Raw genomic sequence first — 57,671 nt, forward strand, 5'->3', positions numbered from 1 at the left:
TTGATCTCTTAGTGTATGTAATATCGGCAAATAACCACCCCAAGAACCACCATATGCAGTCTGACCTCCTTGAACATAAGCTGTTTCTGGTGCAGATGTTAGTAAGAATGAAGGGCCAAAGTGTGCTTTTATCGCTTGCATGCCTTCAATGAAATTGAGTACTCTTGGAGTAGTTGGGTTTCTAAAGTCATTGTCACCTGCATCTAATGTAAGTGATGAACCTTCTAAGTCAATATCCACTCCATCGAAACCGTAAGTTTCACAAAGACCAATCATAGATGTCACAAACTTCTGTTGTTCTTCTTCATTATCTAAATGAACAACTCCATTTGCTCCTCCAAGAGATAGTAATACCTTCTTGCCTAAGCTTTGTAGGTATTGTACGTCTTGTTTAAACTCCGCTCTTGAAACATCACTTGGTTCATTTTGGAAGTTATTGATATCAATTGGGTCAAAGATCATAGTGTTGTCAATATCTCTAATCTTTGGTTCTGCAAATGCAATACAAATCACATTGTAACGATCATCGACATCTTTTAATCGGATATAAGGTACACTCGCTAAATCCCAGTTGTGCCAGTATCCAACTAATACTTTATCTGTAAACGCTAAGTTCTCTTGGATTGTAATAGAAGAACTAACACTTGTTGTAAGATTTTCATTATCTGTTACAGTAATCGAAATGGTGTAATTTCCGAAACCAGAAGGTGTCCATGATGCAGTTGAAGTAGTAAAAGTTTGACCATCTACTTCAATTAAGTAACCGGTAATTGATCCATCAATATCAGAAGCATTTACTTCAATATTCACAGGACTTAATGACGTCTGTTTTATGATACTACCATCAGCAGGACTGAATGATGTAATTACAGGGTTTTGTGGTCCTGTTGGTTCTTCAACAGTTAAAGTAAAGCTATTGCTTGATGATTTTTTTCCATCATTTGCATTTACTGTAACATTATAACTTCCATATGTAGCTGGAGTCCATTCTGCAGTGAAATTAGCGTTGTTTTGTACAGTTGCTAATGTCTTACCATCAATTTCGAATGTAGCAGAGATAGGATCATTTTCGTTGTCAATAATACTAGCCGTTAGCTGAACAGGAATTAGACCTATGCTAGATTGGTTACTAACAGATATAACTGGCGCTTCATTAGTATCAACACATGGACCTAAAGGTTTCCAGAAATGATCCGCTTCACCAGGTGTTACATTATAAAGGTTATCATATAATGCTTCATATAAATCTCCATTATAAACCACTACATCTCCGATACTGTATACTGTTGGATAAGGAGCATATTCATTTGCACTACAGCCACTATCTACTTTTTCTTCTACTGTAACAACTATAGATGAAGTAGCTGTTAAACCATCATTGTCAGTAACAGAGGCGTTAATAGTGTAAGAACCAAAAGCAGAAGGTGTCCACTCAGCATTGGATGTAGTAAATATTTGTCCATCTACTTCAATACTTTGTGAAGCAATTGTGCCATCTACATCAGAAGCACTGATAGAGATTGAAATTGGAGAAAGTATAGTTTGTTGAATTACTTCTTGATCTGAAGGAGAATTAATACTAACTGTAGGAGCTACAGGTTGATTAGATGTGATAATTACATCAACTGAGGTCGAAGAAGTACTTCCTTTGTCATCTGTAGCAGTAGCAGTAATTGTGAATGTACCAGCACTAGAAGGAGTCCAATCTGCAGTTCCATTATTAAATGAATTTCCATCAACACTAATTGATACTGAAGCAATAGTACCATCATTATCTGAGGAAGTGGTATTGATCTGTATCGAAGAAGTTTCCTCTAATATAAATGATGCGTTGTTCGAAGGAGATGTAATTGAAATACTTGGAGCCTGATTAGCATCACAAACGCCAATCTCTTCCCAAGGTCCCCATTGTGAACCTGGTGTATCTCCTTTAGTCCACCATTTGTTACGGTATAGGACACCATTATAAACAACCTGTGTACCATTAGTTGCATACGTGGCAGTATTATCCCAAGTAGGTATACCATCACATGTTGAAATTGTAGTAGCGTTTTCGTAAGGTGTTGCCCATCCGAATGAAAAGGACATAAAAAGGCACACCGTCACTAAGAGTAAATGTCTTAATCTCATAACTAGTTTTAAGTGTTGTTTTGTAAAAAATATATGTCACGTTTGTCTGACTGAAGGTTTTACAATCAACGTACTTAAAAACTATAAATGCGAACTTTTAAGGGGTGCAATTAGTGGTACAAGACCATAAAGCAAGGGGTACAAAGTCTAAGACGAGAATAGATGGCTAGGGTACAGGGAATTGAAAATAGTAGTTTTTTGTATTCTAAAAGGTAATAGATAGGGGTACAAAGGTATATTATTATTCCATTTCAAGCTTTCTTCTCTGAATAAACATCCTCAAAGCATTTACTTTATTGTAAATCGCTTTTTTCTTCACCTCAAGCTTCTCAATACTTGTCTCTATCTCCTTACTGGAGGCGATGTTAGAATTGATTTGCTCAACTAGTGAATCAACATTATTTTTTGAATGTTGTTCTTTCATAGTTCTACAGTAATTTATTTTGACATGATGATCAATTACAAATAACGGTGGTTTATTTCAATTTGGGTATTAATAAAGGGTAATGCTTGTTAATCATAATGTAATAAAATTAAATTTGATGACGGTCATCATCAAAAAATACATTAAAATATTATTTAAGTGAAAAAGTTGATTTATTAACATTTAAATCGGTTGCGCTATGTTTGGTAATCTATGTAATCATTAGAAAATAGAATCGAATATTTTCGACTAGAAAATTTTTTCAATAAAAAAGGCTGCTCTATATTTGAATAGAACAGCCCAATATTTAAACTCTTATTTAGAGTTACTTTTTCTTTGCCCAAGAATCTTTCAATCCTACAGTTTTATTAAAGATCATGTTATCTGTTGTAGATTCTTGATCTAAAATAAAGTAACCTAAGCGTTGGAATTGGAAGTTATCTCCTGCATTATTTTCTTTTAATGAAGGCTCTACTTTACATCCTTCAATTACTTGTAAAGAATCTGGGTTTAAGAAAGTTTTGAAATCAATACTTTCTTTAGTTTCAGGGTCCTTACGAGCATCAGGAGCTTCATCAGAGAATAAACGATCATAGAGGTTTACTTTCGCATCAATGGCATGCTCAGCTGATACCCAGTGCAAAGTACCTTTTACTTTACGTTTCGATTCTTCTGTGCCACTTCCAGATCTTGATAGAGGGTCATATGTACAGTGAATTTCTGTAATATTCCCATCCGCATCTTTTACGCAGCTTTCTCCTTTAATGATATAAGCATTCTTTAAACGTACTTCTTTACCTAAAGTAAGTCTGAAGAATTTACGATTAGCAGATTCTTTAAAGTCTTCTCTCTCGATGTAAAGTTCTTTAGAGAATGGTAACTGACGAGAACCTGAATTTTCATCTTCAGGATTATTCTCAGCCTCTAGCCATTCTGTTTTCCCTTCTTCGTAATTATCAATTACAAGTTTAATCGGGTCTAAAACAGCCATTACTCTTGGAGCAGTCTTGTTAAGGTCTTCACGAACAGCAAATTCAAGCAATGACACATCAATGACATTATCACGCTTAGTAATACCTACTGTTTCAGCAAAGTTTCTGATAGAAGCAGGTGTATAACCTCTTCTTCTTAAACCAGAAATTGTTGGCATCCTTGGATCGTCCCATCCATTAACTACACCTTCTTCAACTAATTGTAATAGTTTACGCTTAGACATTACAGTGTAGTTCAAGTTTAATCTTGAAAATTCTGTTTGTTCTGGACGAATACGATCAGAAGTGGCAATTTGATCTAAGAACCAATTATAAAGAGGTCTGTGAACTTCAAACTCTGTAGTACATAAAGAGTTTGTAATACCTTCAATATAATCAGATTGACCATGAGCCCAATCGTACATAGGATAGATACACCATTTATCTCCTGTTCTGTGGTGAGCTTTTTTGATGATTCTATATAAGAATGGGTCACGTAGGTGCATGTTGGAATTGGCCATGTCGATTTTTGCTCTAAGTACTCTTGAGCCTTCCTCAAATTTGCCTTCCTTCATACCTTCGAACAACTCCAAGTTTTCTTCTACAGAACGATCTCTAAATGGAGAGTTTGTACCAGGAGTAGTAGGAGTACCTTTTTGCGAGGCAATTACATCAGCAGTTTGATCATCAACATAAGCTTTACCATCCTTGATAAGTTGGATTGCCCAATCGTATAATTGATCAAAGTAATCGGATGTGAACTTAGGCTCACCTGCCCATTCATAGCCTAACCATTCAATATCTTTCTTAATTGCATCAACATATTCTTGGTCTTCTTTTGTTGGGTTGGTATCATCAAAACGTAAGTTTGTACCAGCACCTTCAAAATCTTTTGAAAGACCAAAGTTTAAACAAATAGACTTGGCATGACCAATATGAAGATAGCCATTTGGTTCAGGTGGAAAACGGAATAATAATTTCCCTCCATTTTTACCTGATTTTAACTCATCAGTGATTTTCTCACGGATAAAGTCTAATCTTTTCTCTGATTTATTTTCTTCCATCACTACAATGAAATTAAAGATCACAATTAAGATAACTTGATACTACCTTAATTAGTGATATGTAATTAATTATTTTCTTTTAATTTGTTGATTGCTTCAACAGCAATTTTAATGCGGTTGGCCACTTCTTTTGGACCAAGAATCTCTTGCATAATCATTAGATCAGGACCTCCGCCTTTTCCAGATAATGCAACACGAAGAGCAGGCATTACTTTACCAAGCGGCATTTCGTGTTTCTCTAAGATTCCCATAAATGCATCTTTTGCTTCATCAGCAGTAAATGCATCTTTGCTTTCTAAGCTTTCTGCATAATCAAGAAGTACGCTTACACCCTCAGGTTTCCACTTTTTCTTGACAGTTTTAGCATCATATTCTGTTGGTATTTCGTAGAAGAAACGACCATCTCTCCAAATCTCATGAGGGAATGTAACACGCTCTTTTAATTGATTCGCAACTAAAGCTGCTTTCTCAGGAGTAGACTCAACACCGTCAGCTTTCATATCAGCTAATAAGTAAGACGCTAATTCTTCATCTGATTTTTCTTTAAGGTACTGTTGGTTATACCATTTTGCCTTATCGATATCAAAACGAGTACCTGCTTTTGTTACTCTTTCCATTGTGAACTCATCAATAAGTTCTTGCATGCTGAAGAATTCTCTTTCATCACCAGGGTTCCAGCCTAAGAAAGCTAAGAAGTTGATGAAAGCATCATTTAAGTAACCATCTTGTTTAAAGCCTCTTGAAATTTCGCCAGAGGCAGGGTCTTTCCATTCTAATGGGAATACTGCAAAGCCCATTTTATCACCATCACGTTTACTTAGTTTACCATTACCATCAGGTTTTAATAATAAAGGTAAGTGAGCAAAGCGAGGCATAGTATCTTCCCAACCTAAATATCTATAAAGCAAAACATGTAAAGGTGCAGAAGGTAACCACTCTTCACCTCTAATAACATGTGTAATACCCATTAAATGATCATCAACAACATTTGCCAAGTGATATGTTGGCATGCCGTCAGATTTCATTAAGATTTTATCATCGATTGTATGAGAATGTACCATTACCCAACCACGAACCATATCGTTTAAGCGGATTTCTTCTTTACGAGGAACCTTTAAACGAATAACATAAGGATCGCCATTTTCGATACGTTGTTTTACCTCATCAGCACTTAGTGTTAATGAGTTGGTCATTTGCATACGCGTCATAGAGTTATACTGTGGTGTATTTACTCTTGCTTGCTTTAAGCGTTCGCGCATTGCTTCTAACTCTTCTGGAGTATCAAATGCATAATAAGCAAGGTCGTTTTGTACTAATTTCTCAGCGTATTCCTTGTAAGTTTCTTTACGCTCAGACTGTCGATAAGGTCCACATTCTCCAGGTTTCCAAGGAGCCTCATCGGCAATAATACCTGCCCACTCTAAGCTTTCCTTAATATAATTTTCAGCACCTTCCACAAAACGAGTCTGGTCTGTATCTTCGATACGTACTAAGAAATCGCCACCATTGTGTTTAGCGAATAAATAATTAAATAAGGCTGTACGGACACCTCCAATATGAAGAGGTCCGGTTGGGCTCGGAGCAAAACGTACTCTTACTTTATTTTCCATTTTATATGTGTAAAAATTTTTATTTTTCTTAGTCTGCAAACTTAATCAAATCATTCAATAAAAGTTTATGATAATACTGCGAACTTTTAAGAATATGGACGGATTTAAGATCATTATAGAATCTTTTTATTTCCTGTAGGATGAAATCATTGGAAATTGTATATTTAATTTCCCTTTTATCCGTTATCCTAATCAACTATTTATTCACAGTCAGCTATCGACAGTGATAAGGAATCAAACGTAATTTTAATAACCACAAACAATTATTCTCTGATTTATTTATATGGGACATATTTTCGACCGACTTGTTTCAGAAGTGAAAGCTTTGCAGCAATCTTCTGCCCAATTTCATATTGAAGACTCATTTACTAGTATAGCCAACTTCTTGATGAACGATGTTGTTTTAAGAGCAGGAATAAACAATTATAGATTAGTAGAAATAGAGTTTTATTATTTCAGTGATCAACATCAAGATCCTTATGTACACAAACACGAAGCGCAAAAAACTTTAGGTAGGTGGTACATACATGGAGCTGGTCTTGATATTACTTTTGGTACTATGGACTTCTATGGAGGAATCTTAATTCGAGGAGTACAAAGAAGAGGAGATAAGCAATTTATTAGTGGTCCACTGAATGTTGCCTCAGAAGTGATTCATCATTTAGGAGGAGTAGAAGATCAAGAGATTCATTTCGGTTTAAAAGAATATGATTTACCTCAAGAGCAAATCGCATCGTCAAGGCGAGTGGGGTTAAATCCAAGAAAAAATGATGGAGAGCTGTATGTCAATCGCCCTTATAGATATATTAGTTGTATAAGTTCTAAACATCCATTTAAGCAGAAAAAACAAGTAGCCTTAGATCTAAATGGAAATATGCCAAAAGAAGAAGTGAATAAGATCTTTGGGTATAAAATCGTTTAGTAGGTAGGTAAGTATCATTATAAAAGAAAAAAGATGACCCTTTTGAGAGTCATCTTTTTTATGAGGTGAATATCGATTAATTAGCATCATATGCCCACTTAAGATAGATAGCTCCCCAAGTGAAACCACCACCAAAAGCAGCCAATACTAAATTGTCTCCTTTCTTAAATTTTTTCTCGAAATCCCAAAGGCATAAAGGAATAGTAGCACCCGTTGTGTTTCCATATTTCTCAATATTGATACAAACTTTGTCACTTTCCACACCCATTCTTTTGGCTGTAGCATCGATGATACGTAAGTTGGCTTGATGCGGTACCAAGTAGGCCACATCTTCGGCGGTTAAGCTATTACGCTCCATAATACTTGCAGCTGCAGAAGACATGTTAGTCACAGCATGCTTAAAAACGGACTTGCCATCTTGATGGAAATAATGTCCTTCTTCAGTCACCACTTCTTTAGTGAATGGGTATGCTGACCCTCTTTTCACATGTAGTAGCTCTTTTCCGGACCCATCAGAATGCATTACTGTGTCAATAACTCCAAATTCCTCGCTAGGTTCAATCAATACTGCAGCGGCACCATCACCAAAAAGAATACAAGAATTTCTATCCTTATAATCAATCACTGACGACATTTTATCAGCACCAACAACTACGATTTTTTTATAGTTGCCTGATTTGATAAAGTTAGATGCCATTTCTAGAGCATAAATAAAACCCGAACAAGCTGCTGAAATATCAAAGCTCATCGCTTTGCTTCCGATTGCATCACATACCAAATTCGCTGTAGAGATAAATCCCATATCAGGTGTCGAAGTGGCACAAATGACTAAATCGATTTCAGAACCACTAATTCCAGCTTTCTCTAAAAGAGAGTTAACGGCGTTAGTTGCTAATGTTGAAGTTCCTTTAGTCTGGTCTTTTAAGATACGTCTTTCTTTGATACCGGTGCGGGTCGTAATCCATTCGTCACTTGTTTCCACTAATTTTTCCAAATCGTGGTTTGTCAGTTTGTCTTCAGGTACCCATCCGGCAACAGCTGTTATTGCAGCGTATATAGGACTCATATCTTGGTAACTTTTATGATAATTGTGTGTAAATACTTGGTGTAATTGAGTAATACGTAAAGCAATACCCTATTAATTCGGTACAAAACAAATAAAATTATCTGATTAACAAAAATCTAGATTTATTTAGGGAGATAAATTTAGAAATTATAATTAATAGGGGGCTTTTTTGCCATTAATAAAAAAGGTACAAAGTAGAATATTCTAAATTGTACCTTTTGAAGAATTATTAAAAACAATGTAAACTACGCCTTTGGAAGGTCAAAGTTGATAGGATCTTCCACTTTTGTTTTTAATAATGCGATGTCTAATACTTCTTTTGCATCTTTAACAAAATGAAGCTTAAGACCTTCTGTATATTTTGAAGGGATGTCTTTAACATCTCTTTCGTTTCTTTCAGAGAAAATAATCTCCTTAATACCAGCTCGTTTTGCTGCTAATAATTTTTCTTTGATACCACCAACAGGAAGAACTTTACCTCTTAAAGTGATCTCCCCAGTCATTGCAATCTTTGCTTTCACTTTTCTTTGTGTGAAAATTGAAACCATTGAAGTTAGCATTGTAATACCTGCAGAAGGGCCATCTTTTGGTACAGCACCGGCAGGAACGTGGATGTGTAAATCGTAATTTTCGAAGATTCTGTAGTCGATACCAAACTTATCAGCATGTGCTTTTAACCATGAGAAAGCAGTAGTAGCCGACTCCTTCATAACATCGCCAAGTTGACCAGAAAGTGTTAATCTTCCTTTTCCACGGTTAAGTGAACTTTCAATAAATAGAATTTCACCACCTACTTGTGTCCATGCTAAACCGGTAACAACACCAGCGTATTCATTATCAGAATAAGTTTCTCTTTCAAATACAGGAGCACCTAAAAACTCAATAATTTGATCAGGACCAATACTCTTTTGGTACTCTTCTTCTAAAGCTACAGACTTTGCAACTTTACGAACGACAGAACCGATAGTTCTTTCAAGTCCACGTACACCAGATTCTCTAGTGTAATTCTCAATTAAGAACTTAAGCCCTTTAGCAGAAAACGTGAAATCTTTCGCTTTTAAACCATGCTCAGTTCTTTGCTTAGGAATTAAATGCTTTTTAGCAATTTCTTCTTTTTCTTCAAAAGTATAACCAGTAATCTCAATGATTTCCATACGGTCTCGTAAAGCGGGTTGTATGGTATCTAATGAGTTGGCTGTTGCGATAAACAATACTTTAGAAAGGTCATATTCCACTTCTAAATAGTTATCTACAAACGTACTGTTTTGCTCTGGGTCTAGTACTTCCAAGAATGCAGAAGAAGGGTCCCCTCTAAAGTCGCTACCAATCTTATCAATTTCATCCAAAATAAATACAGGGTTTGATACTCCTGCTTTTTTAATACTTTGAAGAATTTTACCAGGCATAGCACCTACATAAGTTTTTCTGTGACCTCTGATCTCAGTTTCATCATGTAAACCACCTAATGAAATACGGTTGTATTCTCTACCCAATGATTTGGCAATTGACTTACCTAATGAAGTTTTACCAACACCCGGAGGGCCATATAAACATAAGATAGGACCTTTAATATCTTTCTTAAGTTTTAATACAGCTAAATATTCTAAAATACGCTCTTTTACTTTCTCAAGACCTTGGTGGTCTTTATCAAGAATTTTTTGAGCATTCTTTAAATCAAAGTGGTCTTCAGTAACTGCATCCCATGGTAAATCCAATAAGAATTCACAGTAATTCATCAATACTGCGAAATCAGCAGCGGCAGGGTTTGAACGCTGAAGTTTTGCTAATTCTTTGAAGAAATGTTCTTTGATATTTTCAGGCCATTGCTTTTTCTCAGCTTTTGCCTTCATTTCAGCGATTTCTTCATCAGGACCATCTACTCCAAGTTCAGTTTGAAGTACCTTCATTTGCTGACGCAAATAGTAGTCTCTTTGCTGTTGGTCAATGTCAAAATTGGTTTTACCCGCAATTTCGTTTTTGATCTCTAAAAGACTAATTTCTTTTTGCATCAACTTAAGTAGTTTTTCCACTTTAAGTTTACCATTTGATACTTTAAGTATCTTCATCTTTTCATTTACATCTGAATTGATGTTGGTAGCAATAAAGTTGGCTAAAAACTCAAGTCCTTGAATATTTTCTAAAGCATGTGATGCTTCTTGAGGGATATCTCTATTTAAGCTTAAGATTTGATAAGCAACATCTTTCAATGAAGACTCTAAAGCAATCTCTTCGTTCTTTTTGATCTTAGAGAAATCTTCTTCAATAACTTCAACAGTTGCTTTCATATAAGGCTCTTCAGCAGTTACCTCTTTTAAAGAGATTTTCTTTCTACTCTGAGCAATAATGGTTGAATTACCATCTGGCAATTCTAATATTTTTACAATCTGTACAAGAGTACCAAATTTGTGCATATCCTTAGCAGAAGGATCTTCTACTGAAGCATCTTTCTGAGCAATACAAGCAATGAATTTCTTATTTTCGTAAGCTTCAGTGACTAATTTGGAAGACTTTTCTCTACCGATTGTAATTGGTATTAAGACATTAGGAAACAATACCATATTGCGTAAAGGCAATACGGGTACATCAATTTCACTAATGTCATCTAAATTATATTTATCCTCTTCTCCAGAAATAACAGAGATGATGGCGTCATTATTTATATTAGATAATAGCCCTTGGGCTAATGTGTCTTTTGTTCTCATATTGAGTTTGTCTGATCTATTTTGAAATAACAAAAAGCTATTTCAGTCCATATTTAGTTACAATAATGTACCCAAATTCAGAAAACTGACATATTTTCATGAATTACTGACAAACATGACAGAATTGTGGTTTAATCTTTGTAAATACTTCTTGGATGAATTTTCGGTACGTTTTTATATTTTTTTTCAAGTATTAACGTTGTTTTTTATAGAAGAGATCATCTTTTTTCAATCTTATTCATTCTTTTTATGAATTTGATCGGAAATTTTATACTTGTTTCTTTTGAGACTGTAAAATAAACTATGAATATCATCTTCAAAAAAGAAGGCCTATATATACTATTACTCTTAACTATCATTCTTTCTGCTCCTGTTTTCGGACAAAAAAAGAAATCAAGAAAGGAAAAGAAGAAAACAGAACAAGAACAATCACAGCCTGAAAGCGGTTTAAGTCTAACGGATTTTAAACCGACTAAGATTAATAGTGTCGTAAAATTACCTGGACTTAAGTTCCCCAATATTAATAGGGTGAAATATTTCAGGGATGGTGGAATGTTGGCTCAAATCTCAAGACTTGAAAGAAATAAGCAGTGGGATGAATACAGAACAGTGCTGTATAAATATGTGACTTCTTTTGGTATTGAAAACTTCCTCCAAAAAGAGGATATGGATCTAATGTGGAGACTTGCCAATGTGTCAGAATACCTAGGAGATAGAGCTTTAGCGAAAGAAACTTACCGATTAGTACTTAGACATTATAGAGGAGACGTAACAAAAGCAATTCAGCATTATGAGGAATTAGCCCTTTTTGATAAACCCCTTTATGCCAATATAGAAGACTATTATAGATTAGTAGAAAAAAGAGCACTAATCGATACACTCACTCCTCCTGAAGATGTTCTTATCGATATGGGCCCGGAAGTGAATTCACAATTTTCGGATTATGGAATGACACTTGGAGGTGAAAATGAAAGTGAACTTCTTTTCACTAGTAACCGAAGTGGAAGAGATACATCTGCTTTTAATCAGCAGTTTAATCCAAAACATGCTAACGAAGATATTTATATCTCACATAAGACTGATTTTGATATGTGGGGTATAGCTGAACCTTTCGAAGAAATCAATACAAATTATAATGAAGGTTCTCCTTATCTATCTAAAGATGGGAATACACTTTATTTTATTCGTTGTATGACTCCTGATGGATATGGCGATTGTGATATCTATTATTCTAAAAAACAGGAAGATGGAACTTGGGGAGAAGCTGTAAATATTGGCAACAAAATTAATTCTTATGCTTGGGATTCTCACCCTTCATTATCGATAACTGAAGATACATTATACTTTGCTTCTGACCGTAAAGGCGGATTTGGTAATAGTGATATTTACTTTAGTGTGAAAGATAGTAATGGACACTGGGGGAAAGCTAGAAATATTGGTCCTTTTATAAATTCTAGGGGTAGTGAGATTAGTCCTCACCCACATGCAAAATACCCGGTGCTTTATTTCTCCTCATCAATAGGAGTAGTAAGTTTTGGTGGTTTTGATATATATAAATCATTTATTATTGATGGTGAGTTCTCAGAACCAAAAAATGTAGGTCCTTTAGTAAACGGGCCTGGTGATGAATATTATTTTGCTATCGACGCAGCCGCCAAGCAATTGTATTATGCAAAATCTCCGGTAAAAGGAAGCCCAAACTTAGACCTTCAGTCATTCCCATTACCAATGGAAGCGAAACCTAACAATACAGTAAGGTTTTCTGGTAGGGTGGTAGAACCAACAACAGGTGAAGTTTTTAAAGGGGTGGTTACTATTATCGATTTATCAGATAGAGTCGAAGTAGCACCAAAGAAAATTAGAGATGATGGGTCATTTGACTTTGAATTAGTCAATGAGAAAAAATATTTATTAGTAATTGAAGGAGATAATTTCTTCCAAATTGAGGAAATTTTCTTCGTTGAAGGTGATAAACACGTACAAATTCCTGCTATTTCAGTGAATAGCTCATTATCTTTTGCTTCAATTGATTTTGATCCAGGAAGTGCAACACTAAAACCAGAGATGGAGAACAATCTACACTTAGTGATAGAGTTTTTAGTGAAGCATATTAATTACCGATTAGTGGTAACAGGCCACACCGATTCAGATGGTAAATCTGAAGATAATTTAAAGCTATCTAAAGCAAGGGCCGAATCTATCAAAGAGTTTATCATTAATTATGGTGAGTTGGATGATAATAGAGTAATTGCTGATGGCAAGGGAGATAACGATCCTATTGTTGTTCATCCTGAAACTGAAGAAGAAAAACGACTCAATAGAAGAGTAGAATTCAAGATCTTCTTAGACGAATACCGCATTTCAGTACCGGTAAATGACTAATATAAAGTTTGATATGGTTCCTTAATTTTTTGGAAACTTGCTTCTAACAAAGCATATTTGAGGAAGGATGAAAATCTGAACATATAGACATATAATAATCATATACTAATCGACTGTTAAAATTTATGGAAAATGTAATGGCTATTTCTTCGCAAGAAGCAATGGAACTAGAGAAAAAGTATGGGGCAAACAACTATGCTCCAATTCCAGTAGTTCTATCGAAAGGCGAAGGGGTTTTTGTATGGGATATTGAAGGAAAAAGGTATTACGATTTTCTTTCTGCTTACTCTGCAGTAAACCAAGGACACGTACACCCACGTATTTTAAAAGTCATGATCGAACAAGCATCGAAATTGACACTAACTTCAAGAGCTTTTTATTCTGACCAGTTAGGTCTTGCTGAGAAAATGCTTTGCGAAACTTTCGGTTTTGAAAGAGCTATCTTGATGAATACAGGTGCAGAAGGTAACGAAACAGCTATTAAATTAGCTCGTAAGTGGGGATATGAGAAAAAGGGTATCCCAGCAAATGAGGCGATTATTGTAGGTGTAGAGAAAAACTTCCATGGAAGAACAACTACAATCATTTCAGCATCTACTGACCCTGTTGCTACAACTAACTTTGGTCCGTTTATGCCAGGATTCGAAATCGTACCTTACAATGACTTAAAAGCATTGGAAGAAGTATTGAAAAATCCTAACGTAGCAGGTTTATGGTTAGAGCCAATTCAGGGAGAAGCGGGTGTTTATGTTCCTGAAGATGGATATTTAAAAGCAGCTCAGGAGTTGTGTAAAAAACACAATGTTTTATTCATGGTGGATGAAGTTCAAACAGGTGTGGGTAGAACAGGTAAACTGTTAGCTTCAGACTATGATGAAATTACTCCAGATATGGTGATCCTTGGAAAAGCAATTTCTGGTGGTTTCTATCCAGTTTCTGCTGTACTTACATCATCAGAAGTGATGGATGTATTCAATCCAGGTGAACATGGTTCTACTTACGGTGGTAACCCTCTAGGTTGTGCAGTTATGATGGAAGCATTAACTGTGCTGAAAGAGGAGAAAATGATGGAGAACGCGTTTAGATTAGGTGAGATCTTTAGACAAAAAATGTCTGACTTATGTGAGAAGACAGATCTTTTAACAGGAGTTAGAGGTAAAGGTCTATTAAACGCTCTTCTAGTAAACGATACTGAGGAGTCTTCTACGGCTACTCAAATCTGTTATAAATTGAAAGATCATGGTTTATTAGCCAAACCAACTCATGGTAATATTATTCGTTTTGCCCCTCCTTTAGTTATTACTGAAGAGCAATTAAACGAATGTGTAGATATCATTACTGAAGTGGTTTTAAACTTTAGTAATTAGTAGAATTAAGTTCATTTTTACTTAGTTCTGAATAGAAAAAGGAGTAGTCCATTTGTTTGGGCTACTCCTTTTTATTTGTCTGATTTTTTCTTTTAGATGTTTAGTTGATTTCAATACTAAGGTTGTTGTTTCGTTGCAGCAATAACAATTTCTCTAACATTAACACCTTGTGGCTGATTGAAAGCATACCAAATTGCATTTGCAATATCTTCGGGTTTTAAAACACCTCCCATTTCTTCTTTCCAAGACTCATAGCCATCTTTAATATCTTGGTTGGTTGTGTGTGATAACAATTCAGTTTCTACAGCACCAGGGGCAATAGTAACCATTCTTACGTTGTCTAATGCCGCTTCTTCTCTTGCATTTTCTGTGATTGCATGAACACCGAATTTAGTACCACAATAAGCAGCATGGTTACCAAACGTTTTTCTACCAGCAATAGAACTTACGTTAATAATAGTTCCACTTTTTCTGGCTCTCATTTGAGGTAACACAATTTGCATCCCGTTCAATACACCCATAATGTTTACATCAAACATTGTTTTCCACTCTTGAGGGTTTTGAATAGCAATATCACCTAACAGCATAACCCCTGCATTATTTATAATGGCCTCCGCTTCTCCAAATTTACCTTCTGCTTCTCTTACTGCAGTAAGAAAGGCTTTATGATCTGTTACGTCTACTTTTTTACATAGCGTATTTGGAAGGTCTAGCGCCTCAATTTTTTCAACTCTTCGTCCGATAAGTAATAAAGGAAATCCGTTTTCAGAAAATAACTTAGCAGTTGCAGCTCCAATGCCTGAACTAGCACCAGTAATAATAACAAGTCCTTTTTTTGATGATTCCATAATGAGATCTATTAGATTTATTTATGATTATAATTTATGCTTTTTATGTGGTTGCAAAGGTATTTTCCTTGATTCTTACATCAAAATACTATTTTTGTATAGTTATTATAAGAAATAATTATGGATGAAAGATTACTTAGGTTTTTTGTAGCAGTTTATGAAGAGAAAAACCTTTCTAGAGCAGCAGAAAAGTGTTTTGTTTCTCAGCCCAATATCTCTAATGGAATTAAAACGTTAGAAGAATTATTAAATAAAGAATTATTTATCAGACACAAGAAAGGTGTAACCGTAAAGGAAGAAGGCCATTTGTTGTATCCAATTGCTAAACGTATTCTAGGGGAGTTAAATGCTTTACCCGAGATGTTCCAGAAAAGTGAATTTACCCAAAAAGTAGTGATTGGGGTAGCTGACAGTTTACCCCAGGAATTAAAGAAGCATTTTTTCAGAACAATAACCGAAGAAGTACCTAATATTGAATGGGATATTCGTCCTATGGATAGATCATGTGAAATAAACTTATTAGTGAGAGAATGGAAGTTTGAAGAACATCTCTTTTTGCCTCTTTGGAAAGAAGATTATGTACTTTGTATTCCTAATAATCATCCACTTTGTGAGAAGGAATTGATCGAAATAACAGATTTAGAAGGTGTGCCTTTTATCCATTGTCCTCCCTGTGAAGCACATCAACAAAGTCTCTCAATACTTAATGATCTAGGCGGGAAGTGGAAAACAGTAGCAAATTGTGCTACAAAAAATGATGTACTTACTTTATTGATAGCTGGTTTGGGAATTACCTTTTTGCCGGAGTCTTTTGTGAGAGAATGGGATGGATTTCAAATCAAATCGTATAATGGTCCTATGTCTTATCGAGAGGTTGGCTTATCTTATCCAAAAGATAGTCTTAGTAACCCGGCAATAGCCTCAATAGTAAGTATTTTCTCTAATCAGGATGGACTCTAATCACTAGATTGTTTTCTTTTTTGAAATAGCGAAACTAATGAAACAAAAGCCCATACCCCTTCTAATACAATAAATGGGATGTAATTCATGAGTACGGAAGCAGTACATGCTAAAGATGCACCAAAGAAATTAAGGAGCTTAAAAGTAAGACTATCCTTGTCTAAAGTTCCTGTAATATTAAGAACATAGGCCAGTAAGATTTGAAAAACACCTATTGATCCTATCCAGTCTGTTAAATTCATATTAAATAGTTTTTGGTCTGTTAAAGTTGATTAGTAAGTTAATCAAAATGTATAAAAAAACGTTCTCTAATTACTTCTTATAAATTAGAGAACGTTTCGATTGTAGGTATACCTGATATTACAATACTTCGTTGCCTTCTTCGTCTACAGGATAAGGGATGTAAACAAAGTTGACAAATTCATCATCAATAACGAATAAGCAACAAAACTCTTCAGGATTTTTATATGACTTTTTGAATTCTTCGTATTTTTCTACTAGGATCAATTCTTTTTGTAAAAATTCTTCAGCATAAGAAACACCATAGTTCCATTCTAAGAACTCTTTTTGTTGAGGACCAACAATATGTTGCCCAACTTGTAATGCTTCTTTAGAAACAGGGAATATCGGGTATTTAGAGAAGTTTCGTTTTCTCACTTGATAAGAAGCTTCTTTTAATACTGAATACACTTTAATAAAATCTTTAGTGATAGTACCTAAGTATTTTCCTTGACTATTTAATTCCGGAGTATTTTGCATAATAATCTTAATATTTAATACAAAGGTCTAAATCTCATAACAGATTACAAAGTCTTATTAATGAATCTTACCAAATTGAAAATATAAAAGGCCGTCTTTTTCGGACGGCCTAATATAATCGTTTGTTGAAAGCTAGTTAGTCTAGTTTAATTATAGTGTTTTTTTCGGAAGAATAGTAGTAGGTGAAACTGTAATCACTCTACTCTTATTACCATATTTATCGAAAGCTGCGAACTGCATAGGTTTGTCTAACTTGACTGCATGTGTATATTCTGGTGAATTCTCATCTAAAGATTCTTCAGAAGAAGCATAGCGAATGGTTAATCCAGGGTAAGCAATATTAGCTTCCACTTCGCCCTTGTTTACTTGAAGCCCTACAGGAGGAATTCTATAATTTCTGCCCCAAGATGCTAATCTATTCATGTCTCGTTGACCAATAGTATTGGCGAAAACATTCCACTTTGCATCTAGGTTTTTCTCAATTACTTTTCCAGTTTCATTTCCTTTTACAACTGAAGGAACCCAAGCTCTATGTGCCAATGCAATTAGTTTAGGATAGATCATGTATTCTAATCTATCGCTAGATTTTAGTGTTTCAGACCACATTGCACCTTGAATACCTTTTATATGTGAAAGCCCTTTCTTTGTAAGCTTCTCTTTATCTTTTAATTCTTCAACAGTTACTTTTCCACCTGTTCTTAATTTATGATCAATTGAGAAGAAGTGAGTAGGCAAATAATTGAAGACATTTCTTGTATCGTTATAATCACCCCAGTAGAACCCTGGCTCGTCCACTTCCTTAGTGTATGCCATGTCTAAGTATAAACTTGATACTGATGTTAGAATCACATCGTAACCTTCATTGGCTCTTTTGTAACCGAAATCTTCCGTTCCTGTTCCCCAAGAGTTGTCCCAAGCATTAAGTGTTAAGTTGTTTGGAGACATCCCTTCAGCATGGTGAAGAATATCATCCCAAAGTTGAAGTTTTACATTATTCTTCTTCGCTAAGTTGGCTACTCTAACAGCATAATATCCTTTTAGAGCCTCAATATCTTTTAGCTTGTTTTCTTTCATAAATTCAGCACAAAGTGGTGATTTTTCCCAAACACCATGCGCTACTTCATCACCACCAAAGTGAATAGTTTGTAAAGGAACACCAGCCTTTTTATATAACTTTTGGAACTCTAGTACTAAAGCATCCATAAAGTTGTAAGAAGATTCCTGACAAGGACAAATAGTGTTATCATCAAATCCTTGAACTGAAGAATATTCTGATTTGTCATTAGGATCATTCAATAAGAATTCATTAGCCTCAGCATTTGATTTGCCTTCTTTCTTAAGTTTTTCAGCTCTGTAAGCCATTGCGTTGATAGCAATTCTAGCATGACCAGGCATATCTACTTCAGGAATAACTTCAATATTTCTAGCCTGAGCGTATTGAAGTATTTCGATATAATCTTGAGTTGTATAATAACCGTTTGAAACACCTTCTGTTCCTTTTGGACCAGATCCATAAGATGGAATAGTAGCATATGGTGAGTCTGGATGCTTTCTTGATGATCCAATCTCTATTAACTCAGGAAATCTCTCTAATTCAATTCTCCAACCTTCATCGTCTGTGATATGGAAGTGTAATGTATTCATCTTATAGAATCCCATTATATCCAATAAATGAAGGATAGTTTCTTTTGTTTGGAAATTTCTTGCAACATCAATCATGAAACCTCTATACCCAAAACGTGGAGCATCTTGAATTCTAGTCTCAGTAACGATTGATGATTCACCTTTTACAGGGAAAAGTGCTCTTAACGATTGGATACCGTAAACAATACCTTTTGAAGAGCCAAGAATTTGAACACCATTCTTAGAAATATTTAAAGTATATGCTTCATCACTGTTAGAGAAGCTTGCTTTTTTATTACTAAGAACTATTGAAGTAGCTGTACCAGTTGCTTTTTCAACAACTTTTAAATCTTTGTTGAAAGCTTCTTTATAGTATGCTTTTAATAATTGAGCTTGCTTTTGTGTAGATGCATCAGCAACAATTTCAGTGAATTGTGCTAAATCTACTTTGCCTTTCCCATCACTAACTTTTAATGGAGTAGGGATGATTTTACTTTTTGTATTTAGAGCAACCTTAGTTAATTGTTTGTTTTTATCATATCTGATGAATTCATTTTCAATTTCGTAAGTATCATCATCAGACATTTTTGCCATTTCTGGAGTCATTAGACCGTAAGAAACAGATGGCTCATAAAATTCTTTTTTTCCTTCTTTATCAAAAATAAAGTAGAAACCATTCGCTTGGTCTGAGTATTTGATTACTGGACTATTGGTATATAGATCTAATACAAGGCTATCTCCTTTAGTAAGGCCTTGGAATTTATCTGAAGGTGTGATCTCAAAGAAATCACCGTTAATTCTTTTAATGATTACCTCGTCGCCAATGGCATTGATGTTAACTTGCGTACATGGCTTGTTATTGAAATAAAGTGCCCAGCCTTTTTTGTTAAGGTCTATCCCCCCTATGTTTTTGATTGTCAATGTTGCCAAAGACTCATGTTGCTCATTTGCTTCGTTAGCTTTTTGTTGCCAGTGAATGGCAATGTCCTTTTTGGTACTGTCTTTTGAACCCATGCAAGATGCAAGTCCAATAAGAAGTAGAGGTAGATATGTAAATAATTTGTTCATAATATATATGTAGATCGAATCTTAGTCGAGTTTAATTATATCGATATACATGCAATCTACTTTTTGATAAGTGTATAATGAAAACTTTTAGCTGAGAGACATATTTTTCCGGCTAAACGACATCAATATTCTGTTTAGTGTCGAAAATGCACTATATACTTAAAAGGTCTATTGGTTTTGAAAAGTTCAACCCGTTTTAGTTTATTAAGATGGTCTTAGTTTTCTCAGTAAAATTTAATTCATGTACCAAAATTAAAGGTTTATGGAATGCGTTTTATTGAGGTTTATCATCTAAAAGGTAGTTTAACAAATATATAGTATACCTTACTGGGAAGATGATAAATATAAATAACAGGGTGAAAATGGCGTAAAAGGTTGAGTTCTTTACGGAATGATTATCCTGTAAATCATCATGTAGATCTATCAAACCTGAATGCCGCATAAAGCTATATTGTTGTATTATTTCTTCATCATTAATCAATTCTTCATTTGTAGAAAATTTTGCATTGGTTACATTTTTTGGTTTTTCGGTGGAGAAATAGCCTTTTTCAAAAGGTATCAAACCTATGAGCAAGAACATTATAGTAAGTGTGATATACTGTAGCTCTCGAAATATAAAGTTATTCATTGTATAAGCTTTTGTTAGTTATTACATCACGTTATTGTATTGTTATTATTTAAAACGGAGTCACAACAATTAGGTTGGAAGGATCGACAATGAATTAATATATTTTGGCCTTTTATAAAGCAATTTTAAAAAGACACATTGTTAAAGATTAATTTTAACAAAAAAAGCCCTTCCAATCTGGAAGGGCTTCATTTATTGATGCTAAACTATTAATTAGTTCAGTTTCATGTCTTCAATAATCTTCGCTACTTTTTCTTCTAAGGCAGCATCTGCAGAATCAAACTCATCCGCTGATGCAATAGAAGTGTTTACACTAAAGTAGAACTTGATTTTAGGTTCTGTACCAGAAGGTCTAGCAGAAATCTTGGTTCCGTCCTCTAAGATAAACTGTAATACATTCGATTTCGGAAGGTTGATAACTGACTTCTCACCTGACGTAAGGTCTGTAGTTTCAGAAGATTGGTAATCTCTCATCTCAAGAACTGTAGATCCGTTAATTGTTGCAGGAGGGTTAGCTCTAAGATCTTTCATCATTTGAGCGATCTCTTCCGCACCGGACATACCTTTCTTAGTGATTGAGATTAATTTCTCTTTGAAGTACCCATGCTCTACATAGATGTCGATAAGTTGATCAAACATAGACTTACCTTCATTTTTGTAGTAAGCAGCCATCTCACAAATCATTGAAGAAGCAGCGATGGCATCTTTGTCTCTAACAGAATCACCAATTAGGTATCCGTAAGACTCTTCACCACCTACGATAAAGTTTTCTTTACCTTCTTTCTCCTTGATTACTTCTGCGATGTATTTGAATCCAGTCAATACATTGTAGCAAGGCATTCCGTTTGCTTTTGCAAAACGATCGATAAGATCTGTAGTTACAATTGTTTTACAAACGAAATCATTTGGCTGTGCTTTACCTGCTTTCTTACGAGCAGAGATAACATAGTTAAATAATAACGCAGCTGTTTGGTTACCATTTAGTAATGTCCACTCACCTTTATGGTTTTTGATAGCAATACCTACACGGTCAGCATCAGGGTCAGTACCTAAAAGAATATCAGCATCAATTTCTTTAGCTTTTGCTAAAGCCATGCTCAATGCTTCAGATTCTTCAGGGTTTGGATAAACAACAGTAGGGAAGTTACCATCTACTACTGCTTGCTCCTCAATAATATGTACATTTTCAAATCCTAATCTCTCTAAGATTCTAGGAACCATTGTGATACCTGTACCGTGGATAGAAGTGAAAACGATTTTAAGATCTTTTTGAGCTTTAATTGCTTCTGGTGAAACAGCTAAACCTTCAAGCATTTTTAAGTAAGGTTCATCAACTTCTGCGTTGATTTTTACAACCTTACCTTCTCCACCTTCCCATTTAACATCATCAACGCTAGCGATCTTACGTACCTCAGCAACGATATTTCCATCGTGTGGAGGAACTACCTGACCACCATCAGCCCAATAAGCTTTAAAGCCATTATATTCTTTCGGGTTATGTGAAGCAGTTAGTACAATACCAGTGTGGCAACCTAATTCTCTGATTGCGAAGGATAATTCAGGTGTAGCTCTTAATTCGTCAAATAAATAAACTGTGAATCCATTTGCTGCTAGTACGTTTGCTGCTACTTCTGCGAAAAACGAACTGTTATTTCTACAATCGTAGGCAATAGCGGCTTTTGGAGATTCGTTCACTTGGGACTTTACATAGTTTGCAAGACCTTGAGTTGCCATACCAACTGTGTATTTGTTCATACGGTTAGTACCAACACCCATGATGCCTCTTAAACCACCAGTACCGAATTCAAGTGATTTGTAAAAACTTTCGTTTAGTTCTTGTGGGTCTTCAGCCTGTAATCTCTTAATTTCTGCTTTTGTTTCCTCGTCATATGAGCCTTCCAGCCACTCAGAAACTTTTTGGTTAATTACTTGATCCATTTTGCTGTTTTAAATAGTATTTGTTGTCAATTAATCGTCTGCAAATTAACGTATAAAATTGAGTAGATAACGCTGATATAAATCAATTTTTATTAAAACGGTCTTATTTTTTCTTTATTAAAATAAAAAACATTTAATAATTGGATGAATTGTATATAATAGAAGTATACCACCCGAATCAATCGGTTGCATTATTCATCACAAAAGCTATCTATGATATCTTATTATGACATATTAGAAATACCTGAAAACGCTACCAAAAAAGAAATTAAAGCTGCTTATAAACGGATGGCTAAAAAGTATCATCCAGATAAAAACCAAGAAAATGATAAAGCCTCGGAAGTTTTCAAATTGGTTGTAAATGCCTATGAAAATTTGATGAATGACTATCAAAGAGAATTATATGATAATTGGTTGAAATATCAGCAAGAAATACAAACAAGTTCAACAGAAGAAGAATTTGAAGAGGAAGATACTGAGCCAATTATAAGTACTGTACAACAGCAAAAAGAAGAGGATAAAGAGATTTTAAAATGGGCTTCAGTTGGAGCTGCCGTCTTTTTTGTGATTGTATTGTCATCAATATTCGCCAATCAGTATATAAAACATAAAAACATTCAAGAACAATTAGAAAGTGAACAAAAAGCAATTTCTACAGTATTAAACTATACTGAAAAAGGGCAGTATGGTAAAGCATTGATCGCTGCTAGAAACATTGAAAATACATTACAAATCTTATCTGATAGGGGAGATATCCTTTACGATAGTTTAATGCAAGAGGTTGATGATGCATCACTCTACTTTTTTCAAAACAAAGAATACTATCAAGTCATTCGACTATTGGAAGAAGTAGAAAAGGAAATAGGGAAAGGGATGCCTCAAGAACTTTATTGGCGTTTAGCGGTCTCTCAATTTAATACTCAGAAATACGAAAAATCTATTTATACGTTTAATAAGTTAATAGAGAAAAATAAGTTTGATTTTAAGGCACATATGGGTTTGGCAGAAGTGTATTCCACAGGTTTAAATGAACCAGAAAATGCCATTAATGTATTATCTGGTGCGGCTTTATTGACAAATGATTATTACAAGGATACTTACGGAGGAGCTTATGCTGTTGTTTTGGAAGCGAAAGATGTTCCTGAAGATCACTTTAGTATATATATCTTAAGAGCAAGACTATTAAGAACATTAGGTAGACATGAAGAGGTAGTAAGAGATTGTAGGTGGGCAAGTAGACTGAGACCTGAGGATTATAGGGCCTACTATATGTTGGGGGAAAGCTTGTTGGCCTTGGGTAGAAATGGAGAAGCATGTAGTGCATTTGAAGATGCTTCCAATTTAGGGCATATGGCTTCCAGTATCCGAAAGGACGAAATTTGTATGAAATAAAAAAACCTTTGCATGTTGAAACATACAAAGGTTTATCATGAGTTTTACTCACTTATGTATTCCTTATTTCTAGTTAGGGAATAACTTGGTGCGGATGTCCTCAATTCTCATTAGTAATTCAGAATCCGGCTTAGGATATTCATTTTCTAGCTGAACAGGCTCTGCACTTCTGCTCGGTCCATAGATACGCTTACTGTTTAAGTTAACGCCTGGGTTAGGAGCATGGTTATGCTGACCGAAACACGAAGTTAAAGTCGCTAAAAGAGCAAGAACGCTACTATAAATAAAAAACTTTTTCATAAAACTTGATAGTGTTTGTTTGACTTAATGCGCATAGTCAAAGGCAAAATTAAGTATTCAAAGTAGAATCACAAGGTTTAACCCGATAAAAATCATACTCTTTAATTGAGATAGCTTATTTAATAGTCAAAGTACTTTGTTAAATAAAAAAATGTTGTGAATAGCATGAAATTTCACAGTCTGATATTCACTAATTCTTTATTCTGATGCATGAAATTTTTAACTGAAAAAAGATAAATGCACGTTATTTGCTTAAATTTATATGATTTATTGAAGATGTTGAAAGGTAGAAATTTAGATTTCTGATAAATATGATCTAAATTCTGTGTTTCAAATATATTTGACACTATCTTTAAGATAATGTAGAGATCCTTTGACAAAAGTTTTGACATGAACAAAAAGCCAAATCTAGCTGCAATAGAAATATACTCTGAAAAAGTTGCTGATGCTATATGCGACGATTTCTTTTCTGAAAATGATTATATAACTGGAATTCAAATCACAAAGCTTACAGAGATTGAAAGTGTAAATCTGTTTGTTTTAAAGAGAATATTTGAAAACTGGCAAAAAGAAGCGATCAGAATTCAAAGTCCTTATTTTGATTATTCTTCCGAGGCAGTTCGTTCATCGTTATCACATTTAATGAATGCACTGTCAAAGAACATTCATATCTCAAAAATTCATTTTCTTCCATTACTTCAGAAAGCAGTTAGAGATGTTTTAATTCTTACTTTCTCTCCTGATATATTTTTTGAAGAGTTTTTTGGTGTTCAAGGGATGAAAATTCCTTTGAAAAATTACTTGATTCCGATGTTTGGGTATATCAAGATTCATCCAAAACTTACAAAGGAAGTACAAGATGCAATAGAAGAAGAGGCAGGGATCAATATCAAAAGAACTGAAGCAATTAATATTGCTAATAATATTATTCGTAAACATCCAGAACTACAAGATAGCCCTAAAGAAATTGTGGCATCATTTAATGAAATTGTTCCTGTAGGTCTGTTTGAGTTACACCCTTCATACTTAGATGAAGCTCCTTCTGAGGATTTAATCGCAGAAACTAAATCTGAGATTGAAGAGACTCCTAAAGTGGATATAGAAACTTTCTCTACAACTGTGGTGAATATTGATGACACCATTAACGAAACTATTGAAGAGAAAGAAGAAGTAGAGGAGGAGTCTCCTGTTCAGGAGGAAACTCTTGAAAACAAAACAGAGGTAGATACAAATGAGGTGACTTTCGAAACACCAACTTTTGAAGAGCCTACGTTTGAATCTGAAGTGGTGACGGAAGAGGAAGCGGTGGTTGAATCAGAGCCAGAATCTGAATCGATGGATGACTTAATTGCAGGTTCTTTAGAAAGCTTCTCTGAAGATGAAGTGAAAGAGGATAATCTTGATGATTTTATCGGCGGTATAGAAGAAATTAGTTTTGACTCAGAACCTGAGATTGAAGAAAAAGTAGAAGAGCCTGCACCTGTAGTTGATGAAACTCCAGAAACAGAAGTTAGAGAAGAAGTGACAGCAGTTGTTTCTGAACCTGAAGTAGTGCAAGAAGATGTTACTTCAAAAATATTAGAAGCACATGTTGCAGATGAAGAGCCTCAGAACTTATTACAGAAGCTTCAAGGGGATGCAGCTGCATCTGAAAATAATATCAAGGACTCCATTAATATCAACCAAAAGTTCTTATTCCAAAAAGAATTATTTGGTGGAAACCCAGATGTTATGAACTTGGCAGTTGAAAGATTAGATGCTTGTGAAGATTATACATCCGCGATTAGTTTGATAAAATCTGACTATGCAGTTAAATACGAGTGGGACTTTACTTCTGAAGCTGTTGTTAGTTTTATCTCTTTAGTGGATAACAAGTTCTAGAAATAAAGTATATGTCTAAAAAAAATCCCTAGTCATTTAATGGCTAGGGATTTTTTTGATACCTCATTTTTCGTTTCAACATGTTCTGTTTGATCTTACTGAAATCAGCTTCAGGAATAGCTTTTATCAGCTTCCTAGTAATATCAGCTTGAGGATCTTTATAAATATCAGAAGATAATCCCCATTCTTTAATTTCTCCTTTTTCCATAACGATAATTCGGTCTGCGATAAATTTCACTACAGCCAAGTCGTGGGAGATAAATATATAGGTAAGATTAAACTTCTCTTTTAGATCTTGTAATAAATTGAGTACAATGGCTTGTACAGAAACATCCAAAGCAGAAACAGATTCATCACAGATTATGAATTTTGGATTTGTTGCTAAGGCTCTTGCGATACAAATACGTTGTCTTTGCCCACCAGAGAATTCATGAGGGTATCTATTCATATAACTCGCAGAAAGACCAACAGTTTCTAGTAATCGAATAGCTTCTTTCTTTCTAGTTGTATCATCAGAATAGATATTATGTACCTTCATTGGTTCCATCAGAGCTTGCCCGATGGTAAGCCTTGGATTTAGAGAAGTATAAGGATTCTGAAAAATAATCTGAATATCGCTTCTTAAGTTGTTTAGCTCTTTTTTCGAGATATCCAATAAGTTTCTTCCTTCAAAAATCACTTCTCCAGAAGTGGGAGAGATCAATTGAAGGATACTCCTTCCAAGTGTTGTTTTTCCACAACCAGAAGGGCCTACTAAACCTAAAGTTTCTCCCTCGTGAACAACAAAAGACACATCATCTACAGCAGTGTAAGTTTTAGTGACTTTACCCCAAGCATTTCTTTGAGTAACAAACTCTGTTGTTAGGTTTTTTACTTTTAAGATTGGAGTCTTATCCATAATGGATTTCTGTCTATCCACAACTACTTTCTCATCTTGGGCATTCATCATTAATGCTTGTCCTACAGATAAGAATCGAGCTTTAGAATGACTGCGGTTATGCTTGTCTTCTAAGAAATCGTTTAAAGTTGGAAGTCTTTTTAACTCAATATCCATCCTTGGTCTACAAGCTAGTAAACCTTTTGTATAAGAATGTTGAGGATTAGTAAAAACTTCTAGTACTGTACCATGTTCTACTACTTTTCCTTTTCGCATAACAACAATACGATCAGCCATTTGAGCGACGATAGAAAGGTCATGTGAAATGAAAATAGTAGATGTATTACGAGTCTCTTTAAATTTCTCAAAGAGATCTAATATTCCTTTTTGAGAGGTGACATCAAGTGCAGTTGTAGGTTCATCTGCAATCAGAAGGCTTGGGTTACAAGCAAGAGCAATAGCAATTAATACCCTCTGTTTCTGTCCTCCTGATAATTGGTGAGGATAGGAATGGAAAACTTTATCAGGATTTTTTAATTGACATGTAGCGAACGTTTCTAATGCGATTTTTTTAGCTTCTTTTCTATTCACATTTTCATGGATTAGTAAAGTTTCAACTAATTGATAACCACATGTTAAAGCGGGGTTAAGAGAACTCATTGGGTCTTGAAAAATCATTCCAATTTCATGTCCTCTAATGTCTCTAATATTCTTTTTAGTTATTTCCAGTAGATTAATACTCCCATAGTTAGGAGAGTGAAAAATAATTTCACCTTTATCAATCTTACTGTTTTTACCTAATAACTGAAGCATAGACATCGCAGTTACGGATTTACCGGAACCTGATTCACCTACAATACCTAACGTTTCTCCTTTTCGCAATACAAAACTAATGTCTTTTACAGCTGGTGCGGAGCCTCTTTCCTCATGATTAAAGGATATGGATAGGTTTTTTACCTCAAGTAGTATATCAGAGTTGTTTTCGCTCATGCTTTAATTAAAAAATCTATTGGCGATAAAGTTATAAATAAAAATAAATACAATGCCCACTTTTTGATTTTATTCTCTTTTATAACCCTAAAACTCTATGCCAATTACTGTAATATCATCCCTTTGGGGGATAGTTTTTTGATGGACATCTAATGCAGCTTCAATTAAATCGCCCAAGTCTTCAATAGGTTGGTCAATATGTTGACGGACAAACTTCTCGAAATAGCGACGACCAAACTTATCGTTTTTCTCGTTGTTCTGATCTAGGATACCATCAGTAAGCATTAACATGGCGTCTCCTTCTTCTAAAACAATTTTGTTGCATTCAAATTCTCGGCCGACTCTTTGTTTACCTCCAATGGATTTTTTACTACCTCTATGTCTTTCTAGAACTCCATATTTTCTTCTGATGATATAGATGTCACTTTTCGCACCTGCAAATAAAATTTCAGGATTACCCTCTTTATTGGTATATAATTTACATAAGGCGATATCCATCCCGTCATTAATAGAGTTTTCTTGTTGGCGTAAGTAGGCAATAATTCTTTGATTCAACATCTCTAAAATAATGGCAGGGTCTTGTGATAGACGTTTGTCGAGAACTTCTTGAAGAATCGTTTTACCTATCATTGACATTAATGCTCCTGGTACACCATGTCCTGTACAGTCTACGCAAGCAAAAAATTGATGTGTTTCTTGATGTATATCTTTCACTTCGCCGAACCAATAAAAGTCTCCACTAACAATATCTTTTGGCCTGTATAAGGTGAAGAATTTTTTGAATTTACTCTCTAATAAATCCATTGGCGGAAGAATGGCATATTGAATTGTCTGAGCGGCTCTTAAACTATTAGTGATTTTCACATTCTGATCATTCACTTGAGTCATGGCATTATCCAGCTCTTCTTTAACCAATTCTACTTTTTGTTTTTGTAAGTAAGTTCTTCGAATAATCATCATTAACCCCACAATCAATAAGAACAAACCGAAGATCGATACTCCATACATCAATGCTTCTTTTTGATATTTTTCATGAGCCAACTGATTATTCTCTTTGAACTGAGACATCCGTTGTTCTTTCTGCTCTAATTTATTTCTTAACACATTGATCATGGATAGCATTGAACTATCCTGAGCAGTGAACACAGAATCCTTTACTTGTGTTAATTTGTCTTCCAAACGAGTTAATTCTGATCTTAGAGAATCAATTTCATATTGAGCAATTAGTTCTTTGTTTTCTGTTTTTTCGTAAACACTCAAGAAGTCATTTCTGATCGACAACTCTTCTCTTCTTTGTTCGATAGATTTAATGCTACTAGGATCAGCGGCTGCGGAAACTTCAATATTTTCTTCTGGTTCCTCTTCCACTTTAACCGTCATGGTAAGCGTCCTCTGTAGAGGATCAAAGCTTCTTCTTAATACTTCATAGGAATGAATAAGGACAAGACTTTTTGAAGCTTCAAATTCATTGAATGTCATTCCCACCTTCATAGAAGTGTAACCTCTATCATTTGTAGAAGTGAATTTACCATCAACTAAAATTAAAGCATTGGGAATAAGGTTGCCGTTTTGATCTTGTACTCTAAAGCCAACATTGGAAATAGTCTGTTGGTTAGAAACTTTCATTTCAATGTATTGAGAAAGCTCTCTTCTTTCTTGAGCAAAACTTTTTAAAGTTCTACCAGGTACAGTCACTTCAAAGTTTCTTTTCAATCGAACTCCAATTGGAAAAGTGATAGTGAATGAACCATCAGACTTTGTATTGGTACTAAATAGTTTGTTGTGTACTAAAATATGGATTGACTTGTTGGGAATTGGTTGTCCGTCTTCGTTGTAAACAATCCCTTCCAAAACATCCTGAAGCTTTTCTCTAATAGTGATATGAAGAATACCGTCTTCTAAGTACCAAGACTCTAACTCCATGTCTTCTTTGGCAATAGAAACATGTCTAGGGTATTTGAAAATACCTAGTTCGCGTTTAATGTTATAAGAAAACTTACCATTTTTATCAGAGATATAAGTTTTATTATTGACTGTCACATTTACACCTTCAACTGGGAAACCGTTTCTTGTCACATTTCCGATAATCTTATTTTCGTTAATGGGTTTGTTGACTGTCATATCTACGCCTTGTTTTAAACCTAACTGAGGGTTGAAGTCAAAACTGTTATGAACAGTAACGGAAATTGTTGTTGGAGCCTGTGCATCTACAATACCATCTTCAATATCTTTTTCTTTTAGAACGTAGAAATGGTTCTCCTCATTTTTATTATTTCGTACACCTATTTTAATCGCATAGGTACCTTCATGAAAAATATTAGAATTCTTCTCTACGGTAATAATGAAGTTATTGTCAAGATCTGCTAATAATGAATATTTTCCTTTTTCGTCGGTAATGGTTTCATAAATGTTGGACTCTGATTGTAGCCTAACATTAGCGTTAATAAAAGGGGTGCCATCATTTTGTAAAACAAGGCCATTGATTCTTACTTTATTAAAGAAAAATACTTGGTATATATCTAATTGACCAATACTATTGGTTCTTGCGGAAGAAAAGTAACCCAATTTTCCATACATACTGAAATATATATCGTCAGAAGTAGAATTAATGGGATGCCCTAAATTTTGTGGAGTGGTCCATTCTCTTTTGATAGAATCATAAACAGATCTGAAAATGTCATAACCACCCATTGAATTGTGCCCTTGAGATGAAAAGAATAATTCTCCGTCATCACTTAGGAATGGAGAATCCTCATCGTATGGAGTGTTGAGTTCCTTTAATGGTATTGGTTCTTTCCATTGTTTCTTTTTCGGGTTCCATGTAGTTTGGTAAAGATCTAAGTCTTCATGATGTCCATGACCTCTAGATGCATATATCAAAGTTTGATGATCTTTACTGATGTATGCATGGGTTTCTTGAGCAACCGTATTTACTCCTTTAAGTGGTATTTCAGGTCCCCACTCACCATTGCTTAATGTTCTGGTATATAAATTCCCATCACGGTATAATATCGCCTTGGTATCTTCATCGTACAATTGTACAGTAGCATCATGTCCATCAGAAGATAACTCTTGAACGCTAATAGGTGTCGCCCAATCATCATTCTCGTCCATATAGGCTTTGTAGATCTTCTCCAAATAATCAACATCTGTTTTCTTATCAGGTAGTTCAGCTACGCGAGTAAATAAAAACGATTGATGATCTTTAGTTAGTGTTATGCTATGTTCATTGGCAGGAGTGTTTACAATACCTCCCAAATGTCTTACAATAACATTGGTACCACTTTTTAAAATCTTCTTAGCATGTTTAATTCGATTCTTTAGGTAATTGATGTCCTCAATTCCATTAGGATATAAAGACGCTTGATAAAGGGCATCTTCTGCTAAGGTTAATTTTGTGAGATACAAATACCCTTCAGCTAAATAATAATAATAATCTGAGGTTTGAGCGGACGCAGATTTCTTAATACTTTTTAGTAAGTCCACACCTTTTCCAGACTGATTTGTTTTGATATAACAAACCGCCAAGCTGTAAATATAAGACTCGTTGGTTGGATCCATTTTTACTAATGGTTCCATGTAACTTAATGCTTCTGAATAATGATGCTCTTCGTAGGCCTTTTTTGCTAACCTTTCAAAGTTTTTATTTTCTTGAGCAATCACAACAAAAGTAAAGAGTAACAGCAGGGTAGTATATATTAGTTTTTGTAAGAACATTAAATAGTTTTGGTAGCAAGCTATAATTGAAATATGAGTTAACGGACGTAGCACTAAAAATTTAAAAATTGTTTAGCTTACCATCTACAATTATAAACAATTTACATATAAGTAAAAATATATGATATTGAAATAGTTCAATAATGTAAGAAATATAAGGGTTATTGTAGTAATCTTTCCAAATAATTAGATTTTTAGCCCAAAATTAGCTCATTTGCATAATTACCCATAAACTTCACATTTTTCGAAATTCTCATAAACTGATTAGTAATCAAGACATAATCTGACAAGATTTTAATGAGGTGAGATTCCTTGATATTATTACTCAATTCTTCTTCTCTTTCTTTTTTGATTTGCTCAGTTTCTTCTATCAACATTGTTAAGTGATCTGATAAATTGGGTATGATTTCGATAGGCTTCTGCTGCTCTATTCCTTCGATAATACTATTTAGTTGTTGTTGTATGTCTATTATAAAGTTCTGTAAATCAGGTATTGGGTGTTTTTTTGAAAGTCGTTCAGCATTAGAGGCAAGGGTGGCAGTGTGAGCAAATAGCATTCTACTTGCTGCAATAAATTCATATAAACTACTACTAGGAACTTGGTTGTTCTTTGGATCATTCAGCATAATCTGGAAGCTGACGGCAAGATTAGCATTGGCAAGTTGTGCTTTCTTTCTAGCTAATTTGTAGTTGTGTTCATCTAATTCTGAGTACCCAGTATAGACTGTTGCGACCTCTGAAAAATAGGAACAAGCAGAACGAGTGGCTTCAATAATTTTGTTATTTATCTTCTTGATTTCAAATTCTGGATAAATGAAAATACTAGTCAGAAACGCAATTATTCCACCTAATGCGGTATCTATAACCCTGTAAAGTGCAATTTTTTCTGTAAATGGAACAGAAAGTGAGATCATTAATAGGATAAAAGGAGTCAGTAACATCATCCCTAATCTATAGTCTTTGCTTAGGGTTGAAAATGTACCCACACCAAAAATCAATAAGAAAATAATATATATATGCGAAGCATTAAATGCTTTTAAAAGGATGGCAGAAATGATGATTCCAAACGTTGTTCCTATAATTCGTTGTAGCATACGCTGCTTTGTGATGGCAAACGAAGGCTTTAAAATTACAGATATAGAAAGCCATACCCAGTAACCTCTGTCTAGGTCTAAAAAGTTGGCAACAACATACCCAAGGAGCATGGCAATAGAAATACGAATTGCATGTCTAAAGTGACTAGAATTAATCGTCAAATGGTCTTTTAAAGTACCTTGATCTGTAGAAGTAATAAAATTGGGTAATATTAAACCATTTGCAAAACCCTTATTGTTGTCGTTTTTAAGGTCTGTATAAGTGGCTGTTTCACTAATTGTGCGATCAATTCTGTTGAAATTCCGAATAATATTTTTGACCTCAGCGAAGACATCAATAGGTATTACTCTGTCTTGATCATCTCTAAGTGATTCAAAAATATCCTGTACTTCTTTAAAATCATCTAAATGTCTAGGTATTTCCCCAGTAGGCTTACGTTTGGTGATATGCTTCCCGAGGTATGCCAAATTATTTCCCATATCATTAAAAATAGAAGACATCTTTGGAAGTAGGGGAGTATCCTTAAATTGTTTGGAAAGTTCTTGATAAGAATAATGTGTAGCAGATGCCTTTTCAAAAATATCTGTGGAGGCTCTTAATAGTAGTATTAAAGATCGTCCTAATGGAGTGGCCCCCTGTAAAGCTGATCGTTGTGTGAGTAACAACGTTCTTACTTCTTCTTGTTTATGGTCAATTTGAGTTTGCAATTGAAACAACTTGTTCTGTGCATCATTAGAAATATCACCATTAAACAGAGAGGCTTTTATTTTGAAGTACTGAGACATCAATACATAACATTCTCCTAATAGTTTTTCGATGCTTGCATAGGGGCGGATTTGCCAAAGTACCAATGAATTTAAACTATACCATAATCCTCCTGCTAAAAGATAAAGAGCTAGCGAAGGAAGGTCACTTATTGGCTCTCCAAAACCAACACCTAAACTTATGGCAATAAGTACACTATTACCAATCATTGTCGCTCGGTTACCAAAAATGCTAATAATTGCAGAGGCAAAAGAAATGATTGTTAGGTATAATGCCGCGATGATTGGCCATTGTATGCATATTGCCATTCCGATAGCGGCAATAGTATTGAGGAAGGATCCTCCAATAAGTCCTTTTGCTTTCTCAGACCATGTACCGGGTGAATCAGATAAACCAACACATAAAGCACCAATAGCAACAATGGTTCCTGTACCAATTCTTTGAAATAGTAGACCAATGACAAGTGGGAGAACGATACTCCAAGTCATTCTTAGTCCATTAGAAAAATTTATGCTGCGTAAGTAAGTACTAATATGGTTCATATATGGAATTGATAAAGCAGAACAAAAGTACAAAAGTATTCTGCCTTTAAGATTTACTAAAATGAAAAATTGTTAATAATCTTGATGAATTTTACAGCTATTTAATATAGTGAATCTTAATCATTTAGCTTACAGTATTTTATAGTTATAGATCCTTAAAATCAATCAATGAATATTTTTGCGATAAAGTTGCAAAAGCAAAATAATTGATCGTAATTGCGACCATATTGCAAGAACATCAAATTTACAAACAATGAAATTCGTTAATTTATTAGCAATCTTATCTATCCTAGCATTTGCATCATGTAACAATGATGACAACGAGTCAAACCCTTTACCGACAATTGAAGATTACACAATTGAGCATGCAGAGGAACATTCACATGAAAGAGCATCTAGCGAGGATGAAGGTGAAACTGTAGTAGCTCCAGGTGAGGAGTTAGCTGTGACTGCAAAATTATCTGGTAATAAACTAAGTTATGTACAAATTGACATTCACTGGGGTGAAGGTCATGACCACGATAGAGTAAAAAGTACTGATGACGGTGAGTGGAGCCAAAAAATCACTTACTGGTTTGGTAAAACTGAAGAAGATGCTGGACCAAACGATATCATCTTATCATCTGTTAATCCTGATTCTTGGCCATTTGATGCACACATCGATGTTCCTGAAGAGGTAGATGGTGTTGAAACAAAAGCAGGAGACTACCACTTTGTAATGTATTTAGTTGATTTAGAAGGTCAACAAACTACTCAAGCACTTACGGTAGAAGTACACCACGAAGATCATGATCACTAAAATTTACTAGTGATTTAAAAGATATAGAAAAGCCTTTCTGCAGTTTAGATGTGGAAAGGCTTTTTTCGTCAACGAATCTTAAATAAAGTAACGGTGTTCACTAAAGTGTCGTTAGGAAAATAGATTTTATACAATCAATTTTTTTATTTCGATTTTTTAGAAATCTGTTATGATTTTCAACTCGCTAGAATTTGCTATTTTCTTACCCATAGTATTTCTCCTTTATTGGTTCGTACTCAATAAGAATTTAAAGCTTCAGAATTTATTTATAGTAATTGTCAGCTATATATTTTATGGTTGGTGGGATTGGCGATTTTTGTTTTTAATTGCCTTTAGTTCATTAGTGGATTTCTTTATTGGAGTCCAACTTTCTAAAACGGATACTCCAAAACTCAGAAAATTATTGATGGGCATTAGCTTGTCAGTCAATTTAGGCTTTCTAGGTTTCTTCAAGTACTTCAATTTCTTTATTGATAGTTTCGCATCAACTTTTACATTTTTTGGAATACCGTTTTCTCCGACCCATTTAAATATTTTATTGCCTGTAGGGATTAGCTTCTATACTTTCCAAACGTTAAGTTACTCTATAGATGTTTATCGAAGACAGCTTGAGCCTACAAAGGATATTATTGCATTTCTTGCTTTTGTGAGTTTCTTCCCACAATTAGTAGCTGGCCCTATTGAGAGAGCAACGCATTTATTGCCACAATTCAATAAGAAACGAGAGTTCAATTATGCGTTGTCAGTAGATGGATTAAAACAAATTTTATGGGGATTAGCTAAGAAAATTATTATTGCGGATAATGCTGCAGAATTTGCCAATCTTATTTTTAATAACGCCGATCAATATCCTGGTAGTGTTAAGTTAATAGGTGCAATATTCTTCTCATTACAGATTTATGGTGACTTCTCAGGGTATTCAGATATCGCAATTGGTACTTCCAAGTTATTCGGATTTGACCTAATGCAAAACTTTGCTTTTCCTTATTTTTCTAGAGATATCGCAGAGTTCTGGAGAAGGTGGCATATTTCTTTAAATACATGGTTTAGAGATTATTTATACATTCCCTTAGGTGGAAGTAGAGGTGGGTTATCTAAGAAAGTCAGAAATACTTTTATTATTTTCTTGGTCAGTGGCTTCTGGCATGGAGCAAATTGGACCTTTATTGTATGGGGAGGATTAAATGCATTATACTTTTTACCTCTTTTACTAGCGAAAAAGAATAGAAATAATATTGGAGTTGTTGCTGAAGATAGAGTATTCCCCAATGCTCAAGAAGTTTTCCAGATGCTTAGAACATACTTGTTAGTAGTATTAGCATGGATTTTCTTTAGAGCTGAAAGTGTTCCTCATGCCATATCGTTTATTGATGGAATCTTCTCTACTTCTTTCTTTACTTTTCCATCGGCTACTTACTTTGCAGGTCAGAATTTATCCATCTATACAATGGTGGCGTGTATTATCGTATTCTTTGTGATTGAATGGGCCGGTAGAAGAAATATTTATGCAATTCAGCATTTCAATTTAGGTCACGTGACCGTAAAGTGGAGTTTCTACTATTCTTTAATCTTCTGTATTTTCCTATTTATGGGGAATGAGCAAGACTTTATCTATTTCCAATTTTAACCCATTATGAAACTATTTAGCTTAAAAGTATTTCTTTTTCTATTACCCATCTTTATCATGATGTTTTCAGAAGAGTATATGTTAAGACGTATTCCTAATGATTACACAAAAAAAAGAGAGGTGATGTTGGATAAAGAACAGGAGTTTCAAGTATTGTCACTTGGAAGCTCTCATACATATTATGGGGTTGATCCTCAATACTTCGATTTAGCTACTTTTAATGCAAGTCATATTTCTCAATCTGTAGATGTTGATTACATACTTGTTCATGAGTATTTAAAAAATAAGAAATCGATTAAATATGTCACATTACCGATCGACTATCAGTCTCTTTTTAGAAGGTTGAGTAAAGGCTCTACAAACTGGAGAATGAAAAACTATGTATTGTATTATGATCTAGCAGAGGTCGATAACTTTAAGAACAACTTTGAAATTATGAACTTTAATTACAAAGTGTCTTTAAGCAGACTCTTTAATTATTATGTAAGAGGGAAAGATGAAGTCACGTCAGACCAAAAAGGTTTTGCTCACATTCATGTTTCCAATAAAAGTGACCTTCAATTAGAAGAAGAGTTGAGAGCTTCAGCAATCAAAACAGCAAAACGCCATACAGCGGCTTCTGATGAACATTTCGAGTATAATACACAGGTGTTGAGAGATTTAGCTAAAGAATTAAAAAAACAGGATATCACTTTAGTGTTGTATACTTCTCCATGTCATTCTTCTTATGTAGAATTATTGGATGAAAACCAGTTGTCTAAAACATTAGACTTTGCTAACTCATTTGCAGGTGAATATGATAATATCCATTATGTCAATTACCTTCAAAACCCAATTTTTAAAACAAGAGATTTTAGTGATTCAGACCATTTAAATGAGGAAGGAGCACATAAATTATCAGTATTATTAAATCAGGAAATCAATAAGCTGGAAAAAGCTATATAATATCGGTTTGTAAAAACGAAGAATCCATTAGAGTCCATAAAAAGGCTTTAATGGATTTTTTATCATTCTCTTTTAATGGAATGCCATTAATCAATGTGGAGTCTGTTGATTTAGAAATCAATATGCCTTTCTCGTAATGATCAAACACATCTTCAATGTCTTTAAATCTACCATCATGCATATACGGAGCAGAGGCAAAGATATTTCTTAGGGTAGGGGTTTTATATTTTCCCATGTCTTCCTCTTTTAATGTAATTCTAGCTCTACCTTGAAATAAACCCTCTAATGTGTCAGAAAAGACGGTGTCTAACCCATTATTATGGTAATCAAAGTCTGTAAAAAAAGGAGGAGTATGGCAACTACTACAATGGTTATTAAAAGCAATTTGACCTTCTTTTTCTAATGGAGTAAATTGATATTTACCTTGTAACTGTAAATCATAATTGCTTTGATTACTGATAAGTGACCTGCAATATTGTGCTAGTGCTCTAACCAAATGAGCACTTTTAATTTCTTGTATCCCATAGGCAGAAGTGAACCTCTCTTTGTATTCTTGTGATGCATTCAAATAGTTTACCACCTCTTTTAAGTCAGCAGACATTTCATTTTCATGAAGTAGTGGTCCATAAATTAAAGATTCAATGTTTTTGGCACCACCTTCCCAAAACCACCCTTTGGCCCAAGCTATATTGATTAATGGGGGAGTGTTTCTATGTAGTTTCTTCCCTGAAGCCCCGTTGTGGCTAACTGCTACATTCTCTCCAAAATTATAGGCTGAAAGATGGCAAGTGCCACATGAAATGTTTTTTCCCTTGGATAAGTTCGTATCATGAAAAAGCAGCTTTCCAAGAGCTACACGATCTTCCTTCATAGAATTCCTCTCAGGAGCAGGGATATTTTCATATGAAATGACAGAAGCTTGTGATTTACTCTTTTCTGAGGAATCACAAGCTTCAAATATTAAGCTACAAACGGAGAGGAGAATTACTGTGCAATAATATCTTTCCATACGAACATCTGAGCATAATTGTCGGCGATTTTTTGAGTATTAGGACCAAACATTGTGTCTTGGTCTGTATCATCATTTAGGTCAATGAAATTTGTTTTTCTTTGATCTTCCGGTAAACCATATTCTGATTTATCACCAAAGACAAAATCTACATTAACATCTAATTCAATAACAATATTGGGAGTACTACCAAGGTTTAATTCTTCGTCACTAAACTTTACAGTCCTGTAATTAGCATCACCTCCGATATGGTAGGTTAAGCCTTTCGTCGCTACACTATCTACTAAGTGTATGCCTTCAAGAAGCATAAATTTATATCCTGTATTCCAGTTCCAAGCCATTCCATTGGCAGGGTCTAGATCGCCCACTTGGTCTGTATTGTAATTGGCGGCATTGTCCACACCTACAGAAAATTGGAGCTCAGAATATGCTTGATTCGGTAATCCTGTAATTACAATAGAAGTATCGCTTTGTTCAATTACTTCTAATAAGTGATAACTGTCTTTTACCTTATAGAAATTAGTACCTGATGTATCTCTTAAAGTAATATTAGAAATGTACATCCTGAAATCACTAAGTGTATAGTTTTGGCCTAGTGCATTGATGTATTGTCTGTTGTATTCTAGTGGAGCCCTATCATGTAAGAAGTTGAATTGTATGGTAATAGCACCTGTACCATCAACATCAAAGTTTTCCTTGTATGTATCACAAGAGGTTAAAAAAATAAGGCTAAAAAATAAGAGTAATAACGTATTCTTCATTTTAGAATTTCTTTTTGTACATCATAGATTCCACAGGTTTCATGGTTCTATTAATGTATTTTGCGTCTTTCTTGAAGTGATAAAAATTTTGAATATCTCCATCAACCTTTAAATAAAAAAGTTGACCAATTGGCATGTTTTTATAAACCTTTACTGGTTGTGCGACACTGATTTCTAGTGTCCATGTATTACAGAAACCGACATCTCCGGCTCTTGAGTTAGCATTGATGCTGATCCCCAATCTACCAACACTCGATAAACCTTCTAAAAAGGCTACATGTGCCAGTGTTTCTGTATACTCTTTGGTAACGCCCAAATAAATTTTACCAGGATGTAAGATAAACCCCTCATCAGGAATCTCAAAAGTATCAATCTCATTATGCATTTTAGCATCTAGAACATCACTTTTGTACATCGCTAAGTGACGACCCAAATGAACATCATAAGAATTGGTACCCAATGATTCTTGGTCAAAAGGTTCAATCAAGATATTTCCGCTCTCGATTTCCTGTAAAATTTGTGAGTCTGAAAGAACCATCTTTTAAATTAAAAATCTGGAATAAGATAAAATTAGCAATAAATATTGAAGAATTAAGATTTATGAGTTAAGATTTAAAATTTCTTTTTCTATTGATTTCTAAGGGTTCAAAATCAGATAAATGATGAAACCAATATGCTTCTCCAGAAGTAGTTACACAGTATTTTTATGTAAGGAACTTTAAATCTTAACCCATTCTAATATATCCTATTCAACATATAAGACCAAACCTTTTAAATATTCATTTTCTGGGTAGAAAATATTAATAGGATGGCAGTTTGGTTGAGTAGTCTGATGAAGAATTCTTACATTTCTATGTGCTTCAGCAGCTGCTTGGAATACTATTTTACGGAATAACTCTTTATCAATCTTTTGAGAACAAGAGAAGGTGAAAATGATACCGCCTTTTTTGATTTTTCTTAATGCCTTAAGGTTGAGCTGCTTATACCCTCTAGCAGCTTGAGTAACCACTTTGGCTGATTTGGCAAATGCCGGAGGATCAAGGATGACAACATCATAATCATTAGAATCCATCTTGTTGAGGTGCTCAAATACATCCGCACAGAAACCTTGGTGATCTCCGTTCTCCCCATTAGTAAATCCGTTGAGTGTTGCATTTTCATCACAAAGATCTATGGCAGGTTGAGAGGCGTCAACAGAGTGTACCAATTTGGCTCCAGCCTTTAATGCATACATAGAAAACCCTCCACTGTAAGAGAAAGTATTCAATACTTTAGCATCTTTTGAGTATTTACCTACAAGTGCTCTAGCATCTCTTTGATCTAAGAAGAAGCCCGTCTTTTGACCTGTTTCAACATCTACCCAGAATTTCACTCCATTTTCTACTACTTCTACTTTTGGAGATCCCTGCTTTTCGGTTAACCAACCTTTTGGCGTTTCAACGTTTTCTAAACGCTTAGAGATTTCTTTCGATTTGTTGTAGATACGCTCAAATCCAAGGTTTTGAATGGCTTTTACAATCATAGGAGCAATTCTATCCACCCCTTTGATAAGGATTTGAACAGAAACCAAGTCATTGTATACATCTGCGATTAATCCAGGGAAGAAATCACCTTCACCATGAATTAGACGATAACAATTTGTTTCCTCAGAGATCACATGTGCTTGACGCATAGCATAAGCACTCGCAATTTTCTCATTCCAATATTCTTGAGTGGTAGGATCTATAGGTCTTCTTGTATAATCAAATACTCTACAAACAATTTGATTACCTGGAGCATAAAACCCATACCCTAATAACTTCTCCCCTGTAACGATTTCGACGATATCACCATCGTTCAGGCTTTCTGGCATTTTCGCAACAGCACCCGAATAGATCCATGGGTGACGGTTGTCTAAGGCCTTTAGTTTATTTTTCTTTATGTATATTTTTTCCATATCTAAGTTAAGTAAGAGGTAAAGAGGTTATTTTACTTTCCCTCCAGTAATTTGATTTTTCCATTTCATCAATAATTCAAAAGCCTTTGCCCCTAATAGCTTTCTTGGGATGTTGACAATTTTTTCATACTGTATGAGTTTCTTGTAAAAATCATCTACTTCTGGAGTATTCATATGTTCCTTCACAATGGCCCAAGTTTCTAATTTGGATGGGATAGAACTAGTTTCTGAAAGACCACCAGCTGCATATTTAGCAACATAAGTATCTACATGCTGAAACTTTCTCTTTTCTATCCATCGATTGAAAATAAAATGGAAATCTGCTGAGATTCTCCAATCTTCCCATTGGAATGGATACTCAAGAAGTAATTCTCTCTTCACAAAAAGTGATTGATGGCTACAAACCATCCCTTTCCAAAGGTGATCAGCAGGGAAAGCTTGCTTGACTTTAGAAAACTGATCATAAACCACTTCATGGTTGCCATAAAGTAATTCAGTTCCGTCCTCTAGTTGGGCAAATACTTTGGCTACTGTTTCATGATCAAAGAAGTAGTCTCCAGCGTTCATAAAAATCACCCAATCTCCTGTAGCTAATTGTGTCCCTTTATTCATTGCGTCATAGATTCCCTTGTCATTCTCGGAAACAAAAATATCAATATCATTTTTGTATTTCGAAATGATTTCAGGTGTCTTGTCAGAAGAATTACCATCAACAACTATATATTCTAGCTGTGGATAATCTTGTGCAATAACACTTTTTAGTGTGGGCTCAATTTCTAGCTCACAGTTAAAAGAAATGGTTATAACGCTTACTTTTTGCATAGCTGCAAAGATATATAGGTATTCTGATCTTTTTATATAAATGAAGATGATTTACTATGTATTTACGATTCATAACTAAATAATATTTAATGGGTGTAGTACTTCTTCAAAGTATAGTCGTTTAAACAATTAAAATAACTTCACTTATTTTTTTAATGTTATCTACTATGAAAAAAATAATCATATTATTAGCTGTCCTTACGTTGTTAGTAGTTGATGGAGAATCGATGTACTTTTTCATCCATTCAACATCAAATATTGAAGGTTTCCTAAGTTTGTTGATAGTAGGAACAATAACAACAGCCGCCTACCTATCCTTACCATTATTTAAACCTCACAGAGATTAATAGGCTTATCCTAAAGTAGAAATGATTCATTTGCTTTACGCAGTTGTAGATTTTTACGGATATGTAAGTGTTTCGCATTAATAATTCTAATCCAAGCAAGATTTCTTAACAGTGAATTGAGAAATCTTACGGCATTATTATTAATTTTGTCGACTGTCGAAAAAGACAATATTTTTATCATCAAAAATATACAATGGAGCAACAAATTATAAATGGTATAGCGGAAGCAGTAAAGTCTCTTTATGATGTAGATTTAGACTCTTCACGTATTACACTTCAGCCAACAAAAAAAGAATTCGAAGGATCTTTAACTTTTGTGACTTTTGGTCTTACAAAACAATTGGGCAAAAATCCTGTAGAGATTGGTGAAGCGATTGGTAACTACTTAAAAGAAAATGTAGCTGCTGTTGCGGACTTCAATATTGTGAAGGGATTCTTAAACTTGGTCATTAGTGATACTGTTTGGGTATCGACATTAGCAGAACTTTCTACATCAGAAAATTTTGGTCGTGTTGCTCGTAATGGCGAAAAAGTGATGGTAGAATATTCTTCGCCAAACACAAACAAGCCATTACACTTAGGTCATTTAAGAAATAACTTTTTAGGACATTCTGTATCATTAATTTTAGATGCCGCAGGTTATGATGTACAGAAAGTGAACCTTGTAAATGATAGAGGTATTCATATCTGTAAATCAATGTTGGCTTATGTGAAGTTTGGTAATGGAGAAGAGCCTTCTGCAACATTAAAGGGTGATAAGCTTGTAGGTAATTACTATGTGAAGTTTGATAAAGCTTACAAGGCTGAAATTGCTCAATTAATAGAAGATAAAAAAGCAGATTATGCTTCCATTGCATCTGTAGAAGATTTAAAGGAATTAAAGAAATCTATTGAAGCAAAAGGAGCATCTAAGAAAAATAAAATTCCTTTAACGGATGAGGAGAAAGTTCAAATTAAAGACATCAAAGCTTTATTTGAATTTGCTGAAAAAAATGCACCACTGCTTTTAGAAGCGCAAGAAATGTTGCGTAAGTGGGAAGCAGGTGATGAAGAAACAGTAGCTCTTTGGAAGAAAATGAATGGATGGGTGTACGACGGATTTGCTCAATCATATAAAATGATGGGTGTTGAATTCGATAATGTATACTATGAGTCTGAAACTTATTTATTAGGTAAAGATATCGTTCAGGAAGGCCTTGATAAAGGAGTATTCTTCAAAAAAGAAAATGGTTCTGTTTGGATCGATCTTAAGAAAGAGAAATTAGATGAGAAACTTGTTTTAAGAGGAGATGGTACTGCTGTGTATATGACACAGGATATGGGTACTGCTGACCTAAAATACAAGGATTTCGGAATGAATAAATCGGTATATGTTGTTGGTAACGAACAAGATTATCACTTCAAAGTACTGAAAGCGATCATGAAGCACTTAGGTCGCTCATATGCAGATGGAATCTATCACTTATCATATGGTATGGTAGAGTTACCAGAAGGTAAAATGAAATCTCGTGAGGGTACTGTTGTTGATGCAGACGATTTGATCCAAGAGATGATTGATACAGCTGAAGAGCGTACAAAAGAATCTGGAAAAATTGATGGATTTACTGAAGACGAAGCAAAAGTATTATTCCAACAATTAGCATTGGGTGCATTGAAGTACTACTTATTAAAAGTAGACCCTAAGAAAACAATGCTGTTTAATCCTAAAGAGTCAATTGACTTCCAAGGTGATACCGGTGTTTATATTCAATACAACCATGCTAAGATCCAAGCTTTATTAAGAAGAGCAGATAAAGATGGTATCAATTACTCTGCTGCAGCTTTTAATGGTTTGACAGAGTTATCAGAAGCAGAAGCCGATCTAGTAGCTTTATTAGGTAAGTTAAATGATAAAATTGTTGAAGCAGCAGACTCGTATGCACCATCAATTATCGCAAACTACGCTTATGATGTAGCTAAGCAGTATTCTAAAGTTTATTCTGAATCTCCAATCTTCAATGAAGAAGACAGCCAGAAGAAAGCATTTAGAATTGCATTATCGAAACAATCAGCAGAGGCGATTAATAAATCTTTAGGATTAATTGGTGTTCAGTCTCCAAATAGAATGTAATTAGAGGGTAGTTATAACTACTTATAAATAGAAAGAGTGATCAATAATTTATTTTATGATCACTCTTTTTTTATAAGCTATTTGCTCATATTTTTAGTTACTATTCGGAATAGCTTTAGGTTGTTTGTTATCGTCGATACTAACGTAAACAAACATTCCTTCCGTTACCATATAACTATGTGTGAAATCATGTCCTTTTAATAAAGGCTTAGCCCATACTTCTAGATGAATTTTCATCGATGTTCTTCCCAGTTTTACAACTTCTCCATAAACACAGACAGCATCACCTACTGCTACAGGCTTGTGGAAAGTCATGCCATCAACAGCGACCGTTACAGTACGGCCTAAGGCAGTTTCTTTAGCTAAGATTCCTCCTGCAATATCCATTTGTGACATAATCCACCCACCAAAGATATCTCCATTGGCATTAGTGTCGGCTGGCATAGCAAGTGTCCTTAATAATAGTTCTCCTTTTGGTTGTGGTTGTTTTTCTTGTTCCATAAGTGTATAAAAAGTTTGGTAATAATAGAAGAGGTAAAAAATAATACGCACACTATAAATCAATTCTAAAAGTCCTCTTCAAAGTAATAGTGAATAATAATATCAGTAAGCTATAAATTTTTTAACGTTCGGTCATTACTTCTTATTGTGAATTTTATGTAAATAACTGATCATCCGGACATTATTTATTACTTAATTATGTTAAAATTATATTTTTTTTATGAACAAAACTAGCAAATCCAATAATTCTATGTACCTTTCATTTGAGATTTGATATTGATAAGAATAAATTTATTAAACTTATCGTTTTTGAATGAATTTTTTGGATTGACTTCGATTAGGTATTTCATCTCAGTGTTTTTTATTTATTAATTTTCTTTTACTAAGATGAATATCTTTGTAGCTAAGTTAAACTACGAAACTCAAGAAGATAGCTTGAGAACGTTGTTTGAAAGCTTTGGCGAAGTTGCCTCAGCAAAAATTATTTTTGATCGTGAAACAGAGCGTTCAAAAGGTTTCGGTTTTGTTGAAATGCCTAACGATGAGGAAGGTATGAACGCAATCAACCAATTAAACGAATCTGAATTAGACGGTAGAACAATTGTTGTTAAAGAGGCTCGTCCTAGAGAAAACAACGGTGGTGGCCGTGGTGGATTCAACCGTGGTGGTGGCGGATATAACCGTGGTGGCGGTTATGGCGGAAACCAAGGCGGTGGATACGGTAGATATTAATTTCAAACATCTTTTATAGATGTTGTTGCAATAAATATTAAAGTTCCTATAAAACGTAGTAACAAACAGTTACTACGTTTTTTTTATGCCTAAATTTTCTTAGCTTATTGAAAACCTAATTACCCAAAAGACCTAATTTGACTACTTATTAAAAATGAGATTACCCATTATAATCATTCTATATCTCATCTCTTGTGCTATTTTTTGTTCTGCTCAATCACACACCAATAAAACAAAAGTTCTTCAAGAAATAGAGAGTTTAATTGTTGCTGATTCATTACATAGAAAATATCTGCAAGAACAGATTAAGCAATTACATCAAATTATTAATGAAGAAGATGAAATAGGAGAGGTATCTTATGGTATTCCTGTTGTACCATTTAATGATACAATCTTCTTTGTCCACCATAAAGAGGAGCTTTCAGCTTATGATCGAGCCCATCATATCGAAGACTCAATAAGGTTTATCGTTGAGCACCACCTGTTTTTATTGGATACTGTGGTTATCACTGAATTTGATGATAACTACCAATTACTTTTCGATGGTAAGGTTATCCATACAATAGATTCTATTGATGCCAAAAAGATGCGTTCATCTCGTTTGAAGTTAGCAAGAGTAAGACAAAAGGCGATCAATAAGACCTTACACAATCAAATTTATGGTCAGGGTAAAGATGCAGGAATATATGCCTTAATAGGTTTAGTCATATTGTTTGTACTCATTTTTGTGATTAATAAAGTATACAAAGTATTGTATGAAAAGGTGTCCCATAGAAAGTGGTTGTCTTACGATTGGTTAAAGAGTATCTCATTATTTACAGAAGAAGATCAAGTAAAACTATTCCGTTATTTATTACTGGGTGTCAAATACGGATTGATATTAATGTTGATCTATTTGTATTTACCAATAGTCGGGCAATTTTCTCCACCACTAAAAGATATTTCCAATAGACTATTAAGTTATGTTCTTTCACCAATCAACGATATAATATTATCAATTTTAGTTTTCTTACCGAACTTGATGAAGATTATCATCACGATACTATTTTTTGTTTACCTACTTAAATTCATTCAACTGTTTGCTGATGCTGTGAAAGAAGAACGTATTGTTATCAATGGGTTTTACCCTGATTGGGTACCTCCAACAATGAAAATCATACGTTTCTTATTGTACACCTTTATGGTTATTATCATATTTCCATTACTCCCTGGAGCAAATTCCAATGAGTTCAAAGGGATTTCTGTATTTGTAGGTATCCTATTATCTATTGGTTCAAGTACAATCATTACCAATTGGATTTCAGGAATAGTGATCACTTACATGAGACGCTTTAAGATAGGTGACTGGGTAAAAGCAGGAGATGTAATCGGTGAAGTAGTTGAACGCTCTTTGTTTGTAACAAGGTTAAGATCATCTAAAAATGAAGTGATCACAATACCCAATAGTAAGATTTCGGAAGCTCAGACCATCAATTATTCTCAACCCATACATAAATACAAACTTATAGTACACACATCAGTAACTTTTGGTTATGAAGTGCCTTGGAGAAAAGTACATCAACTGTTAAAAGAAGCCGCAGCAAAGACGAACTTCTTATTGAAAAGAGATAAGACACCTTTTGTATTACAGAAATCACTAGATGATTTTTATGTGACATACCAACTAAATGCTTATACTCGTCACCCTGAAAAAATGTTTGCGATTTATTCTCAATTACATCAAAACATTCAAGATATTTTTAGTAGAGAAGATATAGAAGTGATGTCTCCTCATTATAGAGCTAATAGAGAAGACAATGAACGTACTGTACCTCCCTCTGATCAAATGTTAGACGATGAATAGAACAATAGAGTATAGTAAAAAAGCTTTTTAATTTATTCCTTCTATCAATTTTATGTATATTGATAGAAGGAATTTTTTATTGTCAATACATTATTGTTTGATAATAATTTCCTATTCCTTTAAAGACTAGATGACCTCTATTAGCAATGAAACTTATTATAGCCCTAACTTTCTTATTAACAAGTGCATTCTCGTATGCCCAAAATAGAACTGTCAATGAAGAGAAAGCTGAAATTTACAAAGAAATACAAAGTCTGATTGTCGCAGATTCTGTTTACAGATCCTATTTAAAAGAACAAATTAAAAGGTTGGATGGAATGGTTGCTTCTAATAAAAAAGAAGAACCACAAATGGTACTCAATGGTATACCTGTAAAACCATTTGGTGATACTTTATTCTTTGTACATCGAAAAGGACATATTTCAGCTTATAATAGAGCGAAGGCAATCAGTGATTCTTTGGTAAACATAGCATCACATCACTTATTTTTAATTGATACGGTGGAGTTAATAGAAATTGAAGATCATTATCAATTGGTCTTTAATAATAATGTGATCCATACTATAGACTCAATGGACGCAAAACTCATGCAATCATCAAGAATCCAGATTGCAAAAAAGCGTCAGAAGAAACTCAATGAAGCCTTGCATAATAAAGTGTACGGTCAGGGTAAAGATGCAGGATTATATGCTTTAGTAGGTTTGATTGTTCTATGTATTTTTATCATCATCATAAACAAGGCGTATCGATTTGCTTTAAATAAAGTAATCAATAAGAACTGGTTTAAGAATATTTGGGTAAAAAATGTCCGTATTCTTACGGAAGAAAATCAACTGAAGTTTATTAAGTATTTAATGATGGCGATTCGGCTTTCACTAATCTTTACCCTGATTTATTTATATCTACCTATTGTAGGTCAGTTTTCACCACCTTTACAAGATATATCAGATCGTTTATTAAGCTATGTGATTGATCCTGTTAAAGATATTATTAAATCAGCATTAGGTTTTCTTCCTAACTTGCTTAAGATTATCATCATCTTAGCCTTTTTCCATTACCTTATAGAGTTTATTAAGATCTTTGCTGATGCTATTAAAAGCGAACGATTAAAACTTCCAGGGTTTTACCCTGATTGGGTTCAGCCCACCATGAAGATCATCAAGTTTATGTTGTATACTTTTATGGTGATAATGGTTTTCCCACTTTTGCCTGGGGCAGAATCCAATGAATTTAAAGGGATTTCAGTCTTTGTAGGTGTGCTACTGTCTATTGGTTCAACTTCAGTAATTACTAACGCAATTTCGGGTATCGTAATTACGTATATGAGAAGGTTTAATATTGGAGATTGGATTAAAGCAGGAGATATAATGGGAGAAGTAGTTGAACGTTCATTGTTTGTGACAAGGTTGCGTACATCAAAAAATGAAATTGTGACCATACCAAATAGTAAGATTTCCGAATCTCAAACTATTAATTATTCTCAACCTATTAATCGATATAAATTAATCATTCATACCACAGTAACAATTGGTTATGATGTTCCATGGAGAAAAGTACATGGAATGTTAAAAGAAGCAGCAGAATTGACCGATGGTTTATTGGCTGGAGAAATTCCTTTCGTTTTACAGACATCTTTAGATGATTTTTATGTAAGTTACCAATTGAATGCATATACCAAGCAGCCAGAGAAAATGGCTAGGATCTACTCTCGATTACATCAAAATATTCAGGATATTTTCAGTAGAGAAGATGTTGAGATTATGTCGCCACATTATAGAGCCAATAGAGCAGATGATGAAATTACTATTCCTGATTTTGCACTTATGCAGGACCAGAAAAAAAATAAGGCTCCAAAACAAGATGTGGATGATAATACTCCAGGTATTAATGATGCACCAGAAGAACAACCTCCTGAAGATAATGATGATAAATAATTATGCAGAATGTATTACGTATTATAAAATTACCCTACTTAATATTTAGTTTCTTATACTCGATCTTTAACCAAATACTTTTTATAAGAAAATATGTCAATCCTATTCTTCTTGAATTTGAAGATTGTCATGATAACTCACTCCAACCAAAGGATTTTGAGAAAATACGAAAGTATTATGGGTTATCTATTACCGGAATTTTTGGAGCCTCATTGTGTAAACTTAGAGGACAAAAAATGCTTTTTGAAGAACGATATACAAGTACATTTCAAGCTTCCATTACAGGTCTAGTAGATGATTACTATGATGAACATGGAATGACTTTGGAGCGAATGAGGGAGTTTTTTGTAACACCTGACGAAGTAACACCTAAAAACCAAGCAGAATTATTAGGTATACAACTCTACAAAGAAAGTATTAAATATGTCAACGATTTTAATGCATTGGTGCCATTCCTTGATAATGTTAATCAGGCACAATCTGATAGTATGCAACAAGTAGAGACCAAAATGGATTTTCTACAATTGAAAATGCTAACCTTATATAAGGGAGGGAGCTCTTTTCTTTATTATAGATCCGCTTTCAGGCATCCTTTTAAAAAGAACGAAGAAAAGGCCCTGTACTTATTAGGAGGAATTACACAACTATCTAATGATATCTTTGATGTATACAAAGACCGAGAAAATGGTGTGCAAACATTATTAACTATCACTAAAGACATTGGAATGGTGAAAGACCTCTATAAAAAATGGATCAAAGAGTTTGAAGACTTATTTATCTGTTTGGATTATTCTCCGGGCAATATTCAATCCTTCCTCCAATTATACCACTTGGGAGTATTTTCTAGATGTTTTGTATGTTTAGATCAATTGATTTCACTTCAAGAAAAATCTGAAGGGGTGTTTGAATTACAAGATTATTCTAGAGAAGAATTAATCTGTGATATGGAACAATATTCTAACCTTACAAAGAGTATAAAATATTCAATATAGTATTATAGGATATAGAATAAAGGAATAAAATTATATTCTATGTAAGTAAAGTTTATGCTTTACATTACATAACGAAATATCCTATACCTATTACTCTATATCCTATTTTATTATGATTAGCTATTTTTTAATAAAGGATAAACGCCAATTGTAGCTGAAACCATCATTACTGAGGCAATACAGGCCATAATTGTACCTACTGTAGTATCTGCGTTAATTGCTGAATCGATGACTCCATAGTCCAAAGCAAGAAATGCAACGGGAACTAGGAAAAGCAAGAACTTTTTCATGGTTGTTATGTTTGTTAATAGATAAATTAAAAGATGTTTTGTCAATTAGGAACGACAGAATGTATATAACTTACTGTAGTTCTTATTTTTATATACGTAAAAGAATCGATGTTACTTAGTGGGATTAACAAATGCTAAGCAAAATTGTAGAACCTTGACATTCACTCTCTTGATAAATCAAAAACTAACCGATAAATTCGGTCAAAATCAGAAAATATGTTAACAAGAAGACCACGTAGAAATAGAAAATCAGAGGGCATTCGCTCAATGGTAAAAGAAACTATCTTAACGGTAGATGATTTTATTTTTCCTTTGTTCTTGATCGAAGGAGAAAATCACAAAGAAGAAGTTGTTTCAATGCCTGGTATCTACAGGTATACATTAGATCTTCTTATGAATGAGATTGGGGAGTGTTTGGATCTAGGGATCAAATCTTTCTGTCTATTCCCTTCTCTTGGTGATGACAAAAAAGACAGTATGGCAACCGAAGGTCATAACCCTGAAGGCCTTTACCAAGTCGCTTTAAGTTCTATTAAAGAGAAATACCCAGAAGCTGTACTGATGACTGATGTAGCTATGGATCCTTATAGTTCGGATGGTCATGACGGTATCGTTAGAGATGGTGAAATCATTAATGACGAAACGTTAGAAGTATTGGGTAAGATGGCATTGGCACAAGCAAAAGCGGGTGCTGATATTATTGGCCCTTCTGATATGATGGACGGTAGAATCGGTTACATCAGAGAAGTCTTAGACGATAATGGATATACTGATGTTTCCATTATGTCTTATTCAGCTAAGTATGCTTCGGCTTTCTATGGCCCATTCCGTGATGCACTAGATTCTGCACCAAAGTTTGGTGATAAGAAAACATATCAAATGGACCCTGCTAATGTAAAAGAAGCATTAATTGAGGCAGAGTTAGATTTTGTTGAAGGAGCAGATTTCTTAATGGTTAAACCTGCTTTATCCTACTTAGATGTTATCAAGACATTATCAGAGAATTTTGATATTCCAATTACAGCATATAATGTTTCTGGAGAATATGCAATGTTAAAAGCAGCAGCTCAGAACGGATGGTTGGAAAATGACAAGACCATGATGGAAATGTTATTGAGTATCAAACGAGCAGGGGCATCTGCGATCTTAACTTATTTCGCAAAAGAAGCAGCTGTACTTTTAAAAAAATAGAAATAGGTAGTTAGTGGTTATGAAATACTAATCGCTAACTACTAACTAAAACCAAATTCATGAAATTCTATATCTCCCCTTCACCTTCCCACCCTTATTTTTTAGACTTCAAGATCTCATTCGTCTGTACAACTGATGATACATTGGTAAAGCTTCCATTATGGAGACCTGGTCGTTATCAAGTGCAGACCTTCGCAAAAAATATTCGAAACATCGGGGCAGAAAGTAATGGCAAGGCATTTGAAGTACGAAATGTTAGTAGAAATACTTGGAGTGTACTTGGAAGCCAGGAAGGAGATGAGATAATACTTCACTATGAATACTATGCTCGCCATCAAGATGCTGGAGGCACTTGGGTAAGTAATGATTTTTGGTTAATAAATGGAATAAGTTGTGGTATGCTCCCTGAGGGACTTGACCAGGAAGAAATTGATGTTATTATTGACTTTCCATTAAATTTTGAAGTAGCAACTGCAGCGGTAAAAAAAGCCGATAGTTACCATTTTTCTAATTTTGAAGAATGGACTGAAACTCCTTTTATGGCAGGGTCAAAAATGCACCATCAATCTTTTGTGATGGAAGATTCAATGTTTCATATTTGGTTACATGGAAATATTCAACCAGACTGGACACAAATTGTTACCGACTTCAAGAAATTCACTCGAAAACAATTAGATATCTTTGGTGGTTTCCCTCATTCAGAGTTTCATTATTTATGCCTAATTCCATCATTTAGACATTATCATGGAGTAGAACATCCAACAAGTACTGTGATCACTTTGGGACCCGCTGTAGATTTTAATGATACAACTTTCTATGAAAATCTTTTAGGGATTTCCTCTCATGAGTTGTTCCATGTATGGAATATCAAAGGTATTCGTCCAAAAGAACTAAAACCGTACCCTTTATTTGAAGAAGTTTATTTTGATACTGGTTATGTAGCAGAAGGTGTTACGACCTATTTTGGCGATGAAATACTCTATCGTTCAGGAGCATACTCTAAAGAGCAATATAAAAATGAATTGAATAAGCTACTTACAAGGCATTTCGAAAATCAAGGACGTTATGCTTTATCAGTAGCAGATTCATCTTTAGAATTATGGACTGATGGTTATGAAAAAGGAATTCCTGCTCGAAAGACAAGTATTTATGTAAAAGGAGCTGTTGCCGCATTAATTCTTGATAGTATGATCAAAACAAAATTTGATGATCAGAAATCATTAGATGATGTAATGAAATTAATGTGGGAGCGTTTTGGTGAGAATTCTTTGGGTTATACATCAGAAGATTACAAAACCATTTCAGAAGAAGTTTTTGAAGCATCTCTAGACGAATATTTTAATAATGTAATCTTTGGAACGGATCTTTTAGAAGATAAAGTACAAGAAGCTTTACATCATCTTGGGTGGGAAACAGAAGTCAATTTCCCAAAAGAAGCACTTGCTAAATATTATGGTTTAAAAGTAGATACTAAAGGTATTATTGTAGATACTGCAGCTAGAAAAACAAGCCAGGATCTTGTGGAAGGAGATAAGATTATTTCAATAAATGATATTGTTGGCTCTGTAGATAGTTACCAAAAGATGGCGTCACAAAATGACGTATTAAAAGTTATTTACGAAAGAGATAGCCAAATCTTTGCAAAAGAGTTATATAAAAAGAAAGAGTTGTACTTTGCTAAGATTAATGTAACCTAAGTGAACTGAATAGTGTAATTAATAATCAATAAGTTTAAACAGAGGTACAAACTTGTTATCTTTACGTTTGGATAAACTAATTTTTTTAAATAAGATTTTTAGGTCATCTCTTTTTTCTAATTAGGGTTATTGATATGAAAAAACTATTATTACCATTTTTATTGCTCGGCTTTTCAACTACTTTATTCGCTCAAGAGAAAAACGCCGTAGAACTATTTTTTAAGAATGCTGAAAAATTTAGAATGGCAAAGGATTATTTACGAGCAATCGTTGAATATGAACAAGCTATAGCCATTGCAGATACATCAGCAAAAGTACATTATTGGAAAGGCGTTTGTAACCTATTGGTACAAGACAGTGCAAAAGCTGTTGACGATTGGGATAGAGCATTAGCACTAAATAAAAGCTATATGCCAGCATATTCAGCCATTTCAAAAGTATATCAAGGGAGTAAAGATTACGATAAATACAAAGCGAATGTAAATGCTTGGTTGACGGAAGAAAAAGATCCATTTAAGCAAGTGAATTTATGCTTAGAAACGGCTAATTTCTTTACAGCTGAAGAGATGTATGCAGATGCTCATGTGTATACTAAAGAAGGGTTGAAAATCTCTCCAAATAATGTAGAAATCCTTTACTTAGATGCTAAAACATCAAATAAGATAGGGAAACATCACGAAGCCATCAAAGTAATTGATCAGATACTGACTCAGTTTTCTGAAAATGCTCCAAAGCCTCAGGTAGCAAAATACTATTATGAAAAAGGTATCGCACTGTATGCTTTAGAAGATTACGACAAAGCGATGCCTGTATTAGAATTTGCCAATGTTGGTCCTTATAAGCCATTAGTAACAAAGCTAAAACCAGATTACTATTTTGCTGTAGCTAGTGCTTATGAAGATATCTATGAGTTTAGCAAAGCAAAATCATTGCTAGATAAGGCAATGAAAATTGATAAAAAATATATCAAAGCAAATATTTTACTAGCTGATATTATTGTTAAAGAAGAACACCATCATAAAGGGATCCACCTTTTTGAATTAGGGTTAAAAGACTATGTAGGAAATGAAAAAATTTACCTTAAAGCCTATATTGAGTTTATTGATATCCTTTTATGCTCTAAGAAATATGATGAAGCATTAAAATACGCTAACGAATGTTTGAAGAACTTTAAAGGAGTAAGAGAAGTAATGTTCCATAAGGTAGTAGCATTACATAAATTAAGTAGGAGAGAAGAGGCAATTGAAGTTGGGTTAGATTTGATGTCAGATTCAAATATCACACCTCAAGAATTTGTAAAATATTCTCTTTTAATGGGACATGTTTATGGAATAGAAAATCCAATAAAATGTAAGCAGTCTCTTCAAGATGCTAGAAAAGGACCATACTACCCTGTAGCATCTTATTCACTAGAATATTACGCTAAGGTACAAAATGATAATGCGCTTTAAGCAATACTAAGATATATACAAGAATAGGGGATATCTCAATACACTGAGGTATTCCTTTTTGTTACAAATAAAAGGGGAAAGTGTACTTTACTCAGAGTGTAATATGAAAAGAATAAAAAAACACCCCGCACATTTCTTGCGAGGTGAAATAACGTTTTGAATTAGATCTTAGAACTCTTTCATTCTAATAAGACCCGATATAAGAAAATGTGTGATAAATAGTTTTCGCATTATTAATCATCCATCTTCATTAGAGCTAGTTTTCAGTTAGTTATTTTTTAATAGTTAGTAAACTTATGATTCGTTAAGCACAAGTATCTTACAGATGGAAAATAATTGCGTTTAATTATAATGTAATGTTAATAACTTTAAATATTGATTCAAAGTGTATTGTGAAATAAATGGATGTTGGCGTATAAATTTAGATGATTGATAAAATGAAGGGGTTTAATTGTGAAATTTGTAATGGTTTTTCTTAAAATGTAAATGGTAATAGTTGTTCGTAGCTTTTTGAAATTAGAAACTTAAAGAAGTGAAGTTAAGGTCGGTGATATATTTCAATACCATTATTCTTTATATGCTTTATTAATTTCTCGTTGTCTAGTTGTTTGAGATCTATTAGATCAATTAAATAGGGAATGTTTGTTTTTTCTTCGATATGTTCTTTTACTTTAAAAATAAGTGAGGAATCAAAGTCTCCATGGATGCATATATCTATATCTGAGCCTTTTCGAAAATTACCCAAAGCTCTGGATCCAAAAATAGATGCTTTATCTAGATCTTTATACAATCTAAATGTTTCTATTAACTGAGAAAAAGATTTGTCTCCTATTCCAAATTGATTAGTTATTAGCATTATTCAAAAATTCAATAAGTTTCGAGATTTCATTAAAATAAGAATTTACAACAGCATTAGTAGCTTTATGGAATAATTCCTCATTATAAGTATGTGATAATAAATTCCTATTATTTAGCATTTCTAACCATATTTCACCATCATCAATAATTTCATAATGAAAAGATTGCCTAATGACTTCTTTTGGTGTATTCGCAATTACACTTTCACTTTTTAGATAATCTTTTAAATACTTCCATTATAATTCAAGAGTGTATTCAAGCCTTTGGGCTAATCCCTCTTAGATAGATCATCTAATTCAGGAAATCTATTTATTGCAGAATGAAGTTGATTATATGCTTTAAGAAGATTTTGAAAACGTTGTTTCCAGCGAATATCATCTTCCATAATTTATATTGTAAACTTTAATTTAAAAAGAAGCTATATATTATTGAATAATATATAGCTTCTTTTTAAATAAATATTTTTTATTTACTATCCGATTTTTTCAACTTTAAATTGACTCTTCTCCATCGCTCTTTTCTTTTCTCTAAGTTTAAGTAATTTTCCTTCTTTATGATGTTTGAAATAATTGACTCTAAGTTTAAGAGCTAATGGAACAAAATATAATGATGTTATAATAACACAAAGTAGTAATAGGTCATTAACATATAAATTAGCAACCAATGTCGTTGTGAGGAACAATATTGATGCAAAAATAATTATTGCACTTGAAGCTGCATGTGATAAACCTGTTCTAATTAGGATATGATGTATATGTTTTTTATCAGGTGAGAAAGGTGATCTGCCTTCAAATACTCTAATTGTAAAAATTCTTAGAGTATCAATAAAGGGGTAAATAAATAAAGCAATAGCTACGCTGATAGGATCTTGTATCTTGTAAATATTTGAAGTGGCTAATTGATGGTCAACATTGATAAATAAGATGAGAGAAACAGAAATGAAGAAACCTAGTAATAAAGCTCCTGTGTCTCCCATGAAGATACTAGCCTTACCCCAATTGTAATATAAGAATCCAATACAACCACCAAACATCGATATCATTAACACAGCTAAAGAATGTTCACCAATTAAATAAAACCATCCTCCAAGACATAATGATATTAAAGCTGCAATACCTCCAGATAAACCATTAATACCATCGATTAAGTTAAAAGCATTGGTCAATGCTATAATCACAAAAATTGAAAAGGCATAACTCAACCATTGAGGAAAGTATATTTGTGGAACTAGAGTGTATAATGAGTCTATATGTATATCACCTAATACAACAACTACTGTAGATGCCATAATTTGTATATATAACTTATTCTTTGGACTCATCTCTAACATATCATCTCTAACACCCATAAAGAAAATAAGAATGATACCAAAGAACATGTACCTGAGTTCTGAAGCAACTTGGGCTGGCATCCAAAGACAACAACTTAATATAAATGCAAGAAAAATACCTACTCCACCCATAGCTGGTATAAGTTCAGTATGAACCTTTCTACCACCTATATCATCAAAAACATTTCTTTTAGAAATAACTTTTCTGACTTCAGGAACAGCAATTAATGCAATAGTAAGTGAGGTTAAAAATGCTAATAAAATTCGAAGCATAATAATTTAAGTTGTTTGTTTAATGAGAACAAGCATCAAGCCAAAATATCAATATTTATTGAAAAAGAATCTTAAGGCAAAGATAGTTATTTGACAGTAAGTATTTGTCATTAATAAAAAATAAAGCACTTAATTTTTATTAAGTGCTTTATTTTTTAGCGTTCAGCAAGAACATCTACGTTTTTGATAAAGTCTTGATAGG

General features: G+C 34.0%; 44 protein-coding genes and 1 pseudogene (2 of these 45 only partly in view). 18 read left to right on the forward strand and 27 right to left on the reverse strand.

Annotated elements, in window-relative coordinates:
* From HGP29_RS04495 to gltX, 4 genes are all read right to left on the reverse strand, one after another.
* Nucleotides 1–2,088: the 5' portion of an Ig-like domain-containing protein gene (locus HGP29_RS04495; protein WP_211093197.1), read on the reverse strand. Its footprint begins 711 nt before the window's first position; 2,088 of the gene's 2,799 nt are visible here — the first part of the coding sequence; it begins with the start codon at nucleotides 2,086–2,088; its stop codon lies off the left edge, out of view.
* A gap of 283 nt (nucleotides 2,089–2,371) precedes the next feature.
* Nucleotides 2,372–2,554 carry a hypothetical protein gene (locus tag HGP29_RS04500; protein ID WP_168881151.1) on the reverse strand — a complete coding sequence of 61 codons (183 nt, stop codon included), beginning with the start codon at nucleotides 2,552–2,554 and terminating at the stop codon, nucleotides 2,372–2,374.
* Between the two features lie 325 nt (nucleotides 2,555–2,879).
* Nucleotides 2,880–4,589: a glutamine--tRNA ligase/YqeY domain fusion protein gene (locus tag HGP29_RS04505; RefSeq protein ID WP_168881152.1), complete on the reverse strand. Its 1,710-nt coding sequence runs from the start codon at nucleotides 4,587–4,589 to the stop codon at nucleotides 2,880–2,882.
* Nucleotides 4,590–4,654: 65 nt separating this feature from the next.
* Nucleotides 4,655–6,199, reverse strand: a complete 1,545-nt coding sequence (gltX, locus tag HGP29_RS04510; RefSeq protein ID WP_168881153.1) for a glutamate--tRNA ligase — start codon at nucleotides 6,197–6,199, stop codon at nucleotides 4,655–4,657.
* Between the two features lie 283 nt (nucleotides 6,200–6,482).
* Here gltX and HGP29_RS04515 point away from each other — a divergent pair, with 283 nt between their 5' ends.
* Nucleotides 6,483–7,121 (forward strand): hypothetical protein, encoded by a 639-nt coding sequence (locus HGP29_RS04515; RefSeq protein ID WP_168881154.1) that lies wholly within the window; start codon nucleotides 6,483–6,485, stop codon nucleotides 7,119–7,121.
* 76 nt (nucleotides 7,122–7,197) lie between these two features.
* Here HGP29_RS04515 and HGP29_RS04520 read toward each other — a convergent pair whose 3' ends face one another.
* Complete coding sequence (locus tag HGP29_RS04520; protein WP_168881155.1) at nucleotides 7,198–8,187, reverse strand: beta-ketoacyl-ACP synthase III; 990 nt, start codon at nucleotides 8,185–8,187, stop codon at nucleotides 7,198–7,200.
* Between the two features lie 245 nt (nucleotides 8,188–8,432).
* On the reverse strand, nucleotides 8,433–10,889 hold the full coding sequence (gene lon, locus HGP29_RS04525) for an endopeptidase La (protein ID WP_168881156.1): 2,457 nt from the start codon (nucleotides 10,887–10,889) through the stop codon (nucleotides 8,433–8,435).
* A gap of 303 nt (nucleotides 10,890–11,192) precedes the next feature.
* On the opposite strand from lon, the gene HGP29_RS04530 reads away from it, so the two are divergent.
* Both HGP29_RS04530 and rocD read left to right on the forward strand, forming a co-directional pair.
* Nucleotides 11,193–13,271: an OmpA family protein gene (locus HGP29_RS04530; protein WP_168881157.1), complete on the forward strand. Its 2,079-nt coding sequence runs from the start codon at nucleotides 11,193–11,195 to the stop codon at nucleotides 13,269–13,271.
* Nucleotides 13,272–13,396: 125 nt separating this feature from the next.
* Nucleotides 13,397–14,638 (forward strand): ornithine--oxo-acid transaminase, encoded by a 1,242-nt coding sequence (rocD, locus tag HGP29_RS04535; RefSeq protein ID WP_235958254.1) that lies wholly within the window; start codon nucleotides 13,397–13,399, stop codon nucleotides 14,636–14,638.
* A gap of 116 nt (nucleotides 14,639–14,754) precedes the next feature.
* On the opposite strand, the gene HGP29_RS04540 is transcribed toward rocD, so the two are convergent.
* Nucleotides 14,755–15,486, reverse strand: coding sequence for an SDR family oxidoreductase (locus HGP29_RS04540; RefSeq protein WP_168881158.1), 732 nt, complete (start codon nucleotides 15,484–15,486; stop codon nucleotides 14,755–14,757).
* Between the two features lie 120 nt (nucleotides 15,487–15,606).
* Here HGP29_RS04540 and HGP29_RS04545 point away from each other — a divergent pair, with 120 nt between their 5' ends.
* Nucleotides 15,607–16,446 (forward strand): LysR family transcriptional regulator, encoded by an 840-nt coding sequence (locus tag HGP29_RS04545; protein WP_168881159.1) that lies wholly within the window; start codon nucleotides 15,607–15,609, stop codon nucleotides 16,444–16,446.
* On the opposite strand, the gene HGP29_RS04550 is transcribed toward HGP29_RS04545, so the two are convergent.
* The 5 genes from HGP29_RS04550 to HGP29_RS04570 all read right to left on the reverse strand — a co-directional run bounded on the left by HGP29_RS04550 (nucleotide 16,443) and on the right by HGP29_RS04570 (nucleotide 22,462).
* Entirely contained in the window at nucleotides 16,443–16,688 is a 246-nt protein-coding gene (locus tag HGP29_RS04550) for a CBU_0592 family membrane protein (protein WP_168881160.1), read from the reverse strand. The two genes, HGP29_RS04545 and HGP29_RS04550, sit on opposite strands and share 4 nt — an antisense overlap.
* Before the next feature lie 118 nt (nucleotides 16,689–16,806).
* Nucleotides 16,807–17,205, reverse strand: coding sequence for a hypothetical protein (locus tag HGP29_RS04555; RefSeq protein ID WP_168881161.1), 399 nt, complete (start codon nucleotides 17,203–17,205; stop codon nucleotides 16,807–16,809).
* Between the two features lie 150 nt (nucleotides 17,206–17,355).
* On the reverse strand, nucleotides 17,356–19,896 hold the full coding sequence (locus HGP29_RS04560; RefSeq protein WP_168881162.1) for a family 20 glycosylhydrolase: 2,541 nt from the start codon (nucleotides 19,894–19,896) through the stop codon (nucleotides 17,356–17,358).
* Nucleotides 19,897–20,170: 274 nt separating this feature from the next.
* Complete coding sequence (locus HGP29_RS04565) at nucleotides 20,171–20,524, reverse strand: hypothetical protein (RefSeq protein WP_168881163.1); 354 nt, start codon at nucleotides 20,522–20,524, stop codon at nucleotides 20,171–20,173.
* A gap of 213 nt (nucleotides 20,525–20,737) precedes the next feature.
* Nucleotides 20,738–22,462: a phospho-sugar mutase gene (locus HGP29_RS04570; protein ID WP_168881164.1), complete on the reverse strand. Its 1,725-nt coding sequence runs from the start codon at nucleotides 22,460–22,462 to the stop codon at nucleotides 20,738–20,740.
* A 213-nt stretch (nucleotides 22,463–22,675) separates the two neighbouring features.
* Between HGP29_RS04570 and HGP29_RS04575 the strand changes: the two genes are divergently transcribed.
* Entirely contained in the window at nucleotides 22,676–23,854 is a 1,179-nt protein-coding gene (locus HGP29_RS04575) for a J domain-containing protein (protein ID WP_168881165.1), read from the forward strand.
* A 69-nt stretch (nucleotides 23,855–23,923) separates the two neighbouring features.
* On the opposite strand, the gene HGP29_RS04580 is transcribed toward HGP29_RS04575, so the two are convergent.
* The gene (locus HGP29_RS04580; RefSeq protein ID WP_168881166.1) at nucleotides 23,924–24,154 is read right to left on the reverse strand and encodes a hypothetical protein; all 231 of its coding nucleotides are present in this window, start codon (nucleotides 24,152–24,154) and stop codon (nucleotides 23,924–23,926) included.
* Between the two features lie 390 nt (nucleotides 24,155–24,544).
* Between HGP29_RS04580 and HGP29_RS04585 the strand changes: the two genes are divergently transcribed.
* Entirely contained in the window at nucleotides 24,545–26,035 is a 1,491-nt protein-coding gene (locus HGP29_RS04585) for a hypothetical protein (RefSeq protein ID WP_168881167.1), read from the forward strand.
* Between the two features lie 43 nt (nucleotides 26,036–26,078).
* On the opposite strand, the gene HGP29_RS04590 is transcribed toward HGP29_RS04585, so the two are convergent.
* The 3 genes from HGP29_RS04590 to HGP29_RS04600 form a co-directional block, all read right to left on the reverse strand.
* Nucleotides 26,079–27,902, reverse strand: a complete 1,824-nt coding sequence (locus tag HGP29_RS04590; RefSeq protein WP_168881168.1) for an ABC transporter ATP-binding protein — start codon at nucleotides 27,900–27,902, stop codon at nucleotides 26,079–26,081.
* Nucleotides 27,903–27,989: 87 nt separating this feature from the next.
* Complete coding sequence (locus HGP29_RS04595; protein WP_168881169.1) at nucleotides 27,990–31,619, reverse strand: SpoIIE family protein phosphatase; 3,630 nt, start codon at nucleotides 31,617–31,619, stop codon at nucleotides 27,990–27,992.
* A gap of 194 nt (nucleotides 31,620–31,813) precedes the next feature.
* Nucleotides 31,814–33,967 (reverse strand): FUSC family membrane protein, encoded by a 2,154-nt coding sequence (locus HGP29_RS04600; protein WP_168881170.1) that lies wholly within the window; start codon nucleotides 33,965–33,967, stop codon nucleotides 31,814–31,816.
* 307 nt (nucleotides 33,968–34,274) lie between these two features.
* Between HGP29_RS04600 and HGP29_RS04605 the strand changes: the two genes are divergently transcribed.
* The 3 genes from HGP29_RS04605 to HGP29_RS04615 all read left to right on the forward strand — a co-directional run bounded on the left by HGP29_RS04605 (nucleotide 34,275) and on the right by HGP29_RS04615 (nucleotide 37,392).
* Entirely contained in the window at nucleotides 34,275–34,820 is a 546-nt protein-coding gene (locus HGP29_RS04605; protein WP_168881171.1) for a DUF4625 domain-containing protein, read from the forward strand.
* A gap of 169 nt (nucleotides 34,821–34,989) precedes the next feature.
* Entirely contained in the window at nucleotides 34,990–36,447 is a 1,458-nt protein-coding gene (locus tag HGP29_RS04610) for an MBOAT family O-acyltransferase (RefSeq protein ID WP_168881172.1), read from the forward strand.
* A 6-nt stretch (nucleotides 36,448–36,453) separates the two neighbouring features.
* The gene (locus HGP29_RS04615) at nucleotides 36,454–37,392 is read left to right on the forward strand and encodes a hypothetical protein (RefSeq protein ID WP_168881173.1); all 939 of its coding nucleotides are present in this window, start codon (nucleotides 36,454–36,456) and stop codon (nucleotides 37,390–37,392) included.
* Here HGP29_RS04615 and HGP29_RS04620 read toward each other — a convergent pair.
* The 5 genes from HGP29_RS04620 to HGP29_RS04640 all read right to left on the reverse strand — a co-directional run bounded on the left by HGP29_RS04620 (nucleotide 37,385) and on the right by HGP29_RS04640 (nucleotide 41,920).
* Nucleotides 37,385–38,401 (reverse strand): cytochrome-c peroxidase, encoded by a 1,017-nt coding sequence (locus HGP29_RS04620; protein WP_168881174.1) that lies wholly within the window; start codon nucleotides 38,399–38,401, stop codon nucleotides 37,385–37,387. The genes HGP29_RS04615 and HGP29_RS04620 overlap by 8 nt on opposite strands.
* Nucleotides 38,377–39,162 carry an MbnP family protein gene (locus tag HGP29_RS04625; RefSeq protein WP_168881175.1) on the reverse strand — a complete coding sequence of 262 codons (786 nt, stop codon included), beginning with the start codon at nucleotides 39,160–39,162 and terminating at the stop codon, nucleotides 38,377–38,379. Before HGP29_RS04625 ends, HGP29_RS04620 begins: the two co-directional genes overlap by 25 nt.
* Before the next feature lies 1 nt (nucleotide 39,163).
* Nucleotides 39,164–39,700 (reverse strand): dCTP deaminase, encoded by a 537-nt coding sequence (dcd, locus tag HGP29_RS04630; RefSeq protein WP_168881176.1) that lies wholly within the window; start codon nucleotides 39,698–39,700, stop codon nucleotides 39,164–39,166.
* A gap of 207 nt (nucleotides 39,701–39,907) precedes the next feature.
* The gene (locus HGP29_RS04635) at nucleotides 39,908–41,098 is read right to left on the reverse strand and encodes a class I SAM-dependent rRNA methyltransferase (protein ID WP_168881177.1); all 1,191 of its coding nucleotides are present in this window, start codon (nucleotides 41,096–41,098) and stop codon (nucleotides 39,908–39,910) included.
* Nucleotides 41,099–41,125: 27 nt separating this feature from the next.
* The gene (locus tag HGP29_RS04640) at nucleotides 41,126–41,920 is read right to left on the reverse strand and encodes a glycosyltransferase family 2 protein (protein ID WP_168881178.1); all 795 of its coding nucleotides are present in this window, start codon (nucleotides 41,918–41,920) and stop codon (nucleotides 41,126–41,128) included.
* Between the two features lie 167 nt (nucleotides 41,921–42,087).
* On the opposite strand from HGP29_RS04640, the gene HGP29_RS04645 reads away from it, so the two are divergent.
* Together HGP29_RS04645 and argS are read left to right on the forward strand one after the other, a co-directional pair.
* On the forward strand, nucleotides 42,088–42,267 hold the full coding sequence (locus tag HGP29_RS04645; protein ID WP_168881179.1) for a hypothetical protein: 180 nt from the start codon (nucleotides 42,088–42,090) through the stop codon (nucleotides 42,265–42,267).
* 193 nt (nucleotides 42,268–42,460) lie between these two features.
* On the forward strand, nucleotides 42,461–44,377 hold the full coding sequence (gene argS, locus HGP29_RS04650; RefSeq protein ID WP_168881180.1) for an arginine--tRNA ligase: 1,917 nt from the start codon (nucleotides 42,461–42,463) through the stop codon (nucleotides 44,375–44,377).
* A gap of 93 nt (nucleotides 44,378–44,470) precedes the next feature.
* Here the strand turns inward: argS and yciA are convergent, their stop codons facing one another.
* Nucleotides 44,471–44,878: an acyl-CoA thioester hydrolase YciA gene (gene yciA, locus HGP29_RS04655; RefSeq protein WP_168881181.1), complete on the reverse strand. Its 408-nt coding sequence runs from the start codon at nucleotides 44,876–44,878 to the stop codon at nucleotides 44,471–44,473.
* A 387-nt stretch (nucleotides 44,879–45,265) separates the two neighbouring features.
* Between yciA and HGP29_RS04660 the strand changes: the two genes are divergently transcribed.
* From HGP29_RS04660 to HGP29_RS04675, 4 genes are all read left to right on the forward strand, one after another.
* The gene (locus HGP29_RS04660; RefSeq protein WP_168881182.1) at nucleotides 45,266–45,610 is read left to right on the forward strand and encodes an RNA recognition motif domain-containing protein; all 345 of its coding nucleotides are present in this window, start codon (nucleotides 45,266–45,268) and stop codon (nucleotides 45,608–45,610) included.
* A gap of 154 nt (nucleotides 45,611–45,764) precedes the next feature.
* Nucleotides 45,765–47,453 (forward strand): mechanosensitive ion channel family protein, encoded by a 1,689-nt coding sequence (locus HGP29_RS04665; protein WP_168881183.1) that lies wholly within the window; start codon nucleotides 45,765–45,767, stop codon nucleotides 47,451–47,453.
* Nucleotides 47,454–47,599: 146 nt separating this feature from the next.
* The gene (locus HGP29_RS04670) at nucleotides 47,600–49,387 is read left to right on the forward strand and encodes a mechanosensitive ion channel family protein (RefSeq protein WP_168881184.1); all 1,788 of its coding nucleotides are present in this window, start codon (nucleotides 47,600–47,602) and stop codon (nucleotides 49,385–49,387) included.
* Between the two features lie 2 nt (nucleotides 49,388–49,389).
* Entirely contained in the window at nucleotides 49,390–50,379 is a 990-nt protein-coding gene (locus tag HGP29_RS04675; protein WP_168881185.1) for a hypothetical protein, read from the forward strand.
* Between the two features lie 116 nt (nucleotides 50,380–50,495).
* On the opposite strand, the gene HGP29_RS04680 is transcribed toward HGP29_RS04675, so the two are convergent.
* Nucleotides 50,496–50,669 carry a hypothetical protein gene (locus tag HGP29_RS04680; protein ID WP_168881186.1) on the reverse strand — a complete coding sequence of 58 codons (174 nt, stop codon included), beginning with the start codon at nucleotides 50,667–50,669 and terminating at the stop codon, nucleotides 50,496–50,498.
* A gap of 216 nt (nucleotides 50,670–50,885) precedes the next feature.
* On the opposite strand from HGP29_RS04680, the gene hemB reads away from it, so the two are divergent.
* The 3 genes from hemB (at nucleotide 50,886) to HGP29_RS04695 (ending at nucleotide 55,008) form a co-directional block, all read left to right on the forward strand.
* The gene (hemB, locus tag HGP29_RS04685) at nucleotides 50,886–51,860 is read left to right on the forward strand and encodes a porphobilinogen synthase (RefSeq protein ID WP_168881187.1); all 975 of its coding nucleotides are present in this window, start codon (nucleotides 50,886–50,888) and stop codon (nucleotides 51,858–51,860) included.
* A 59-nt stretch (nucleotides 51,861–51,919) separates the two neighbouring features.
* Nucleotides 51,920–53,557 carry a M61 family metallopeptidase gene (locus tag HGP29_RS04690; RefSeq protein WP_168881188.1) on the forward strand — a complete coding sequence of 546 codons (1,638 nt, stop codon included), beginning with the start codon at nucleotides 51,920–51,922 and terminating at the stop codon, nucleotides 53,555–53,557.
* A 134-nt stretch (nucleotides 53,558–53,691) separates the two neighbouring features.
* Entirely contained in the window at nucleotides 53,692–55,008 is a 1,317-nt protein-coding gene (locus HGP29_RS04695; RefSeq protein ID WP_168881189.1) for a tetratricopeptide repeat protein, read from the forward strand.
* A 538-nt stretch (nucleotides 55,009–55,546) separates the two neighbouring features.
* Here HGP29_RS04695 and HGP29_RS04700 read toward each other — a convergent pair.
* From HGP29_RS04700 to fcl, 4 genes and pseudogenes are all read right to left on the reverse strand, one after another.
* Nucleotides 55,547–55,864 carry a nucleotidyltransferase family protein gene (locus HGP29_RS04700; protein WP_168881190.1) on the reverse strand — a complete coding sequence of 106 codons (318 nt, stop codon included), beginning with the start codon at nucleotides 55,862–55,864 and terminating at the stop codon, nucleotides 55,547–55,549.
* Nucleotides 55,851–56,090 (reverse strand): annotated as a pseudogene (locus HGP29_RS29115) (HI0074 family nucleotidyltransferase substrate-binding subunit); the annotation flags it as partial. The pseudogene HGP29_RS29115 and the gene HGP29_RS04700, both read right to left, overlap by 14 nt.
* A 248-nt stretch (nucleotides 56,091–56,338) precedes the next feature.
* Nucleotides 56,339–57,469 carry an MraY family glycosyltransferase gene (locus HGP29_RS04710; protein WP_168881191.1) on the reverse strand — a complete coding sequence of 377 codons (1,131 nt, stop codon included), beginning with the start codon at nucleotides 57,467–57,469 and terminating at the stop codon, nucleotides 56,339–56,341.
* A 155-nt stretch (nucleotides 57,470–57,624) separates the two neighbouring features.
* On the reverse strand, nucleotides 57,625–57,671 hold the final stretch of the coding sequence (gene fcl / locus HGP29_RS04715) for a GDP-L-fucose synthase (protein WP_168881192.1). The gene runs 898 nt beyond the window's last position; only the last 47 of its 945 coding nucleotides appear in the window; its start codon lies off the right edge, out of view; its stop codon occupies nucleotides 57,625–57,627.

The organism is Flammeovirga agarivorans, assembly GCF_012641475.1.
Classification (GTDB): Bacteria; Bacteroidota; Bacteroidia; order Cytophagales; family Flammeovirgaceae; genus Flammeovirga; species Flammeovirga agarivorans.

Excerpts from the sequence above, each read along its gene's own strand:
- HGP29_RS04500 (WP_168881151.1), bottom strand. The coding sequence starts at position 2,554 with ATGAAAGAACAACATTCAAAAAATAATGTTGATTCACTAGTTGAGCAA.
- HGP29_RS04505 (WP_168881152.1), bottom strand. The coding sequence starts at position 4,589 with ATGGAAGAAAATAAATCAGAGAAAAGATTAGACTTTATCCGTGAGAAA.
- gltX (WP_168881153.1), bottom strand. The coding sequence starts at position 6,199 with ATGGAAAATAAAGTAAGAGTACGTTTTGCTCCGAGCCCAACCGGACCT.
- HGP29_RS04515 (WP_168881154.1), top strand. The coding sequence starts at position 6,483 with ATGGGACATATTTTCGACCGACTTGTTTCAGAAGTGAAAGCTTTGCAG.
- HGP29_RS04520 (WP_168881155.1), bottom strand. The coding sequence starts at position 8,187 with ATGAGTCCTATATACGCTGCAATAACAGCTGTTGCCGGATGGGTACCT.
- lon (WP_168881156.1), bottom strand. The coding sequence starts at position 10,889 with ATGAGAACAAAAGACACATTAGCCCAAGGGCTATTATCTAATATAAAT.
- HGP29_RS04530 (WP_168881157.1), top strand. The coding sequence starts at position 11,193 with ATGAATATCATCTTCAAAAAAGAAGGCCTATATATACTATTACTCTTA.
- rocD (WP_235958254.1), top strand. The coding sequence starts at position 13,397 with ATGGAAAATGTAATGGCTATTTCTTCGCAAGAAGCAATGGAACTAGAG.
- HGP29_RS04540 (WP_168881158.1), bottom strand. The coding sequence starts at position 15,486 with ATGGAATCATCAAAAAAAGGACTTGTTATTATTACTGGTGCTAGTTCA.
- HGP29_RS04545 (WP_168881159.1), top strand. The coding sequence starts at position 15,607 with ATGGATGAAAGATTACTTAGGTTTTTTGTAGCAGTTTATGAAGAGAAA.
- HGP29_RS04550 (WP_168881160.1), bottom strand. The coding sequence starts at position 16,688 with ATGAATTTAACAGACTGGATAGGATCAATAGGTGTTTTTCAAATCTTA.
- HGP29_RS04555 (WP_168881161.1), bottom strand. The coding sequence starts at position 17,205 with ATGCAAAATACTCCGGAATTAAATAGTCAAGGAAAATACTTAGGTACT.
- HGP29_RS04560 (WP_168881162.1), bottom strand. The coding sequence starts at position 19,896 with ATGAACAAATTATTTACATATCTACCTCTACTTCTTATTGGACTTGCA.
- HGP29_RS04565 (WP_168881163.1), bottom strand. The coding sequence starts at position 20,524 with ATGAATAACTTTATATTTCGAGAGCTACAGTATATCACACTTACTATA.
- HGP29_RS04570 (WP_168881164.1), bottom strand. The coding sequence starts at position 22,462 with ATGGATCAAGTAATTAACCAAAAAGTTTCTGAGTGGCTGGAAGGCTCA.
- HGP29_RS04575 (WP_168881165.1), top strand. The coding sequence starts at position 22,676 with ATGATATCTTATTATGACATATTAGAAATACCTGAAAACGCTACCAAA.
- HGP29_RS04580 (WP_168881166.1), bottom strand. The coding sequence starts at position 24,154 with ATGAAAAAGTTTTTTATTTATAGTAGCGTTCTTGCTCTTTTAGCGACT.
- HGP29_RS04585 (WP_168881167.1), top strand. The coding sequence starts at position 24,545 with ATGAACAAAAAGCCAAATCTAGCTGCAATAGAAATATACTCTGAAAAA.
- HGP29_RS04590 (WP_168881168.1), bottom strand. The coding sequence starts at position 27,902 with ATGAGCGAAAACAACTCTGATATACTACTTGAGGTAAAAAACCTATCC.
- HGP29_RS04595 (WP_168881169.1), bottom strand. The coding sequence starts at position 31,619 with ATGTTCTTACAAAAACTAATATATACTACCCTGCTGTTACTCTTTACT.
- HGP29_RS04600 (WP_168881170.1), bottom strand. The coding sequence starts at position 33,967 with ATGACTTGGAGTATCGTTCTCCCACTTGTCATTGGTCTACTATTTCAA.
- HGP29_RS04605 (WP_168881171.1), top strand. The coding sequence starts at position 34,275 with ATGAAATTCGTTAATTTATTAGCAATCTTATCTATCCTAGCATTTGCA.
- HGP29_RS04610 (WP_168881172.1), top strand. The coding sequence starts at position 34,990 with ATGATTTTCAACTCGCTAGAATTTGCTATTTTCTTACCCATAGTATTT.
- HGP29_RS04615 (WP_168881173.1), top strand. The coding sequence starts at position 36,454 with ATGAAACTATTTAGCTTAAAAGTATTTCTTTTTCTATTACCCATCTTT.
- HGP29_RS04620 (WP_168881174.1), bottom strand. The coding sequence starts at position 38,401 with ATGGAAAGATATTATTGCACAGTAATTCTCCTCTCCGTTTGTAGCTTA.
- HGP29_RS04625 (WP_168881175.1), bottom strand. The coding sequence starts at position 39,162 with ATGAAGAATACGTTATTACTCTTATTTTTTAGCCTTATTTTTTTAACC.
- dcd (WP_168881176.1), bottom strand. The coding sequence starts at position 39,700 with ATGGTTCTTTCAGACTCACAAATTTTACAGGAAATCGAGAGCGGAAAT.
- HGP29_RS04635 (WP_168881177.1), bottom strand. The coding sequence starts at position 41,098 with ATGGAAAAAATATACATAAAGAAAAATAAACTAAAGGCCTTAGACAAC.
- HGP29_RS04640 (WP_168881178.1), bottom strand. The coding sequence starts at position 41,920 with ATGCAAAAAGTAAGCGTTATAACCATTTCTTTTAACTGTGAGCTAGAA.
- HGP29_RS04645 (WP_168881179.1), top strand. The coding sequence starts at position 42,088 with ATGAAAAAAATAATCATATTATTAGCTGTCCTTACGTTGTTAGTAGTT.
- argS (WP_168881180.1), top strand. The coding sequence starts at position 42,461 with ATGGAGCAACAAATTATAAATGGTATAGCGGAAGCAGTAAAGTCTCTT.
- yciA (WP_168881181.1), bottom strand. The coding sequence starts at position 44,878 with ATGGAACAAGAAAAACAACCACAACCAAAAGGAGAACTATTATTAAGG.
- HGP29_RS04660 (WP_168881182.1), top strand. The coding sequence starts at position 45,266 with ATGAATATCTTTGTAGCTAAGTTAAACTACGAAACTCAAGAAGATAGC.
- HGP29_RS04665 (WP_168881183.1), top strand. The coding sequence starts at position 45,765 with ATGAGATTACCCATTATAATCATTCTATATCTCATCTCTTGTGCTATT.
- HGP29_RS04670 (WP_168881184.1), top strand. The coding sequence starts at position 47,600 with ATGAAACTTATTATAGCCCTAACTTTCTTATTAACAAGTGCATTCTCG.
- HGP29_RS04675 (WP_168881185.1), top strand. The coding sequence starts at position 49,390 with ATGCAGAATGTATTACGTATTATAAAATTACCCTACTTAATATTTAGT.
- HGP29_RS04680 (WP_168881186.1), bottom strand. The coding sequence starts at position 50,669 with ATGAAAAAGTTCTTGCTTTTCCTAGTTCCCGTTGCATTTCTTGCTTTG.
- hemB (WP_168881187.1), top strand. The coding sequence starts at position 50,886 with ATGTTAACAAGAAGACCACGTAGAAATAGAAAATCAGAGGGCATTCGC.
- HGP29_RS04690 (WP_168881188.1), top strand. The coding sequence starts at position 51,920 with ATGAAATTCTATATCTCCCCTTCACCTTCCCACCCTTATTTTTTAGAC.
- HGP29_RS04695 (WP_168881189.1), top strand. The coding sequence starts at position 53,692 with ATGAAAAAACTATTATTACCATTTTTATTGCTCGGCTTTTCAACTACT.
- HGP29_RS04700 (WP_168881190.1), bottom strand. The coding sequence starts at position 55,864 with ATGCTAATAACTAATCAATTTGGAATAGGAGACAAATCTTTTTCTCAG.
- HGP29_RS04710 (WP_168881191.1), bottom strand. The coding sequence starts at position 57,469 with ATGCTTCGAATTTTATTAGCATTTTTAACCTCACTTACTATTGCATTA.